At 76.0% G+C, this 56,297-nt stretch carries 52 protein-coding genes, 1 pseudogene and 1 riboswitch (2 of these 54 running past the window's edge); of the genes and pseudogenes, 20 read left to right on the top strand and 33 right to left on the bottom strand.

Annotated elements, in window-relative coordinates:
• Positions 1–479 carry the 5' portion of an ABC transporter permease gene (locus G1H19_RS24645; protein WP_162392334.1) on the bottom strand. 463 nt of this gene lie to the left of the window's left edge, so the window shows 479 of its 942 coding nt (coding positions 1–479); it begins with the start codon at positions 477–479; its stop codon lies off the left edge, out of view.
• 79 nt (positions 480–558) lie between these two features.
• Entirely contained in the window at positions 559–2,055 is a 1,497-nt protein-coding gene (locus G1H19_RS16040; RefSeq protein WP_152727407.1) for an ABC transporter substrate-binding protein, read from the bottom strand.
• Between the two features lie 149 nt (positions 2,056–2,204).
• Between G1H19_RS16040 and G1H19_RS16035 the strand changes: the two genes are divergently transcribed.
• Genes G1H19_RS16035 through G1H19_RS16025 form a run of 3 tightly spaced genes read left to right on the top strand, consistent with a single transcriptional unit; the run spans position 2,205 to position 5,530 of the window.
• Positions 2,205–2,813, top strand: a complete 609-nt coding sequence (locus tag G1H19_RS16035) for a TetR/AcrR family transcriptional regulator (RefSeq protein ID WP_152727406.1) — start codon at positions 2,205–2,207, stop codon at positions 2,811–2,813.
• 34 nt (positions 2,814–2,847) lie between these two features.
• Entirely contained in the window at positions 2,848–4,023 is a 1,176-nt protein-coding gene (locus G1H19_RS16030) for a glycoside hydrolase family 1 protein (RefSeq protein ID WP_152727405.1), read from the top strand.
• 31 nt (positions 4,024–4,054) lie between these two features.
• The gene (locus G1H19_RS16025) at positions 4,055–5,530 is read left to right on the top strand and encodes a carboxylesterase/lipase family protein (RefSeq protein WP_162392335.1); all 1,476 of its coding nucleotides are present in this window, start codon (positions 4,055–4,057) and stop codon (positions 5,528–5,530) included.
• Between the two features lie 282 nt (positions 5,531–5,812).
• Here G1H19_RS16025 and G1H19_RS22690 read toward each other — a convergent pair whose 3' ends face one another.
• On the bottom strand, positions 5,813–5,995 hold the full coding sequence (locus G1H19_RS22690; RefSeq protein WP_202925769.1) for a hypothetical protein: 183 nt from the start codon (positions 5,993–5,995) through the stop codon (positions 5,813–5,815).
• A gap of 142 nt (positions 5,996–6,137) precedes the next feature.
• On the opposite strand from G1H19_RS22690, the gene G1H19_RS16015 reads away from it, so the two are divergent.
• From G1H19_RS16015 to G1H19_RS23385, 4 genes and pseudogenes are all read left to right on the top strand, one after another.
• The gene (locus tag G1H19_RS16015; RefSeq protein ID WP_152727403.1) at positions 6,138–11,141 is read left to right on the top strand and encodes an AAA domain-containing protein; all 5,004 of its coding nucleotides are present in this window, start codon (positions 6,138–6,140) and stop codon (positions 11,139–11,141) included.
• A gap of 94 nt (positions 11,142–11,235) precedes the next feature.
• Entirely contained in the window at positions 11,236–11,583 is a 348-nt protein-coding gene (locus G1H19_RS16010; RefSeq protein WP_152727402.1) for a YciI family protein, read from the top strand.
• Positions 11,584–11,586: 3 nt separating this feature from the next.
• Positions 11,587–11,994, top strand: a pseudogene (locus tag G1H19_RS23390) (sigma factor); the annotation flags it as partial.
• A gap of 62 nt (positions 11,995–12,056) precedes the next feature.
• Positions 12,057–12,515 (top strand): RNA polymerase sigma factor, encoded by a 459-nt coding sequence (locus G1H19_RS23385; RefSeq protein ID WP_235909170.1) that lies wholly within the window; start codon positions 12,057–12,059, stop codon positions 12,513–12,515.
• Between the two features lie 2 nt (positions 12,516–12,517).
• Here G1H19_RS23385 and G1H19_RS16000 read toward each other — a convergent pair whose 3' ends face one another.
• The 3 genes from G1H19_RS16000 to G1H19_RS15990 are packed head-to-tail and all read right to left on the bottom strand — an operon-like array spanning position 12,518 to position 14,366.
• Positions 12,518–13,789, bottom strand: a complete 1,272-nt coding sequence (locus G1H19_RS16000) for an MFS transporter (RefSeq protein ID WP_152727401.1) — start codon at positions 13,787–13,789, stop codon at positions 12,518–12,520.
• Positions 13,790–13,808: 19 nt separating this feature from the next.
• Positions 13,809–14,078, bottom strand: coding sequence for a type II toxin-antitoxin system RelE family toxin (locus G1H19_RS15995; protein ID WP_162392336.1), 270 nt, complete (start codon positions 14,076–14,078; stop codon positions 13,809–13,811).
• A 27-nt stretch (positions 14,079–14,105) separates the two neighbouring features.
• Positions 14,106–14,366 carry a type II toxin-antitoxin system Phd/YefM family antitoxin gene (locus tag G1H19_RS15990; RefSeq protein ID WP_152727400.1) on the bottom strand — a complete coding sequence of 87 codons (261 nt, stop codon included), beginning with the start codon at positions 14,364–14,366 and terminating at the stop codon, positions 14,106–14,108.
• 224 nt (positions 14,367–14,590) lie between these two features.
• Between G1H19_RS15990 and G1H19_RS15985 the strand changes: the two genes are divergently transcribed.
• Positions 14,591–15,364: a hemerythrin domain-containing protein gene (locus tag G1H19_RS15985; protein WP_152727399.1), complete on the top strand. Its 774-nt coding sequence runs from the start codon at positions 14,591–14,593 to the stop codon at positions 15,362–15,364.
• 43 nt (positions 15,365–15,407) lie between these two features.
• On the top strand, positions 15,408–16,706 hold the full coding sequence (locus G1H19_RS15980; protein WP_152727398.1) for an ADP-ribosylglycohydrolase family protein: 1,299 nt from the start codon (positions 15,408–15,410) through the stop codon (positions 16,704–16,706).
• Between the two features lie 8 nt (positions 16,707–16,714).
• On the opposite strand, the gene G1H19_RS15975 is transcribed toward G1H19_RS15980, so the two are convergent.
• From G1H19_RS15975 to G1H19_RS15955, 5 genes are all read right to left on the bottom strand, one after another.
• Positions 16,715–17,011 (bottom strand): hypothetical protein, encoded by a 297-nt coding sequence (locus G1H19_RS15975; protein ID WP_152727397.1) that lies wholly within the window; start codon positions 17,009–17,011, stop codon positions 16,715–16,717.
• A gap of 124 nt (positions 17,012–17,135) precedes the next feature.
• On the bottom strand, positions 17,136–19,229 hold the full coding sequence (locus tag G1H19_RS15970; RefSeq protein WP_152727396.1) for an MMPL family transporter: 2,094 nt from the start codon (positions 19,227–19,229) through the stop codon (positions 17,136–17,138).
• A 141-nt stretch (positions 19,230–19,370) separates the two neighbouring features.
• A complete protein-coding gene (locus tag G1H19_RS15965) occupies positions 19,371–20,033 on the bottom strand; it encodes a response regulator (RefSeq protein ID WP_162392337.1) in 663 nt (220 codons plus the stop codon).
• Positions 20,030–21,214 carry a sensor histidine kinase gene (locus G1H19_RS24640; protein WP_152727395.1) on the bottom strand — a complete coding sequence of 395 codons (1,185 nt, stop codon included), beginning with the start codon at positions 21,212–21,214 and terminating at the stop codon, positions 20,030–20,032. Before G1H19_RS24640 ends, G1H19_RS15965 begins: the two co-directional genes overlap by 4 nt.
• Positions 21,215–21,268: 54 nt before the next feature.
• A complete protein-coding gene (locus G1H19_RS15955; RefSeq protein ID WP_152727394.1) occupies positions 21,269–22,795 on the bottom strand; it encodes a class I adenylate-forming enzyme family protein in 1,527 nt (508 codons plus the stop codon).
• Between the two features lie 212 nt (positions 22,796–23,007).
• Here G1H19_RS15955 and G1H19_RS15950 point away from each other — a divergent pair, with 212 nt between their 5' ends.
• Entirely contained in the window at positions 23,008–24,024 is a 1,017-nt protein-coding gene (locus G1H19_RS15950; RefSeq protein ID WP_152727393.1) for an ATP-dependent DNA ligase, read from the top strand.
• A 241-nt stretch (positions 24,025–24,265) separates the two neighbouring features.
• On the opposite strand, the gene G1H19_RS15945 is transcribed toward G1H19_RS15950, so the two are convergent.
• The 9 genes from G1H19_RS15945 to G1H19_RS15910 form a co-directional block, all read right to left on the bottom strand.
• Entirely contained in the window at positions 24,266–24,736 is a 471-nt protein-coding gene (locus tag G1H19_RS15945; RefSeq protein WP_235927928.1) for an NUDIX domain-containing protein, read from the bottom strand.
• A gap of 91 nt (positions 24,737–24,827) precedes the next feature.
• Positions 24,828–25,844 carry an LLM class flavin-dependent oxidoreductase gene (locus tag G1H19_RS15940; RefSeq protein WP_152727392.1) on the bottom strand — a complete coding sequence of 339 codons (1,017 nt, stop codon included), beginning with the start codon at positions 25,842–25,844 and terminating at the stop codon, positions 24,828–24,830.
• A gap of 94 nt (positions 25,845–25,938) precedes the next feature.
• Positions 25,939–26,082 carry a hypothetical protein gene (locus G1H19_RS22685; protein ID WP_174278067.1) on the bottom strand — a complete coding sequence of 48 codons (144 nt, stop codon included), beginning with the start codon at positions 26,080–26,082 and terminating at the stop codon, positions 25,939–25,941.
• A gap of 94 nt (positions 26,083–26,176) precedes the next feature.
• On the bottom strand, positions 26,177–26,659 hold the full coding sequence (locus tag G1H19_RS15935; RefSeq protein WP_152727391.1) for an SRPBCC family protein: 483 nt from the start codon (positions 26,657–26,659) through the stop codon (positions 26,177–26,179).
• Positions 26,656–27,066, bottom strand: a complete 411-nt coding sequence (locus G1H19_RS15930) for an ArsR/SmtB family transcription factor (RefSeq protein ID WP_152727390.1) — start codon at positions 27,064–27,066, stop codon at positions 26,656–26,658. The genes G1H19_RS15935 and G1H19_RS15930 overlap by 4 nt, the downstream gene beginning before the upstream one ends.
• 84 nt (positions 27,067–27,150) lie before the next feature.
• Entirely contained in the window at positions 27,151–27,825 is a 675-nt protein-coding gene (locus G1H19_RS15925; protein ID WP_152727389.1) for a hypothetical protein, read from the bottom strand.
• Positions 27,826–28,087: 262 nt separating this feature from the next.
• Positions 28,088–29,113, bottom strand: a complete 1,026-nt coding sequence (locus G1H19_RS22680) for an excalibur calcium-binding domain-containing protein (protein ID WP_193616465.1) — start codon at positions 29,111–29,113, stop codon at positions 28,088–28,090.
• A gap of 445 nt (positions 29,114–29,558) precedes the next feature.
• Positions 29,559–30,158, bottom strand: a complete 600-nt coding sequence (locus tag G1H19_RS15915) for a DUF4352 domain-containing protein (protein WP_152727387.1) — start codon at positions 30,156–30,158, stop codon at positions 29,559–29,561.
• Positions 30,159–30,437: 279 nt separating this feature from the next.
• The gene (locus G1H19_RS15910; protein ID WP_162392338.1) at positions 30,438–30,902 is read right to left on the bottom strand and encodes an NUDIX domain-containing protein; all 465 of its coding nucleotides are present in this window, start codon (positions 30,900–30,902) and stop codon (positions 30,438–30,440) included.
• A 71-nt stretch (positions 30,903–30,973) separates the two neighbouring features.
• Here G1H19_RS15910 and G1H19_RS15905 point away from each other — a divergent pair, with 71 nt between their 5' ends.
• A complete protein-coding gene (locus tag G1H19_RS15905; RefSeq protein ID WP_152727386.1) occupies positions 30,974–31,261 on the top strand; it encodes a DUF1905 domain-containing protein in 288 nt (95 codons plus the stop codon).
• Between the two features lie 14 nt (positions 31,262–31,275).
• On the opposite strand, the gene G1H19_RS15900 is transcribed toward G1H19_RS15905, so the two are convergent.
• Genes G1H19_RS15900 through G1H19_RS15880 form a run of 5 tightly spaced genes read right to left on the bottom strand, consistent with a single transcriptional unit; the run spans position 31,276 to position 37,664 of the window.
• Complete coding sequence (locus tag G1H19_RS15900) at positions 31,276–32,409, bottom strand: serine hydrolase domain-containing protein (RefSeq protein WP_152727908.1); 1,134 nt, start codon at positions 32,407–32,409, stop codon at positions 31,276–31,278.
• Complete coding sequence (locus G1H19_RS15895) at positions 32,406–33,740, bottom strand: NtaA/DmoA family FMN-dependent monooxygenase (protein ID WP_152727385.1); 1,335 nt, start codon at positions 33,738–33,740, stop codon at positions 32,406–32,408. Before G1H19_RS15895 ends, G1H19_RS15900 begins: the two co-directional genes overlap by 4 nt.
• 12 nt (positions 33,741–33,752) lie before the next feature.
• Positions 33,753–34,955 carry an LLM class flavin-dependent oxidoreductase gene (locus G1H19_RS15890; protein ID WP_162392339.1) on the bottom strand — a complete coding sequence of 401 codons (1,203 nt, stop codon included), beginning with the start codon at positions 34,953–34,955 and terminating at the stop codon, positions 33,753–33,755.
• Positions 34,948–35,751: a DUF1684 domain-containing protein gene (locus G1H19_RS24635; protein WP_162392340.1), complete on the bottom strand. Its 804-nt coding sequence runs from the start codon at positions 35,749–35,751 to the stop codon at positions 34,948–34,950. The genes G1H19_RS15890 and G1H19_RS24635 overlap by 8 nt, the downstream gene beginning before the upstream one ends.
• On the bottom strand, positions 35,748–37,664 hold the full coding sequence (locus G1H19_RS15880) for an FAD/NAD(P)-binding protein (protein WP_162392341.1): 1,917 nt from the start codon (positions 37,662–37,664) through the stop codon (positions 35,748–35,750). The genes G1H19_RS24635 and G1H19_RS15880 overlap by 4 nt, the downstream gene beginning before the upstream one ends.
• A 254-nt stretch (positions 37,665–37,918) precedes the next feature.
• Positions 37,919–38,031: riboswitch (SAM riboswitch) on the top strand.
• A 208-nt stretch (positions 38,032–38,239) separates the two neighbouring features.
• On the opposite strand from G1H19_RS15880, the gene G1H19_RS15875 reads away from it, so the two are divergent.
• The 5 genes from G1H19_RS15875 (at position 38,240) to G1H19_RS15855 (ending at position 42,630) form a co-directional block, all read left to right on the top strand.
• Positions 38,240–38,776 carry a GNAT family N-acetyltransferase gene (locus tag G1H19_RS15875; RefSeq protein WP_174278068.1) on the top strand — a complete coding sequence of 179 codons (537 nt, stop codon included), beginning with the start codon at positions 38,240–38,242 and terminating at the stop codon, positions 38,774–38,776.
• Positions 38,773–39,744, top strand: a complete 972-nt coding sequence (locus G1H19_RS15870; RefSeq protein WP_162392342.1) for an amino acid ABC transporter permease — start codon at positions 38,773–38,775, stop codon at positions 39,742–39,744. The genes G1H19_RS15875 and G1H19_RS15870 overlap by 4 nt, the downstream gene beginning before the upstream one ends.
• Entirely contained in the window at positions 39,741–40,520 is a 780-nt protein-coding gene (locus G1H19_RS15865) for an amino acid ABC transporter ATP-binding protein (RefSeq protein ID WP_162392343.1), read from the top strand. Before G1H19_RS15870 ends, G1H19_RS15865 begins: the two co-directional genes overlap by 4 nt.
• A gap of 141 nt (positions 40,521–40,661) precedes the next feature.
• Complete coding sequence (locus G1H19_RS15860; RefSeq protein WP_162392344.1) at positions 40,662–41,630, top strand: ABC transporter substrate-binding protein; 969 nt, start codon at positions 40,662–40,664, stop codon at positions 41,628–41,630.
• 28 nt (positions 41,631–41,658) lie between these two features.
• Complete coding sequence (locus tag G1H19_RS15855) at positions 41,659–42,630, top strand: ABC transporter substrate-binding protein (RefSeq protein ID WP_162392345.1); 972 nt, start codon at positions 41,659–41,661, stop codon at positions 42,628–42,630.
• A 38-nt stretch (positions 42,631–42,668) separates the two neighbouring features.
• Here the strand turns inward: G1H19_RS15855 and G1H19_RS15850 are convergent, their stop codons facing one another.
• On the bottom strand, positions 42,669–43,232 hold the full coding sequence (locus tag G1H19_RS15850; protein WP_235927930.1) for an ester cyclase: 564 nt from the start codon (positions 43,230–43,232) through the stop codon (positions 42,669–42,671).
• 158 nt (positions 43,233–43,390) lie between these two features.
• Between G1H19_RS15850 and G1H19_RS15845 the strand changes: the two genes are divergently transcribed.
• From G1H19_RS15845 to G1H19_RS15835, 3 genes are read left to right on the top strand one after another with little or no spacing between them, the layout of a single operon-like run.
• Positions 43,391–44,017: a hypothetical protein gene (locus G1H19_RS15845; RefSeq protein ID WP_152727383.1), complete on the top strand. Its 627-nt coding sequence runs from the start codon at positions 43,391–43,393 to the stop codon at positions 44,015–44,017.
• On the top strand, positions 44,017–46,590 hold the full coding sequence (locus G1H19_RS15840; RefSeq protein WP_152727382.1) for a putative PEP-binding protein: 2,574 nt from the start codon (positions 44,017–44,019) through the stop codon (positions 46,588–46,590). The genes G1H19_RS15845 and G1H19_RS15840 overlap by 1 nt, the downstream gene beginning before the upstream one ends.
• The gene (locus G1H19_RS15835) at positions 46,587–47,675 is read left to right on the top strand and encodes an acyl-CoA dehydrogenase family protein (RefSeq protein WP_162392346.1); all 1,089 of its coding nucleotides are present in this window, start codon (positions 46,587–46,589) and stop codon (positions 47,673–47,675) included. Before G1H19_RS15840 ends, G1H19_RS15835 begins: the two co-directional genes overlap by 4 nt.
• Positions 47,676–47,772: 97 nt before the next feature.
• Here the strand turns inward: G1H19_RS15835 and G1H19_RS15830 are convergent, their stop codons facing one another.
• The 7 genes from G1H19_RS15830 to G1H19_RS15800 form a co-directional block, all read right to left on the bottom strand.
• Positions 47,773–49,011: an acyl-CoA dehydrogenase family protein gene (locus tag G1H19_RS15830; protein ID WP_162392347.1), complete on the bottom strand. Its 1,239-nt coding sequence runs from the start codon at positions 49,009–49,011 to the stop codon at positions 47,773–47,775.
• Positions 49,008–50,168 carry a thiolase family protein gene (locus G1H19_RS15825; RefSeq protein WP_152727381.1) on the bottom strand — a complete coding sequence of 387 codons (1,161 nt, stop codon included), beginning with the start codon at positions 50,166–50,168 and terminating at the stop codon, positions 49,008–49,010. Before G1H19_RS15825 ends, G1H19_RS15830 begins: the two co-directional genes overlap by 4 nt.
• Positions 50,165–50,578: a Zn-ribbon domain-containing OB-fold protein gene (locus G1H19_RS15820; protein WP_174278069.1), complete on the bottom strand. Its 414-nt coding sequence runs from the start codon at positions 50,576–50,578 to the stop codon at positions 50,165–50,167. Before G1H19_RS15820 ends, G1H19_RS15825 begins: the two co-directional genes overlap by 4 nt.
• Before the next feature lie 2 nt (positions 50,579–50,580).
• Positions 50,581–51,993 (bottom strand): 2-oxo acid dehydrogenase subunit E2, encoded by a 1,413-nt coding sequence (locus tag G1H19_RS15815; RefSeq protein ID WP_162392348.1) that lies wholly within the window; start codon positions 51,991–51,993, stop codon positions 50,581–50,583.
• A 3-nt stretch (positions 51,994–51,996) separates the two neighbouring features.
• Positions 51,997–52,983, bottom strand: coding sequence for an alpha-ketoacid dehydrogenase subunit beta (locus tag G1H19_RS15810; RefSeq protein ID WP_152727380.1), 987 nt, complete (start codon positions 52,981–52,983; stop codon positions 51,997–51,999).
• Positions 52,984–52,998: 15 nt separating this feature from the next.
• Positions 52,999–53,970 carry a thiamine pyrophosphate-dependent dehydrogenase E1 component subunit alpha gene (locus tag G1H19_RS15805; RefSeq protein ID WP_204282688.1) on the bottom strand — a complete coding sequence of 324 codons (972 nt, stop codon included), beginning with the start codon at positions 53,968–53,970 and terminating at the stop codon, positions 52,999–53,001.
• A 171-nt stretch (positions 53,971–54,141) separates the two neighbouring features.
• Positions 54,142–55,113, bottom strand: coding sequence for a TIGR03621 family F420-dependent LLM class oxidoreductase (locus tag G1H19_RS15800; protein WP_152727379.1), 972 nt, complete (start codon positions 55,111–55,113; stop codon positions 54,142–54,144).
• A 75-nt stretch (positions 55,114–55,188) separates the two neighbouring features.
• Between G1H19_RS15800 and G1H19_RS15795 the strand changes: the two genes are divergently transcribed.
• Positions 55,189–56,297 carry the 5' portion of an AMP-binding protein gene (locus G1H19_RS15795; RefSeq protein WP_202925772.1) on the top strand. It continues 433 nt past the right edge of the window, so only the first 1,109 of its 1,542 coding nucleotides appear in the window; it begins with the start codon at positions 55,189–55,191; its stop codon lies beyond the right edge, outside the window.

The following is a 56,297-nucleotide window of genomic DNA, read 5'->3' as shown; positions in this document are numbered from 1 at the left end:
CAGCCGAGGTCGATGGCGAAGACCAGGACCAACCCGATCGCGACCAGGAACCCCGGGACGGCGGTGCCGAGCACCGACGCCAGCTGCACGACCCGGTCGACCCAGCCACCGCGCTGGGCCGCCAGCACACCCAGCAGCACGGCGATCACCGCGGTGACCAGCGTTGCGCCGATGACCAGCGACAGGGTCACCGCTGTCCGGCTGGTGATGGCGTCGACCACCGGCTGACCGCTGAACCAGGACGTCCCGAGGTCACCGCGCACCGCACCGGAGAGCCAGTGGCCGAACTGGCTGAGCAGCGGCTGGTCCAGCCCCAGCTGCTGGTTCTTGAACTGCACCGTCTCCGCCGAGGCGGTCTGGCCGAGGATCCGACGGCCGATGTCGCCGCCGGCGGCGTGGAGCAGGAAGAACGTCGCGACGGCGATGACCACGACGAGGACGACACCGGCGGCCAGCCGTCGGAGGACGAAGCGGAGCACGGGAACTCCTCGGACACGAGAGGTGGGATGGAGGGGGCGGGTGAGCCGCCGGAGGTGCCGGCGACCCACCCGGGCCGGGTCAGGACGCCGGCGTGATGTTCTGTAGGAGGGGGTACGCGTTGTCGGCCTGCTGCACGACCTCGATGTCCTTGCTGGCGGCGAAGTTGCCCTCGTTCCGGTAGAAGGGCACGAACCAGGCTTGCTGAACCACGTACTCGTTCAGCTTCTTCGCCGCCGCGTCCGCGTCGGCCTCCGAACCCGACTGGATGGTCGACACCAGGCCCTGAACGGTCGGGTCCGCCTGGTGGAACACGTTCCAGGTCGCGCCCTGGGTGATCGAGAAGTTGGCCGTCTGCCAGGCGGTCGGGTCCTGCTGCAGGATGAAGAACGCCGCCGGGTACTTGGCGGCCAGGATGTCCCCGATGGCGCTGTTCAGCGGCACAGGCGTGTAGTCGACCGTGATGCCGACGTCGCTCAGGTACTGCGCGACCAGGTCGTAGACGGTGGTCGACCCGATCTGGATCTGCGGCATCGACACGCTGAACCCACCGGCGAGCCCGGCGTCGGCGAGCAGCTTCCTCGCGGCCGGCGGGTCGTAGTCGTACGTGTCGTCCAGCGACTCGTCGAAGGCCGGGGTCCCCGGGCCGAACACCTGGCCGGTCACGGTGCCCGCACCGTCGTTGGCCGCCTCGAGGATCGCCTCGCGGTCGATGGCGTGTGCGATCGCCTGGCGGACCCGGACGTCGGCGAGCTGGGGGGCCAGCTGCCCGCTGCGGTCGAACAGGACGAGGCCGGCCCAGTCCAGCTCGTGCGGGACCAGCGTGAACCCGGCCGCCTCGACCTGGTCGTTGGCGGTGTTGTCCAGCAGGTTGGCGCCGTCGATCTGGCCACCCTGCAGGGCGTTGACCTCGGTCTGGATGGTGGCGTAGACGTTGACGGTCAGGGTGTCGAAGTGCTGCTCCTCCGGCGCCCAGTAGTCGGGGTTCTTGGTGTACACGTACGTGGAGCCGACCACGGTCTTGTCCTGGTCCAGCACGTAGGGGCCGGAACCGACGGGGTTGGTCTGCTCGTCGGGGGCACCGAAGGCCTTCGGGCTCCCCTGGGCGCCGGCGGCCTGCGCGAGGTAGAGCAGCATGGCGGGGTCTGGCTGGGACAGCGTGATGGTCAGCGTCGTCGGGTCGGTCGCGACGGCGTCGGACACGTTGGCGAGGTTCGCTGCGCTGGAGGAGGTGCCGGCCTTGAAGCGCAGGACGTTCTGCGCCGCGACGGAGGCGTCGAACTTCGTGCCGTCGGTGAACACGACGTCGTCGCGCAGCTTCATGGTCAGCACGGTCTTGCTGTCGTCGTAGGACCACGAGGTGGCCAGCCAGGGCTGCACCTGCGCGTCCGGGGTCTCCCGCAGCAGGCTGTCGTAGACGGCCTGGGTGTAGATGGACTCGTTGGCCCAGAAGGCGTTCGCCGCCGACAGCGACGTCGGGGGCACGATCGCGCCCAGCCGCAGGTTGCCGCCGGAGCTGCTGCTGTCGCTGCTCCCCCCGCCACAGGCGGTCAGGGCCAGGGAGAGCGCGACGGCCATGGCTGCGATGCCAGACCTCTTCCTTGTGAACACGAGGTTCCTCCACGCCGGATCGCACCCCCCGACGGGGTGACGTCCGGCACAACGTAGACCGAAAACCTACCGAGCGCTAGGTTTGTTTTCAGGACCGGTCGGGCTACCGTGCCGTCATGACAGCGACCGCGCCCAGGGCTCGGGGCGAGTACGCGAAGAGCGCCGCACGACGCCTGCAGATCCTCACCGCCGCCGTCGAGGTCTTCTCCGCCTCGGGCTTCCACCGGGGCTCGCTGCGCGACGTGGCGGAGCGGACCGGGCTCAGCCAGGCAGGCGTGCTGCACCACTTCTCGAGCAAGAGCGAGCTGGTCGCTGCGGTGCTGACCTGGCGGGACGAACAGGCGGAAGGCCGCTTCCACGACGCGCTCAGCGGCGTGCAGTGGATCCGCGCGCTGGTCGACCTGGTCGAGTCCAACCAGCGGGAGTCGCCTCAGCTGGCCGAGATGTACGCGCTGCTCTCGAGCGAGGCCACGTCCCCGGAGCACCCGGTGCACGAGTACTTCACCCAGCGTTACGTCTGGGTGGTGGCCAACGCCCGCGAGGCCCTGGAGCGGGCTGCCCAGGTCGGCCACCTGCGTCCCGGTGTCGACCCGGCGAGTGCTGCCCGCACGCTCATCGCGCTGATGGACGGCCTGCAGGTCCAGTGGCTCTACGACCGCGGCGGCGTCGACATGGCCGCCGACTTCCACCGTTACGCCCAGTCCCTGTTCACCGTCGACCTGTGACCGGCGAGCCGCGCCCACGCCCACGGAGGCACTGATGTCCCGTCTCACCTTCCCCGACGGCTTCGTCTGGGGAGCAGCGACCTCGTCGCACCAGATCGAGGGCGGCAACGTCAACAACGACTGGTGGGCCCGCGAGCACGCCCCCGACGCGTACACGATCGAGCCCAGCGGCGATGCCTGCGACAGCTACCACCGCTACCCCGAGGACGTCGCCATCGTGGCCGACCTCGGGCTGGGCTCCTACCGGTTCAGCCTGGAGTGGAGCCGGATCGAACCCGCGGACGGCGAGTTCTCCCGGGCCGCGCGCGACCACTACCGGCGGATGGTCGACACCTGCCTGCAGGCCGGCGTCGTGCCCAACGTCAGCCTCAACCACTTCACCGTGCCGCGCTGGTTCGACGAGGGCGGAGGGTGGACGGCGCAGGACGCGGCCGACCGCTTCGCCCGGTTCACCGAGTTCGTCGAGCCCGTGGTGGCGCGGGACGTGCCCTGGGTGTGCACGATCAACGAGCCGAACATCACCGCGTGCTTCGCCAACCTGGCCGCCGACACCACCTTCGGTGGCGTCGGGCTGCCGGCTCCCGACCTGCGGATCGCCGACGGCCTGACCGCGGCCCACCACCGGGCGGTGGAGATCGTCCGCTCCTGGGGCGGTCCGCGGGTGGGCTGGGCGGTGGCCACGCAGGCGTACGACGCGCTGCCCGGCTGCGAGGAGCAGACCGCCCGGTACGCCGAGCCGCGCGAGACCCGCTTCCTGCACGAGGCCACCGGCGACGACTGGCTGGGCATCCAGGCCTACACGCGCACCTTCGTCGGCCCGGACGGCCCCCTCCCGGTGGCCGAGGGCGTCGAGACGACGCTCACCGGGTGGGAGTACTTCCCCGACGCGGTCGGCGTCGGCCTGCGCACCGCAGCCCGTGAGGTGCCGGGGGTGCCCCTGCTGGTCACCGAGAACGGCATCGCCACGGCCGACGACGAGCGACGCCGCGCGTACACCGAGGGAGCGCTCCGGTCCGTGCACGCCGCGGTCACCGACGGGATCGACGTCCTGGGCTACTACCACTGGAGCCTGCTGGACAACTTCGAGTGGGTCGCCGGGTACCGGCCTACGTTCGGCCTGGTCGCCGTCGACCGCAGCACCTTCACCCGCACCGTCAAGCCCAGTGCCCGGTGGCTCGGCGGTGTCGCCCGGGCCAACGCGCTCGGCTGATCCGGGACCAGCACCCATGAGACGAGGACCGATGAGCACCACGACCGACCGGCACGTCGTCGGCGAGACCTCCCGCGGGGCCGTGCGTGGCGCCTGGCGGGAGGGGTCGGCGGCGTTCCTGGGCATCCCGTTCGCCGAGCCGCCGTTCGGTGACCTGCGTCTGCTCGCCCCGGTCCGCCGGGCGCCGTGGCCAGGTGTGCGGGACGCTCTCGTACACGCCCCCACCCCGCAGCGGCGCGCCCTGGCGGAGGTCACGACGATCCCGGAGCCGAGCATCCCGGGCGAGGACGTGCTGACGGTGGACGTGTTCACCCCGCAGCCGTCCGGGACGGACCTGCTGCCGGTACTGGTCTACGTGCACGGCGGGGGCTTCGTCGCCGGGTCACCCGCCAGCCCCTGGTACGACGGTGCCGCCTTCAACCGGGACGGCGTCGTCACCGTCACCGTGTCCTACCGGCTTGGCTTCGAGGGCTTCGGCTGGGTGCCCGACGCGCCGGCCAACCGCGGCGTGCTCGACTGGCTGCTCGCCCTGGAGTGGGTGCGCGAGGAGATCAGCGCCTTCGGCGGCGACCCCCGGCGGGTCACCATCGCCGGGCAGTCGGCCGGCGGCGGGGCGGTGCTGACCCTGCTCACCCTGCCCCGCGCCCGCGGGCTGTTCGCCCGGGCCCTGTGCATGTCCGGATCACCCGGCGACGTGCCGCTCGCTGCCGCGCAGGCCACCACCGGTGCCCTGGCCGCCCGGCTCGGGGTGCCGGCCGACCGGGCGGGGATCTGCGCGGTAGCCGAGGCCGACCTCATCGAGGCGACGGACTGGGTCCAGCCACCTCCCGACCCGTCCCTGGACGACCTGCTGGGCGGCATGCGGGCGATGGCCGGGGGCCGGTCGCTGGGCCCGGTCGTCGACGGCGACCTGGTGCCGTGGACGGTGTCCGAGGGCCTGCGGGTCGGCGCCGGCTCGGACGTACCGCTGCTGATGGGCTCCACGCGCGGGGAGTTCAGCCGGGTGCCGCTGCTGTTCCGGCGGCTCTTCGACGATGCCACCGTGCCCGGGGTGCTCGACCGGCTGGGGCTGCCGCCCGAGCTGGCCGCGCGGTACGCCGCGGCGCTGCCCGGCAGCCACCCGGCCGAGGTGGTCGGGCAGTACATCAGCGACGCGGTCTTCCGGCGGCGCGTCGTCGAGTGGGCGGCGCTGCGCCGGGGTGCGGCACCGACGTGGGTGTACGACTTCGCCTGGCCGTCGACGGTCAGCGGGATCGCCGAGCACTGCCTCGACGTGCCCTTCGCCTTCGACCTGCTCGACGACCCCGACGTGACCCGGGTGGCCGGCCCGGACGCGCCGCAGTCGCTCGCCGACGCCGTGCACGGGGCCGTCGTCGCCTTCGCCACCGACGGCGACCCGGGCTGGCCCTCGTGCTCGGGCGACACGGAGCCGGTCATGGTCTTCGACGCGGTCAGCGGGACGGCGCCCGGCCGGTACGACTCCGCGCGGGTGCTGGCGGCACGCTGACGCGCCGGCGCCCCCGAGGTCAGCGGGAGGCGGTGAGCCTGCCTACCGGTCGCCCACCGTGCGCAGCCGCGCCCAGGCCGGCCCGTCGAGCTGCACCGCCATCCCCGGGGCGCCCGATCGACAGGCGCATCACCACCCGTGGCCACGCGTCCAGCCCGAGCGCGACCTCGTGCGCCCGGATCCTTCGCAGACCCGGGTCAGCTCCTCTGGCGAGAGCAGCACGAACTCGAGCTGGGGCGTGATGGGGGGCGTTCCACGGCACGTCCCGGAAGGTGGTGAGCGTCAGCGCGTCCAGCCCGCGCGCCCGCGCCCGGTCATCGGCGGCGGCGAGCAGCGCCCGGCCGCGGCCCTGCCGGCCGTGCCGTCGGCGACGGTCGTCATGCCGAGCGGACGGAACAGCTCGCCGGCCGCCCGCTCGACGTCCCGCAGTGTCTCGAGGTCGCCCTCACGCGCCGGCCGGATCACCGGGCCACCCCACCACGACCGGCAGCACGACCGGGACGTCGCTGGCAACCCGGGAGCCACCACCCGCCCCGGCTCCCCCACCCGTCACGCGCGACACGCCCGCCTCCCGGACCGGCCCCGAGTGCGCAGGTAGACAGGACACATGCGGGATGTCGGCGGCCACCGGGCCCGTCCGGCGCAGGACACCCGGATCGAGGTCCGGGTCGACGTCGTCCCCGTGCTGAGCCGGGCGCTGGCCCGCCGGGCCGTCCCGCTGGTGCCCCGGCTGGTGCTGACCGCGACCACGGCGGTGTCCGCGGCCCGCGTGCGGCTGGCGGTCCGGGACGTCGACGGCCCGCTGGGCACCCCGGTGGAGCGCACCCTCGACCTGCCCGCCGGCACCCCGGTCGTGCTGCACGACCTCGACCTGCGCCTGGACGACGCCGCGCTCGCCCGGGACGACGCCGCCGTGCGCCCCGGCGTGCTCGACGTGCGGGTCACGGCCGACGGGCTCGACCCGGTGCGCAGCACCACCGCCCTGTCGGTGCTCGGCCCGGCCCAGTGGCAGGCCGCCCCGGTGCCGCTGGCGCACGAACTGCTGGCCGGGCACGTGCAGCCCGGCAGCCCCGCGATCGCCGCGCTGGTCGGCGCCGCGACCGACCTGCTGGCCGCGCGGACCGGCAGCGGCACCCTGCCCGTCGACCTCGTCGGCGGCGCCGCGGGCGGGCGGGCCAGCCCCGCCCGGGTCGACCAGACGGCGGCCGCGCTGGTCGAGGCGCTGCGCCGCCGGGCCGTGCGGCTGCTCCCCGCGCCGGCCGGCTGGGCGGACAGCCCGCAGACCGTGCGCACACCGACCCAGGTGCTGGACGAGCGGGCCGGCAGCGCCCTGGACCTGGCGCTGGTGCTCGCTGCCGCGCTGGAGCACGCCGGGCTGCGGCCGCTGGTCTGGCTGACCGGGGCGCACGCGTTCGTCGGCTACTGGCGCACCGCGCGCAGCCCGGAGAGCGCGGTGACCACCCGGGTGGAGGAGCTGGCCGCGCTGGTCGAGGACGGCAGCGTGCACCTGGTCGAGCCGACGCTGCTGGCCGCCGGCGCCGGGCCCGCGACCTTCGGCGACCTGCACCGCACCCCGCAGGCCGCGTGGCTCTCCGGCGACCTGACCGGCGTCGTCGCGGTCGTCGACGTGCACCGCGCCCGCCTCGACGGCGCCGTCCCCCTCCCCCTCCCTACCGCCGCAGCACCCACCCGAGCGGCCATTCCCGCGGAAGTGGCCGCTCCTGGCCTGGGGCGCCTGCGGACGGACGCGGTGGACGCCGGCGACCTCGACGAGCTGGCCGCGCGGCTGCCGCTGCCGGCCGACGCCGGCCAGCTGGCCGCGATCGCCGACGCGCTCGCCGGCCGCTCCCTGGTGCTGGACGGCGCCCCGGGCACCGGCCGGACGCAGACCGTCGTCGACCTGGTGGCCCGCGCGGTGGCCGACGGGCAGCGGGTGCTGGTGCTGGCCGGGCCGCCGTCGCTGCCGCTGCTGGCCACCCGGCTGGACGACGTGGGCCTGGCCCCGTTCACCGCCGACCTGCGCGCCGAGCCGTCCACCGTGCGGGCCCGGCTGCGCGCGGCGCTGCGCGACTGCACCGAGGACGACGAGCTGCCCGCACCGGTGACCGACGACCCCGCGCTGACCACCGCGCGGCAGGCGCTGGCCGACCACGCCCGGCGGGTGCACGGGCCGAACCGGGCGGGCCTGTCGCTGTACGCCGCGCACGCCGGACTGCTGCGCGCCGACCCCGGCCGGCCGGCCCTGCCGGTGCCCGGCAGCGTCGTGGCGCACACCACCGAGCGCACCGTGGAGGCGATGCGCCGGGCGCTGACCGAGCTGCCGCCGCTGGCCGCGGCGACCGGCCCCCGCCCGGGCCACCCGTGGGGCTTCGTGGACCGCCCGCGCGCCGACCTGCTCGCCGTGCACGGCGCGGTCCTCGCCGTGGACCGGGCGGTGGACGGGCTGCTCGCGGCGCTGCCGGCCGAGGACACCGAGCCCTCCACCGGTGCGCTCGTGGAGGCGCTCGGCGCGGCGCGCACGCCCGACGACGTCGAGGCCGTGGCGGTGCTGCTCGACGGCCCGGTGGTCTCTGCCGACGAGCTGGACCGGACCCGGACGCCGGCGTGGGAGACCGCCGCGGTCGCGCTGCTGCACCAGGTGGCCGGGTTCGTGACCAGCGCCCAGCCGGCCCTGGAGATCGCCCGGCCGGCCGTGCTGGACCTGCCGCTGGCCGAGCTCGCCGCCGAGGCGGACACGGCGGCGGCGTCCCGGTTCGGCCGGGGCCGGCGGCTCGCCGCGGTGCTCGACCGGTTGGCCCCGGCGCTGCACCCCGGGGTCGCGGTGGCCCCGGCGGAGCTGCCGGTGCTGCTGGCCGGGCTGCTGGACCGGCAGGAGGCCGCCCGCGCGCTGGCCCGCCGGGCCGGCGCGCTGCCCGGGCTGCAGGTGCCCGAGGAGTGGAACCCGCTCACCGACCGCCGGCTGGTCGAGCGCCAGCTGGTGCGGCTGCGCCGGCTGGCGGTGGCCACGACCGGGCCGGAGGAGCCCGCGCGCGCCGCGCTGCGCCGGCTGGTCGCGGCCCGGCCACAGCCGGACCCGGTGGTCGCCGCGGCCGTCACCGGCCTGCGGGACGCCGTCGCCGGGCTCGTGCCGGCCTGCCAGACCACGGTCGCGGACCTTGCCGCGTGGGCCGGGGACGACGGCCTGCTCGGCCGCTGGACCGCGACCCGGGACGAGCGGGCGGTCGACGCCGTCGGGCTGCCGTCGCTGCACGCCTGGATGGCGCTGCTGCGCCGGCTGGAGCTGCTGCACGCCGCCGGGTTGGACGACGCCCGGACCGCCCTGCTGCGCGGTGACGTGCCGGCCGGCGACGCGCTCGCCGCCTTCGACCACGGCCTGGCCGCGACCTCGGTGGCCGAGACCTCCGTGACCGCGACCTCCGTGACCGCGACCTCCGTGACCGCGACCTCCGTGACCGCGACCTCCGTGACCGAGCGCCGGCCGGCCGGGCGCACCGACGCGGACCCGCCGGCCGACGCGTTCATCCAGGCCGCCGCAGCGGCCCGGGCCGCGCTGGCCACCGCCCTGCCCGCGCAGGCGCGCGCCGTCCGGCGGGCGGCGTGGCTGGCGTCGGGCCGGGAGGCACCGCAGATGGCCGGCGGCGTGCTCACCGAGCGGGGCGACCTCACCCACCTGCTCACCCAGGACGCCGGCCTGCTGCTGGCCACCCTGCCCTGCGTGCTCGCCGACCCGGCCACCGCCGCCCGGCTGCTGCCGCCGACGCCCGGCCTGTTCGACCTGGTGATCGTGGACGACGCCGACCTGCTGCCCGCCGCCACCGCCGACCTGCTGACCCGGGCACGCACCGCCGTCCTGACCGCCACCGGGCCTGACTCGTCCGGGCCCACGTCACCTGGGACCGCCGACCTGGCGGCGGCCGGCCGGGCCGCCGGGCTGCCGAGCCGGGCGCTGACCTGGCAGCACCGGGCCCGGGACGAGGCACTGGCCGCGCTGGGCGGTGCCGGCCCGCGGCTCGCCGCCGCGCCCGCGCCGCTGCCCTCGGCGGTCACGCTGCTGCGCGTGCCGGGCACCTTCACCCGCACCGGCACCTGGCCCGGCGCCAACCCGGTGGAGGCCCGCGCGGTGGTGGCCGAGCTGCGCCGCCGGATCGACGGCGCCCGCGGCACCGCCGGCCACGCCACGGTGCCGTCGGTCGCGGTGATCACGCTGCACCGTCAGCAGCAGCTGCTGATCGACGGGCTGCTGCGCGGCGCCGGGAACGCCCGCGTCGCCGCGGCCGTGCAGCACCCGGACGGCGTCGTCGTCGTGCACGTGGACGACGCGGCGGGGCTGGAGCGCGACGTCGTCCTGCTGTCGCTGGGCTGCTCCGCCGACGACGAGGGCGGCGTGCCGCTGGACCTGGGCCCGGTGGGCCGGGCCGGGGGCGAGCGGGCCGTGGACCGGGCGGTCAGCCGGGCCCGAGAGCAGCTCCTGGTCGTGGCGTCCTTCGACCCGGCGCAGCTGCAGGCCGGGCACACCGCCCTGGCCGGGGTGCGCCGGCTGCGCCGGTTCCTCGACCTCGCCGGTGCCGCCGGGCCGGCCACCGGGCCACCGGCCCCGGTCGCCGCCGCCGACCCGCACCGGGACGACGTGGCCGGCGCGCTGCGCGACCGCGGCCTGGTCGTGTCCACCGGCGTGGGCGGGTCGCCGTTCCGGCTCGACCTGACCGTCGCCCGACCCGGTGGGCCGCCGGTGCTGGCCGTGCTGCTGGACGGCCCCGGCTGGGCCGCGCGCGGCACGGCCGGTGACCGGGACGAGCTGCCGGTGCGCGCGCTGCTCCGGGCGGGCTGGCCGGCGGTCGAGCGGGTCTGGCTGCCGTCCTGGCTGGCCGACCGGGCCGCCGTCGTGGAGCGGCTGGTGTCCGCCGCGGAGGCCGCGGTGGCACCCGCGCCGCCCGAGCCGGTGCCGGCACCGATGACCCTGCCGCCGGTCCCGGCCCGGGTGCCCGCGCCCGCCCGGCCGGCGGCGACCGCACCCGGTGAGCCGGCCGTGCGGGTGACCGCCCGCCCCACCGTCGCCCCGACGACGATGCCCGGGGAGGTGCTGTTCCGGCCCTGGACCCCGGAGCGGGCCGGTGAGCCGCGGCAGCTGCGCCGGCTGGGTGACGCCGACGTCGCCGAGCAGGTGCGGGCGGTGCTGCGGGCCGGGGTCGACGCCGAGGGCCCGGTGCACCGGGAGCGGCTGGCGCAGCTGGCCGCGGGGGCCTTCGGCGTGCCCCGGGTGCCCGAGCGGCTGCAGGAGGACCTGCTCGCGCTGCTGGACGACGGCTCGGTGTTCCACTGGCCGCCGGGGCTGGACCGCGGGTCGTGGACCGGGTTCCGCCGGCACGCCGGCCCCGGCGACCGGCTGCTGGAACACGTCAGCCCCGACGAGGTGGGCAACGCGATGGTGGCGCTGTGCGGGGTGGGCGCCGGGATGACCCGCGACGAGCTGTTCGCCCGCACCCTGGCCGTGTTCGGGCACCCACGCCGGCACCCGGTGCTGGTGCCGTTCCTGGAGTTGGGGCTGGCCGCGGCGGTGCGCGCCGAGCGGGTGGTCCGGCCGGCGGCCGGCCTGCTGATCCGCGCCGCCTGAGAACCTCTGCGGCACGACTGTCGATCCGGCCGCCCCCCGAACGTAGGCGGGGGTGAGCCGGCGCCGCGCCGGTGCCCGACCGAGAGGAACCGTCATGCCCCAGTACCTGCTCAGCGTGGTCACCCCCAGCGAGGGCGGCGAGCCCCCCACACCGGACGAGCTGACCGCGATCATGGCCCGCGTGGACACCCTGCAGACCCGGATGCGCGAGTCCGGCCAGTGGGTGTTCTCCGGCGGGCTCGCCGCGCCGTCCACCGCCACCGTGCTGCGCCCGTCCGGGGACGACGTGCTGATGACCGACGGCCCGTTCGCCGAGGGCCGCGAGTACCTGGGCGGGTTCACCGTCGTCGACTGCCCCGACCTGGACGCCGCGCTGGACTGGGCGCGGGAGACCACGCGGGCGATCGGGCTGCCGATCGAGGTCCGCCCCTTCGTGTGGTGACCGGTGGACACCCGGCGCTGCGTCGAGCAGGTCTTCCGTGAGCACCACGGCCGGGCGGTCGCCGTCCTGGTGCGCGGGCTCGGCGACATCGACCTCGCCGAGGACGCCGTCGCCGACGCGTTCACCGCCGCGCTGGCCACGTGGCCCACGACCGGGGTACCGCCGAGCCCGGCCGGCTGGATCATCACCACCGCGCGCAACCGGGCCGTCGACCGACTGCGCCGGGCCGCGGTCGGCGACGCCAAGCTGCAGCAGGCCGCCGTGCTGAGCGCGCCACCCGAGCCGGAGGACGTCGGGGCCGTGCGGGACGACCGGCTGCGGCTGGTGTTCACCTGCTGCCACCCGGCGCTGGCGCCCAGCGCGCAGGTGGCCCTGACGCTGCGGCTGCTCGGCGGGCTGACCACCGCCGAGATCGCCCGCCCGTTCCTGGTGCCGGAGGCGACCATGGCGCAGCGGCTGGTGCGGGCCAAGGGGTGTCGCTGGCCGACCAGGACCGGTCGCGCTGGACGGCGTCGCTGGTGGCGGAGGGCCAGGAGCTGGTGCGGCGCTGCCTGCGCCGGGACCGGCCCGGGCCCTACCAGCTGCAGGCGGCGATCGCGGCGGTGCACAGCTCGGCGCCGACCGCCGCCGACACCGACTGGCCGCAGGTGCTGCAGCTCTACGACCACCTGCTGGCGCTCACCCCGACACCGGTGGTGGCGCTGCACCGGGCGGTCGCGGTGGCCGAGGTGCACGGCGCCGCGGCCGGGCTGGCGCTGGTCGAGGAGCTGGCGCTGCACCGGTCGCCGGTGGCCCACGCGGTGCGCGCCGACCTGCTGCGCCGGCTGGGCCGCACCGCCGAGGCGGCCACCGCCTACGACGACGCCATCGCCCGCACCGCGAACGAGCCGGAGCGGGCCTGGCTCGCCGCCCGCCGCGACGCGGCGGGGTGAGCTCAGCCCGCGGGGTCCGGCTCGCGGGCAGCGGCCACCGCCGCCTCGGCGGCGTCCATGCGCTCGTCGGTGGTCCACCGGGTGAGCACCAGCACCGCCAGGGACAGCGCGGCCGCCCCGGCGAACGTCGCGCGCAGGCCCACTGCCGACGCCAGCAGGCCCCCGGCAGCGGCACCCAGCGGCAGCGCGCCCCAGCTGACCAGCCGGAACCCGCTGTTGACCCGGCCGAGCAGCCGCGCCGGGGTGATCCGCTGACGCAGCGACATGGTCATCACGTTCGAGACGACCAACCCGGCTCCGCCCACCAGGAACCCGGCACCGACGACGACGGGGTGCGCGGACGCGGCCGGTGCGGCCATGAACAGCGCGCCGGTGCCCAACCCCAGCCGGATGCACCACGCCCGCCCGATCCGGCGTTCCAGCGGGCCGGCGAGGAAGGAGCCGGCCACGCTGCCCGCCGCGGCGACCGCCAGCAGCAGGCCCAGCCCCGACCCGGTGAGCCCCATCGCCGAGCCGGGGCCGACGGCGTACAGCACGAGCACGGCGAACGTGGCGTTGAGCGCCAGGTTCGTCACCCCGACGAGGACGGCGATGGTGCGCAGCAGCGGCTGCCGCCACGAGAAGCCCAGCCCCTCGGCGATCTCCGCCCGCATCCCGGCCCGCCGGCCGTCGCCGGTGCGGAAGTCCCCGCGCAGCGTCACCAGTGCCAGGCCGGCGAGCACCCAGAGCCCGGCCGTCGTGCCGAACGCGGCGGCGGCGCCCGCGGCGGCGAGCACGCCGGCCAGCGGCGGTCCGAGGAACTGACCGGCGGTCATCTCGGCGGCGAACAGCCGGCCGTTGGCCCGGGACAGCTGGCCGGGCGGCACGAGCTGAGGCACCAGCGACTGCGCCGCGGTGTCGTACAGAGTCTCGGCGACACCCAGGGCGAAGGCCGCGACGTACAGCGCCGCGATCGACCCGCCGTCCACCAGCACCGCGGCGGTCAGGGCGCCGAGGACCAGGACGCGCAGCGCCTGGGCGCCGAGCACCGCCCGGCGCCGGTCCCAACGGTCCACCAGGGCACCGACCGGCAGCGACACCACCAGCCAGGGCAGCGAGAGCGCCACCGCGAGCCCGGCGACCAGCGCCGGTGACCGGGTGGTCTGCACCGCGACCAGCGGCAGCGCCAGCTTGAGCACGCCGTCGGCGGTGTTGGACAGCGTGGACGCGGCCCACAGCCGCCAGAACGCGACCGGTAGCCGGCCCGCGGCGGTGCCCTGCTGTGTCGCTCCCATGCCCTGACGGTGTCAGGTCTCAGCCGCGGCCGGGTGCCGCCGCCCCGCCCCCGTCGCCGACCTCCAGGAACAGGACGACGACCCCGCGCTCGTCCAGCTCGTAGACGACCCGGTAGCCGCCGGTGCGCACCCGCCACTCGCCCGCGCCGCCGCGCAGCTGCTGCGCCGACGGCGGCCGCGGGTCGACGGCGAGCAGCTCCACCGTGGCCCGGACGCGCTCCCGGCCGGCGGCGTCCAGCGCGCGCAGCTGCCGGGCCGCGGACGGGCTCAGCCGCACCTGTGGCCGCACGCCCCGACCTCCTGCTCCGCGATGCGCTCAGCGCAGACCGAGGTCTGCCCGCACCCGCTCCCACAGGAGCGGCTCGACGCCGGTCTCGCGCATCTCGTGCCGGGCGGCCTCCGCGTCGAGGATGTCGGTCATGTCCTCGGCGAGGCGCTGCAGCCGGTCCAGGTCACGGACGGCGATCACCGCGGCGACCGGCCGGCCCCGCCGGGTGAGGTGGACCGGCCCGCGGGACGCGTCGTCGATCACCGCGCCCAGATTGCGTGCAGCAACTGAGACACTACTCACAGCCATCGCCCCCATGGCGGGAAAGTACACCCGCCGCCGCCCCCGCACAGGGGCCGAACGGCCTGTCGCCCACGACACCCGGGGAGCCTCGCCCTCGCTGCGTGACGGACCGGGCACAGCGGGCGCCGTCACGACACCATTGGGTCACGGAACCCGCACCGACCCAGCGCGGGGCGCCGTCCACGCCTACCGTCAGGGCTTCACACCCCCGGCGCCGCGACGAGGCCCCCATGAACGCCGACACCGTCCCCGACCAGCCCCTGCTCGAGCAGTCGGCCGACGCCGTCCCCCCGTTCCGGCGCAGCACCGCCGCCGCCGCGGTCGCCCACCAGCGGGTGGTGCACCAGCTGGCCCGCCGCGAGTTCCGCATCCTCGTCGACCTCGCCGCCGCTGCCGAGGCCGGCGACGCCGTGCGCGCCGGGGAGCTCACCATGCACGCCGAGCTGATCGGTGGCGTGCTGCAGCGCCACCACGCCCTCGAGCGCGACCTGCTCTGGCCGGCCCTGCTGCGCAGCGTCCCGCCGCGCGAGCGGACCCGGGCAGCGGCGCACGTGGGCGACTGGACCGAGCGCACCGCCGTGGTCGGCCTCCTGCTGGACGAACTGGTCGTGGCTGCCGGCACCTGGCGCACCACCCCGAGCGAGCCCGCCCGCGCCGCCTTCACCGGCGCCTGCGCCCGGGTGGTCGAGGCCGTGGTCGTGCAGACCGGCACCGAGGAGGAGGCGCTGCTGCCGCTGCTGCACGCCCACCTGTCCCCGCAGGACTGGACCCGGTTGATCCGCTCGGCCGACGACCCGCTCACCGGCCCGGAGCGGATGCTGGTGCTCGGCCTGGCCCTGGAGGACGCCAGCGCGGGCGACCGTGCCCGGCTGATGGCCTCGCTCAGCCCCGGGCTGCGGACGGCCTGGCGGGTGCACGGTCAGCGCACGGCCCGGTCCGCGGTGGAGCGGGTGCGCGGCGCGGCGACGCCCGCCCCGGCAGCCGGCGGCCCACTGCCCGGCTGACCCGCGGCGGGCGGGTGCCGCGCACGCGCGGCACGATGGGGGGATGGACGCCTCGATGCCCCGCACCCACCGGGTGACCGGAGCGCTGGTGGGGGCAGCGGTGGGCAACGCGCTCGGTGCCCCGTTCACCGGTGCCCCGCCCCGGGGGTTCAGCGCCCGCTTCCCGGCGCCCGCCCGCGGGGTGCACACCGAGATGTGCGGCGGCGGCCCGCTGGGCCTGGACCCCGGCGGCACCACCGACGACGTCGAGCAGACCCTGCTGCTGGCCACCTCGCTGGTGGAGCACCGCGGCCTGGCCGACGTCGCGGCTGACGACACCAGCCCCGCCGGCACCGCAGCAGGCGGCACCGCACCCGAGAGCACCGCACCCGGCAGCAGCGCCCTGCTGCACACGGTGCCCACCGCCCTGTTCGCCGCCCGGCAGGGACCCGACGCGACGGCCGACCTCACCCGCCGGGTCGCCGAGCGCCTGGGCGGGGACGCCGCGGTGGCCGCGGAGTGCGTGCTGTTCGCCGGGCTGCTGCGCGCCGCCTTCGACGGCGCCGACCCGGCGTCCGCGGTCCCCGGGGCGCTGGAGCTCCTCCCGGCCGGGCAGCGGGACCACTGGCGCACCGCGCTGGACGCCGGCGACCCCCCGGCCGACGGCGCACCCGTGCTGGCCCGGGCGCTGTGGGCGCTGCACGGGGGCGCGCCGGTCGCCGACGCGCTGCGCCGGGCGGTGGACCTCGGTGGCGACACCGCCGGCGTGGCCGCGGTGACCGGCGCGCTGGCAGGCGCGGTGCACGGCGTGGTCGGCATCCCGATGCGCTGGACCTCGGTCGTGCACGGCCGGGTGCCCGGCGCCGCGGACAAGGACTGGTGGCTGGCCGACCTCTACAAGCTGGCCGCCGGTCTGGACGGCGACCGGATCCCGGCGTTCGAGCGGCCGCTGGAGATGGGCCCGGGTCCGGAGGAGGTGGTGGAGGGTCTGTGGGCGTCGGACCTGGACGGTGCCCGCGGCAGCTCCCCGGACTTCGCGGTCATCTCGCTGTGCCGCACCGGCACCCGGTTCGCGCACGCCGTCCAGCGTTTCGCGCACCTGGTGGACGACGACAGCAACACCGAGATCGACGTGGTGCTCGCCGACGTGCTCGACGACATCGCGGCACTGCGCGCCGAGGGCCGGCCGGTGCTGGTGCACTGCTACGCCGGCCAGTCACGCACCGGGCTGGTCCTGCGGGCCTGGCTGCGCCGCACGGCGGGCATGTCGGTCGAGCAGGCCACCGACGCCGTGCTGGAGACCTGGCCCTACCTGAGCACCGACAACGACAGCTTCACCGCGGCGCTGGAGCGGATGGGCTGACCGCCGGCTCAGCGGTCGGGGGCGGCCAGGACCAGGTGGGCGCGGCGGGCCGGCAACGGCCCGGGGGTGCCCGGGCGCAGCCGCGGCGCACCCGGCTCGCGCAGCCCGGCCAGGGCCGCGGAGGCGGCGAGCGAGCCCAGCGGCACCCCGGTCCGGGCCCGGGTCCGGCGGGCCACGGCGCGGGCGTGCAGGCGCGCGGCGTCCGGGCCGAGCTCGGCGGTGCCCCCGGCACGACGGGCGGCACTGCCGCCGACCACCTCGGCGATGCCCGGCGGTGGTGCGGGCCGGCGGCGGAACAGGCGCAACGCGGGACCTCCTGGGCCGGGAGTGGACGCCGTCACGCTAGGGACGGCGGCCACGCTGCGTCAGCCCCGGACCGTCACCGATCGCCCGGCCGGGTGACTGCGCGGCACCCGCTCCGGGCAGCCGTCACGCTGCGCTCACAGCCGGCTGCGGCACGGCCGGCTCCTCGGTGATCCCGTGCCGGGCGTGCCAGCGGCGCAGCGGCGCCGGCGCCCACCAGTTGGCCCGGCCCAGCAGCGTCATCACCGCGGGCAGCAGCAGCATCCGCACCAGGGTGATGTCGGCGAGCACGGCCAGCACCAGGCCCAGGCCCACCTGCTTGACCGGGGAGAACCCGCCGGCGACGAACCCGGCGAACACGACCACCAGCAGCAGGCCGGCCGAGGTGACGGTGCGCGCGGTCCGGGCCAGCCCCTCGCGCAGCGCCCGGTCGGTGTCCCCGGTGGCGCGCCAGATCTCCGAGATCCGGCCGAGCAGGAACACCTCGTAGTCCATGGACAGGCCGAAGGCGATGGCGAAGACCAGCACCGGGGTGGTGATGCTCAGGCTGCCCAGCGCCTCGGTGCCGACCAGGGCGCCCAGGTTGCCGTCCTGGAACACCCACACCAGCGCACCGAAGGTCGCCCCGAGGCTCAGCGTGCTGAGCACGATCGCGGTCAGCGGCACCACCAGCGACCCGGTGAACAGGAACAGCAGCACCGTCGTCGTGCCCAGCAGCACCAGCAGCGCCCACGGCATCCGGTCCACCAGGGCGTCCTGGTAGTCGGTGAGGAAGGCGGCGTCGCCGGTCACCCGCACCGTCGCCGGGGCGTCCAGCGCGCGCACCTCGTCGACCAGCCGCATCGCCGTGGGCCCCTGGCTGTCGCCCTCGGGCAGCACGTCCAGCACGGTGAACCCGGGCACCGTCCGCTCGGTCACCGTCCGGACGCCGGGGAGCTCCCGCACCGCGCGGGCGTACCCGGTGAGGTCCGTGCCGGCCGGGGCGACCACGGTGACCGGGTCGACGTCCGTGCCGGCCGGGAAGCGCTCGTCGGCGATCTCGGTGAGCTGCCGGGACGCCGAGCTCGCCGGCAGCGAGCGGGCGTCGGGGTCGGCGAAGACCGCACCGAGGAACGGTGCACCGGCCAGCGCCAGCACGGCCGCGGTCGCCAGCACGACGAGCGCCGGACGCCGGCCGGCCAGCCGGGCGGCCCGGGCGAACAGCCCGCCGCTGCTCGCGGTGGGCGCCGCCGGGGCGATGCGACCGCCCACCCGGGCCAGCAGCGCGGGCAGCAGGGTGAGCGCGGCCAGCAGGTCCAGCAGCACCACGCTGAGGCCGGCGGCGCCGATCGAGCGCAGGAACGGGTCGGGGAACACCAGCAGCGCGGCCAGCGCGGCGGCCACCGTCGCCCCGGAGAAGGCCACCGTGCGCCCGGCCGTGGCCATCGTGCGCGCCAGCGCCCCGGCGACGCCTGGGTCGACCGCGCGTTCCTCCCGGAAGCGGGCCACCACCAGCAGCGCGTAGTCCACCGCGAGGCCCAGCCCCAGCATCGTGACGATGTTGACCGCGTACACCGAGACGTCGGTGACCACGCTGACCAGCAGCAGCGCCAGCAGCGTCGCTGCGACCCCGACCAGGGCCACCACCACCGGCAGCCCGGCCGCCACCACCCCGCCGAACAGCACGACCAGCAGCACCAGCACCACCGGCAGCGAGAACAGCTCGGCCCGGGCCAGGTCGGCCGCCGCCTGGTCGTTCATCTCCTGGTCCAGCAGCATGCCGCCGCCCACCAGGACGCGCGGGGCGTCCAGCGAGCGCAGCAGCCGCACCGCCTCGTCCACGGTGCCCTCGGCCAGCTCGTCCCGCGGCTCGAACTGCACGCCCAGCGCCACGGCCCGGCCGTCCTCGGCGGTGAGCGCCGGGTCCCCCGTCGTCCAGGGCGTGGCCACGCCGGTGACCCCGGGCAGCGCCGCGATCGCCGCGGTGACCCGCTCGACCTCCGGGCGCAGCTGGTCGGCGGGCAGCCCGTCGGCCACGGCGTACACCTGGCCACCGCTCGGCGCGGCCTGCCACAGGTCCTCGGCGGCCTGCACCGACTCCGAGGACTCCACCGAGCCGACCGCGGCGGTCAGCCGGCCGAACAGCGCCGGCGCGGCGAGCACACCCCCGACCAGCACGGCGAGCCAGACGACGACGAGCGCGCGGTGCCGGGCGCAGGTGCGGGTGAGCGAGGCGAGCATCGCGGGTGGCTCCTCTTGCGGGGTGGGCGGTCGCCGCCGACGCTAGGGCCGCCGCCGCGCCCGGCACCTCCCCCGCGACGGCGGGTCGCCCCTCCCTCTCGCGGGGGGAGGACGGGCGCGGCACTCCCCCCGGGTCGACGCTCAGGAGCCGGGCTGGACCAGGCCGTGCTCGTAGGCGTGGATCACCGCGTGCACCCGGTCGCGCAGGCCCAGCTTCATCAGCACGTTGCCCACGTGGGTCTTCACGGTGTGCTCGCTGACCACCAGCTCGCGGGCGATCTCGGCGTTGCTCATCCCGCGAGCCAGCAGCGCCAGGGTGTCCCGCTCGCGGGCGGTCAGCCCGTCCGCCGCGGCCGGCGCCGGGCGGGCCGGCGCGGGGCGGCTGCGCACGAAGTCGGCCAGCAGCCGGCGGGTGACCGCGGGCGACAGCAGCGCGTCGCCCCGGGCGACGACGCGGACGGCGTGCACGAGCTCGTCCCGGCCGACGTCCTTGAGCAGGAAGCCGCTGGCCCCGGCGTCGATCGCGTCGTACACGTGCTCGTCCAGGTCGAAGGTGGTGAGCACCAGCACCCGGGTGCCGGGAAGCTGCTCGACCAGCAGGCGGGTGGCGGCCAGCCCGTCGAGCACCGGCATGCGGATGTCCATCAGCACCACGTCCGGGCGCAGCGCGTGCGCCAGGTCCAGCGCCTGCCGGCCGTCGCCGGCCTCGCCGACCACGGCCAGGTCGTCGTGCGCGCCGAGGATCATCGCGAACCCGGCCCGCACCAGGGCCTGGTCGTCGGCGATCAGCACCCGGGTGCTCACGACGCCCGCGCCGGGTCCAGCGGGAGCCGGGCGGTCACGGTCCAGCCGCGGCCAGAATCGGGGCCGGCGGCCAGCACGCCGCCGTGCGCGGCGGCTCGCTCCCGCATGCCGACCAGCCCGTTGCCGCCGGGCAGCGGCGCGCCGGCGCGGCCGGTCGCGCCCAGGCCGTCGTCGTGCACGGTGACCAGCACCGCGTCGCCGTCCCGGCGGACCTGCACCTCGGCGCCGGCCGGGCCGGCGTGCTTGAGCACGTTGGTCAGCGACTCCTGCACGATCCGGTACACCGACAGCCCGACGCCCACCGGCAGCCCGGCCGGCAGCTCGCCGACCTCCAGCCGCACCGGCAGGCCCGCGGCCCGGCAGCGCTCGACCAGCCCGGGCAGGCCGTCGAGGCCGGGCTGCGGCTCCCGGGACGCCGGGTCGGTGCGCAGCACGCCCAGCATCCGGCGCATCTCGGTGAGCGCCGCCCGGCCGGTGGCGCTGATCGCGTCGAAGGCCTGCCCGGCCCGCACCGGGTCGCGGTGCACGACCACCGGCCCGGCCTCGGCCTGCACCACCATCATCGAGACGTGGTGGGCGACCACGTCGTGCATCTCGCGGGCGATCCGGGCGCGCTCCTGCACCACGGCCCGCTCGGCCTCCGCCGTCCGGGTGCGCTCGAGCAGGAGCATGCGCGCCTCCAGCTCCGCGGCCCGGTCGCGCCGGGCGCGGGCGCCGTCGCCCAGCAGCCAGGCGGTGGCGAAGACCAGGTAGTTCACCGTGAGGTCCTGCGCGTCGGCCCCGGTCCGCTCCAGCAGCAGCACCACGGCCAGCACGACGGCGGTCGCCGCGGCGGCGGTCCAGGCGGCGCGGCGGCTGCCGTGCGCGGCCACCGAGTACAGCGCCACGGCCGCACCGAAGGGCAGCAGCGGCTCGGGCAGCTGCGACACCCCGTGCACCGCGGCGAGCAGCCCGACCACCAGGACCACACCGAACGGCCGGCGCCGCCGCCCGACCAGCGGCAGGCTCTGCCCGGCGACCAGCGCGTAGCCGGTCCAGCCCACCGGCTCGCAGCCGCAGGCCTCGTGCGCCCACAGCGGCTGGGCCGACAGGACCAGCACCAGCAGGGCCAGGGCGACGTCGGCCAGGCGCTCGTGGGCGGCCAGCCAGCCGCGGACGTCGGGGAGGGCCGCGGCGCGCACGGGGGCAGTGTGCCGCAGCCGGGCGCTCCCCGACTCCCCCGCGCGGCGGATCCGTCAGCGCGGCGCCCGGGGCACCTCGGTCCAGCCGGTGGTGGCGCGCAGCGGGCGCTTGAGCACCTTGCCGCTGGCGTTGCGGGGCAGCGGGACGTCGAGCACCCGGACGAACTGGGGCACCTTGTAGTCGGCCAGCAGCCCGCGGGCGTGCGCGATCAGCGAGGGCACCAGTTCCTCGGCGCCCACCCCCGGACGGGGCTGGACGACGGCGCCCACCTTCTCCCCCATCACCGGGTCCGCGACGCCCACGACCGCCACCTCCACGACGTCGGGGTGGGCGGCGAGCGCGTTCTCCACCTCCACGCAGTACACGTTCTCCCCGCCGCGGTTGATCATGTCCTTGACCCGGTCCACGATCCGCACCATGCCGTCGTCGATGCGGGCGAGGTCACCGGTGTGCAGCCAGCCGTCGACGAACGTCTCCGCGGTGCGCGCGGGGTCACCCCAGTAGCCGGCGGCCACGTTCTGACCGCGGACCAGCAGCTCGCCCACGCCGCTGACCGGGTCGGGGTGCTCGACCCGGACGTCGACCACGGGGATGGGGAACCCCACCGAGTCGGGGTGGTCGTGCGAGTACTCGTCGGGCAGGAACGTGATCAGCGCGGCGGCCTCGCTCATCCCGAATCCGTTGCCGAGCCGCGCGGTCGGGAACACCGCGCGCAGCCGGTGCACCAGCTCCGGGGCGATGGGCGCACCGCCGTAGTTCACCGTGCGCAGGCTGGACAGGTCGGCCCCGGCCAGGTCGGGGTGCCGCAGGGTCAGCTCCCAGATCGTCGGCACCGTCGTCATCATCGTGACCCGGTACCGCGACACGGCGTCGATGAGGGCCGGCAGGTCGAGCCGGGGCAGCACGACCACGGTGCCGCCGATGGCCAGCTGGGTGAGCATCTGGGAGTTGCAGCCGGTGACGTGGAACAGCGGCACCGAGACGAGCGCGACCGAGTGGGCGCTGCCGTCGCGCACCAGCCGGGAGCAGCGGATCGAGGACTCGACGTTGGACAGCAGGTTCTCGTGGGTGTTCATCGCGCCCTTGGGCCGGCCGGTCGTGCCGCTGGTGTAGAACAGCGACGCGACGTCCCGGTGCGCGGCGCGGTGGGCCTGCACCGGCTCCCCGTCGGGCAGCGGCTCCCCGGGCCGGACGACGTACCGGGCGCCGCAGTCCTCCAGGACGAACGCCACCTCGGCCTCGGCCAGCCGGGTGTTCACCGGCACCACGATCCCGCCGGCCAGCAGCGTGCCCCAGTAGGCCAGCAGCCAGTCCAGCCCGTTGCCCAGGTGCACGGCCACCCGGTCGCCGGGGGCGACACCGGCCGCGCACAGTCCCCCGGCCACCCGGGCGGCGCGGGACCACAGCTCGGCGTAGGTGGCGGACGGGCCGCCCACCTCGACGACGGCGGTGCGGTCACCGAAGCGGTCGACGGTGTGCCGGAGCATCTGGACGACGTCCTCCGGCAGGTCGGTGTAGCGCCGGATGCCGTCGTCCCCGACCTCGGTGCCGGTGCGGTCGAAGGGGTACTGCGTGCTCATCGGTGCTCCCGTCCGGTGGCCGCGTCGCCACCCGGCCGCCATCTTGGCCCACCGCCCTGTGCCCCACGCCACCACCAGCGCGTGCACGGCCCGACCCGTCCGGGTGAGGACGTCGCCCCGGTCGTCGGCGCAGCGGCGGCGGGCGCACACGCTGCGCGCCCGCCGCGCCCCGGTGACCAGCGCGGACGCCGCCGCTGCCGCAGCCTGTCGGGATGCCGAGGACCAGCGTCGCCCGGGACGTCCCCGGCCTGCCGCCGGAGCTGGCCGGCCCGGTCGCGGTCGCGCTGGCCAAACCGGTCACCGCGCTGCCGGCCCCCGGGTCGCTGCCCGGGGGAGCTCGCTACGAGCCGAAGTGGGACGGCTTCCGGGTCGCCGTCGTCCGGGACGCCGCCGGCACCCGGGTGTGGTCCCGGCAGGGACGCGACCTCACCGACCGGTTCCCCGACGTCGCCGCCGCCGCGCACGCCCAGCTGCGGCCGGGCACCGTCGTCGACGGCGAGGTGGTGGTGTGGCACGACGACCGGCTCGACTTCTCCCTGCTCCAGCGCCGCCTGGTCACCGGGATCGGCCGGCTCGGCCCGCTGGTGGCCCGGCACCCGGCGTCCCTGGTGGTGTTCGACGTGCTCGCCGCGCGGTACGGCGACCTGCGCGGGTTGCCGGCCGCACGGCGCCGCGCGGAGCTGGAGTCGCTGGCCGCCGGCTGGGCCCCGCCGCTGCAGCTGTGCCCCGCGACCGGCGACCCGGCGCAGGCGCTGCAGTGGTCCCGGGAGTACCGGCCGGCCGGGGTCGAGGGCCTGGTCGTCAAGGCCGGGGCCGGCCGCTACCGGCCCGGTGCCCGCGACTGGCTCAAGGTCAAGTCGTGGGAGACCGCCGAGGTGGTCGTCGGCGGCATGATCGGCCGGCTGCAGCGGCCGAGCCAGCTGGTGCTCGGCCGGCACCGGGCCGGGGAGCTGGTGGTCGTCGGGCGCACCACGCCGCTGTCCGGCGCGCAGGCGGTCACCCTGGACGGGCTGCTCGCCCCCTCCGCCGGTGGGCACCCGTGGCCGGCGCGGATCGGCACCGGGCGCTTCGGCGGCGGCCGGCTGCAGGTGGAGCTGACCCGGGTGGAGCCGACCGTGGTGGTGGAGGTCAGCGCGGACGCCGCCTTCACCGCCGGGGTGTTCCGGCACCCGGTGCGCTACCTGCGCCCCCGCCCGGACCTGCGGCCGGAGGACCTGCCGCCGCTGTGACCGGCACGCCTCGACCCACGACCGCACACACCGGGACGGTCCTGCCGGCCGGTCCGCAGCTCAGCCCGTCGACCCCGACGTCGTCCCGGGGGCCCGGGTGCCGGCAGTGACCCGTGATCGGCCACGAGGGGACCGGTCCTGGCCGGTCCCGGGCAGATGCCCGGCCTCCGCTGCTGCACCCGTGGGGGCCGGCACCCTGGGCCCGGTCGGCGTGACGATCCGCGTGCCGCCGTCCGGCCGGTCAGGGGTGGGCGGCGAGGTGGTCCCGCAGCCGGTCGAGGAAGGGCAGCTGGCCCTTCACCAGCAGCCGGCGCGCCTGCTCCAGCGGCGCCCACAGCGCCCGGTCGATCTCCGGGAACTCCTGCACCCGGCCCGACCGGGGCGGCCACTCCATGCTGAAGGTGGTGCTGCGGGCGGCGTCGGCGTCCAGGTCGCCGCGCGCCGCCCAGACGGTGAGCAGCTTGCCGGCGCGCACCTGCCCGAGCGGCACGAAGTCCTCGGCCGGCACCGGGGAGCCGATCTCCTCCTCGAACTCCCGCAGCGCCGCGGCGAACGCGTCGTCCCCCGGCTCCAGCTCGCCCTTGGGGATCGACCAGGCGTGCTCGTCCTTGCGGGCCCAGAACGGCCCGCCCATGTGCCCGATCAGCACCTCGACGGTGCCGTCGGCGGCGCGGCGGTGGAGCAGGATCCCGGCACTGTGGCGAGCTGGCACCGGGCCATCCTGCCCCGCGCCGCGGGTCCGGCGTCGGCCTGCTGCTCGTGCTGCCCCGCTCCGGCCGGTGGTCGTCCCGGCCGGGCGCGGTTCAGCCGGGCTGCCAGCCCAGGGCCGGTCCGAGCCGGGTGGCCATGTCGGTGAGGATCTGCACGTAGTCGTCGTGCTCGAAGCTGAACGGCAGCGCGAAGGCGACCTCGGTGACCAGCTGGAAGGCCGGGTGCGCGTACAGCTGCTCGGCGATCTGCTCGGAGGTGCCGACGACGTCCGGGGCGAACAGCAGCCGCGCGGGCCCCTGCGGGCTCGCCGTCCGGGGCAGCCGGGAGGCCGCGTACGCCGCGTACTTCTCCCGCTGGGCCGGCGTCGCGGTGTCGGTGGGGATGACGACCAGTCCCTGGGAGACGCGGGCGGCGTCCCCGAGCGGGTGGTGGGCGCGGAACGTCTCGACGTGCGCGCGCTGCAGCTCCGCGAACGAGCCGGGCCCGTCGGCCTTGACCACGCTGCTGGTCAGCAGGTTCAGCCCCTGCTCACCGGCCCAGCGGGCCGATGCCAGGCTGCTGGCGCCGTACCAGACCCGCTCGTGCAGACCGGGCGAGTGCGGCTGCACCCGGTCGGAGAAGACCTCGATGCCGCGCACGCCGCTGAACGAGCTGGCCGGGTCACCGCGCAGGTGTCGCACCAGCCGCAGCACCCGCTCGTAGCCGAAGTCCTCGGCGTCGGCGGTGTCCGGGTAGAGCGCCGCCCGGACGTCGTCCCAGTGCATGGGCTGCCCGACGCTCACCCCGGGGTTGACCCGCCCGCCGCTGAGGACGTCGACGGTGGCCAGGTCCTCGGCCAGCCGCAGCGGGTTCTCCCAGGCCAGCGGGGTGACCGCGGTGCCCAGCTCGATCCGCGAGGTGCGCTGCGAGGCGGCGGCCATGACGGCGACCGGGGAGGAGACGCCGTGCTGCAGGTGCCGGTGCCGCAGCCAGGCGCTGTCGAGGCCGAGCTGCTCACCGAGCTCGATCTCGGCCAGCAGCGCCTCCATGCCGGGGCCCGGGTCGTCACCGTCGAACGTGCCGATGGTGAGGAAGCCGAGCTTCTGCAGCGGTGTCGAGGACGTGGGCATGTGAGCCCGAACCCGGCGGCGGACCCCCGCCATTCCCCGCAGACGACGAGGACCCCTCCACCGGGCTGGGTGGAGGGGTCCTCGTCGTACGGGCTCAGCGGCGGGGGCCGCGACCCTTGTTCTTGTTCATCAGCTGCTGCACCAGCTCCTTGGCCTTGCGCTGGTTCTCCGGCTTGCGGGCCTGGGTGATCACCTGCTGGACGACGACCGTCTTCAACAGTCCCTTGAGCATGCCCATGACGTACCTCCTGGATCGGTGCGTGCGTGGCCCCGTGGTCGGCGCTCCTCCTGCCCACCCGGGCGCTGTCCCACGCATCCTCCTCCCCCGGTGGTCACCGGGTGAGCAGCTCCTCCAGCCGCTCGTAGGACTCCCGCACCCCCACCTCCATGCCGCCGGCCACGAAGGCGTCCCGGTCGGCGAAGGAGTCGACCAGCGAGGTGGCGGTCAGCCGGGTGCGGCCGTCGCCGAGGTCGGTGAACACCAGCTTCTCCAGCGCGACACCGTCCGGCATGCCCTCCCAGGTGAAGGTCTGCACGATCAGCTCGCCGTCGCGGACCTCGTGGAAGGCGCCGTGGAACCCGTGCTCGGCACCCCCGCCGACGTGCAGGTACCGGTAGGAGCCGCCGGTGCGGCAGTCGTAGTGGTCGATCCGCATCTCCATCGCGCGGGGGCCCAGCCAGCGCGCGACCAGCTCCGGGTCGACGTGCGCCCGGAACACCCGCGCCGGGGGCGCGTCGAACTCCCGGGTGATGCGCACCAGGGGGACGTCTGCGGGGACGTCGATGCGGGTCTCGTTCGTGCGGGTGCTGGTCATGCCGGTTCTCCTGTCGGTCGTGCGCCGGGTGGATCGGTGTCGGGCGGGTCGGTGTCCGGTGCCCCGTCGGGTGCCCCGTCGGGTGGGTCGTCGGGCAGGGAGGCGAGGACGTCGTCGAGCCGGCGGTAGCGCTCCTCGGCCTGGCGGCGGAAGCGCTCGACCCAGCCGGTCATGAGGTCCAGCACGTCGGCCTCCAGGTGCACCGGGCGTCGCTGCGCCTCCCGGCGGCGGCTGACCAGGCCGGCGTCCTCCAGCACGCGCACGTGCTTGGACACCGCCTGCAGGCTCATGCCGTAGGGCTCGGCGAGCTCGCTGACGCCGGCGTCGGCCAGGGCGAGCCGGGCCACCATGTCGCGCCGGGTCGGGTCGGCCAGGGCGGCGAACACCCGGGACAGTGCGTCGGCCATGCGATCTCCGTCCTCAACTGATCGGTTGAGGAGACGGTAGACCCGCGATCGGACTCAGTCAACCGTTCGGTTGAGGAAGACGGCTCAGGCGCGTGGGCAGGCCCCGTCGAGCAGGGCGAGCACCCGGGCCCGCTCGGTGTCAGACAGCGGTCCGACCCGGTTCAGCCGGCGGGACAGCTGACAGGTGGCGACCAGCGGCACGCCGCGCACGGCGGGCGTGGACAGCAGCGGCAGGTCGGTGTCCACCACGCACAGCACCGCGCGCACGGGCACCGTGGCCCCCCACGGCGCGGTGTCCAGCAGTGCGCGGACGGCGGCCCGCTGCCGCTCCAGCTCCGCCACCACGCGGGTGCGGTCCTGGCCCTGCACGACCAGCCGCTCGCCGGGCGCGGGCAGGAAGCCGGCGGCGCGGGCCACCTCGACGCGCATCCGGGGCCAGCGGCGCACGTCCACGACTGTCACACCGGTGCGCGCGACGGCGATCATGTCGACCCGGCCGGCGGCGACCAGCCGGTCGTCGAGCAGGCTCACGTGCGGCCCGCAACGGTGCCGCAGCCGGGTGGCGGCGAGCACGCTGCCGGCCACCTCGTCGGCGGCGGGACGCTCGGGGGCCCGGGTGTCGAGCAGGGTCGACGGGACGTGCGCCAGCCGGGGTCGGACCCGCGTCTCCCGGACCACGCGCAGCCGGCGCAGGGCCTCGTACCGGAGTCCGCCGGCTCCCGCCCCACCGTCGACCACCGCGCCCTGCTGACCGCTCATCCCGGTAGTGCAGCGGACCGGGGCCCGCGGGACAAGGGTTCCACCCGCGTGTCCCGGCACCGGATCGACCTGCCCCACCACTCTCGGCATCCCCACCCCAGCCGTCACACCCGACGGTGGTCCGACCCGGCACCGGTGCCCGCCGTCCGGCCGTGCAGCATGACCGGCGATCCTCACGGGAGAGAGCCGTTCCGGGAGACGCCGAAGAGCCGGACGGCGGTGGGCCGGGGCCGCTGCGGCCCCGGCCCGACGCCTCGTCGGCTCAGGTGTCGCAGCCGATCCCGTCCTTGTCGCGGTCGAACTTGGCCTGGAACCCGGGGTCGCCCGCGTAGATCGGCGCGGCGCCGGCGGCGCGGACGGCGTCGCAGTTGGCGTAGTACGGCGCTGGATCGGGAGCGGGGGCCGGAGCAGGTGCGGGGACCGGAGCAGGTGCGGGTGCCGGGGCGGGTGCGGGGGCGGGCGCACGGTTGGGGGTCGGCGCAGGAACCGGAGCGGGTGCAGGAGCCGGCGGACGGTTCGGAGCCGGGGTCGCGGCCGGGGCACGGTCGGGAGCGGGAGCGGGAGCGGGAGCGGGAGCGGGAGCCGGGGCCGGGGCGCTCCAGGTGTGGGTGCAGGCGGTGGTCGCGGTCTGGCCCGCGGCATCGGTGACCAGGGCGGTGACCGTGTAGCTGCCCGGGGCGGCGTAGGTGTGCGCGAAGACGGCCGCGATGTAGGCCGGGTCCCCGGTGTACCGCGGGTCGCTGGTGAACTGCACGCCGTCGCCGTAGTCGATGCCGACGGTGTAGCCCCCGGCCGCCACCACCTGGTGCCCGAAGGCAGCTGCCGCGGATGTCACGGCCGGGCACGCCAGGGCCAGCACCGGCGCGGGCGGGAGCGTCGACGGAATGGGCGTGGCGCTCGCCGTCGGCCGGGCCGCGGCGACCGCGCGCTGCTGGGCGGACGGTGCGGCGTCCGACGAGCTGGGCGCCGACGTGGGCGTGCTGTCCGAGGACAGCGGCTGGACCGCGGTGGTGCTCGGCAGCAACGCGGCACCGGCGGCGAGCAGAGCGACCCCACCGACGGCGACTCCCCCGGCCGCACGCCGTGTCTGGATCATCGCCCACCGGGCCCGTCCGACGAGAGCTGCGGTGAGGCCGACCCCGACGACGACCAGACCGAGGAACGCCAGCGCCCCGCCGAGGTCGCCGGACGCGAGGGCGGACAGGACGATGAGCCCGACGACGACCGCGACGGCGATCAGCACCCGGTGGGAGCGTCCGTTCGAGGGCTGCTGCAGTGGAGTGGACATGCTGGGTCCCTGACTGTCGGAGGAGCGGGACGCCGGCGCCCCCGTACGGCGTCGCCCTCCCACGCCGGGTGTACCGGCGCGCAGACGGTAAGGAGACCGACCCGTCCACCCCGGGAGGCCGGCCCCGGACACGCCCGCCCCCGCCCCTCGGTGCCCATCGCCCCCGGCCATCCCACCGCCACTGCCCGACGCCGCAGTCGCCCGGGCATGACGTTCCCGCGGACACGTCCGGGCGGAACGTCCGCTCATGCCGGTGGTGGAACGGACCGGCGCCTGCAGGACGAGCGCCGCGCGCGCGTGTCCCGCCACCACCTCGAGCGTGGTCGCCACCGGCGTCGCGCCTGTGGGTCCCAGCGCTCCGACCGCGATGGCGGCGTCCGGCTCCGGGTCGAGACGACGATGGCGCCCCGCCCGGTCGGGTGGGGCGCCATCGAGGCTGTTCAGGTCACTGCAGGTTGACGGTCACGCCCCCGGAGAAGGCCGAGTCGTGGAGCTCGATCGCCGTCGGCGTCGTGCCGGCCGGCACGTCAAAGATGATCTTGCTGTTCAGGGTGTTCCCGGGGTTGATCTCGGAGTAGAGGGAGGAGCTGTCGGCGAGGTAGATGGCGGCGGACGGGTCGGAGCTGAACTCCTGCCCCTCGGCGTTCAGCAGCGTCTGGTTGTCCCCGAAGAAGCTCTGCGCCTCGTCGCCGGTGTTCTGCACAGCGACGTCCACGATGCAGAAGACGCCCTGCGCGGTCGTCGTGATCCCGGCGGTGCCCAGCTCGGTGGCCGAGCAGTCGACACCAGAGACGGTGAAGGTGAACTTGCCGTCGGCGGCTGGGGTGTTGAGCCCCGCGACTGCGTCCTCAGCAGCGTCCGAGCTGCCGCCAGCAGCGGTCGGACCCGAGGAGCTGGACGAACCGCCACCCGCCTGCATCGCGACGATCATCACCACGATGGCGGCGAGCACGATGAACCACCACTTGCGGTAGAAGGGCTTCTTCTTCTTGAGCTCGTAGCCCTTGGGCAGCGCAGGGGCTTCGGGCGAGACATGCGTGGACAAGTCGGTCCTCCGATTGTGGGGAACGGGCTCGTTCGCGATCCCGTGCTGCTGCCGAGCGTGAGGCCATCGTCGTGAACGGCCAAGGCCCGCGTCACCCGCCTCATCACATGGAGCCAGCCGTAAGACCCCCAGCAGTTCCAGCGGATGGGTTCAGCCGGCACGACGCGTGGAAGTCCCGTCCGAAACTGCCGCTACGAGAGAGGTACTGGTCACGAGAGCCACCGAGATCGCCAGAAGGAGACCCACTCCCTGTCTGACACTCGCAACGTCCAAGCCGCGTCAGCCGGCGAGGTGCTGCTGCAGCCGGTCGAGGAAGGCGACCTGGGTCTCCAGCAGCTTGCGGCGCGCCTCCGTGAGCGGGACCCAGGCGATGCGGTCGAACTCCAGGTACTCGCGCACCCGCTTCGAGCCGGGCGGCCACTCGAGCTGGAAGGTGCCGCTGTGGGCGGTGGCGGCGTCCAGGTCGCCCTCGGCGGCCCAGACGCGGAGCAGCGTGCGGGTGTCGACCTCGCCGAGCGGCACGAAGTCGGTGGCGGGCACGGAGCAGCCGACCTCCTCCTCGAACTCGCGGCGGGCGGCGTCGAACGGGTCGTCGTCCGGGGCGTGACCACCCTTGGGGATCGACCAGGACCGCTCGTCGCGGCCCACGTACGACGGGCCGCCGCGGTGGCCGATGAGCACCTCGACGGCGCCGTCGGCAGCCCGTCGGTACAGCAGGATCCCCGCTTTGTGTCGAGTGGCCACGGGGGCATCCTGCCGCCTCCGCGCCCGGATCCGTCACGTCCCGGTCCCCATCGGCGCCCTACCCTGCCCGCATGGACGTCGAGTTCCGCGGTGAGATCTGGTACTGGAGGGGCCCGGCGCCGTTCCACTTCGTGACCGTGCCCGACGAGCAGTGCGGGCCGATCGAGTCGGCGTCCTCGATGGTCACCTACGGCTGGGGCATGATCCCGGCCGCCGTGCGCATCGGAGCCACCACCTGGCGCACCGCGCTCTGGCCCAAGGACGGCGGGTACGTCGTCCCGCTCAAGGTCGCCGTCCGGCGGGCCGAGCGCCTCGAGCTCGGGGACGACGTGCAGGTCCGGCTCACCATCGACGTGTAGCTCGCGGCGCCGGGTCAGCTCACGGCGTCACGCGCAGCCGTCCAGAAGGCCTCCGGGCCGTCGGTCGGGCCGGTCATCATCCGCTGGGTGAGCAGCACCGCGACCAGGTCGATGTCCGGGTCGGCGTAGCCGGAGGTTCCGGTGCCGCCGGTCCACCCGAACCGCCCCGGGGTGGTCCACGGGTCGGTGACCTGCAGGGTGACCTCCAGGTTGCCGCCCCAACTGCGGCCGGGCCCGAGGAAGTCCTGCGCGGCGGCCCGCTGCCCGTCGGTCAGCCGGTCCCGGGTCACCTCCGCGGCCACGGTCGGGTCCAGGCCGGGGGCACCGCCGTCGGCGAGCGCGGCGAGCAGGGTCAGCACGTCACCGGCGGTGGACAGCAACCCGCCGCCGAGGGACTCGAACACCGGTGGCCGGGACCAGACGCCGTCCGGCGGGTCGAGCACCTGCAGGCCGTCGTCACCCGGGGCGTACTGGGTGGGCAGCCGGTCGGTCTCCGGGCTCCAGAAGCCGGTGCCGGTCAGGCCGAGCGGGCCGGTGACCCGCTCGGCGAGCAGCTCGCCCACGCTGCGGCCGGTCGCCCGGGCCAGCAGCACGCCCAGCACGTCGCTGCCGGTGTGGTACTGCCAGCCCTGCCCGGGCTGCGCGGCCAGCGGCAGCCGGCCGAGCCGGGTCAGCCACTCCCCCGGCTCCAGCTGGGGCGGCAGCGGGCCCGGGCTGACGCCCTGCGCCCACATCTCGTGGGCCAGCGGCGAGGCGTCCATCCGGAGGCCGAAGCCGGCGGTCATGTGCAGCAGGTCGGCGACGGTCACCGGCGCCGTCACCGGCATCGTGTCCGCCAGGGGCCCGGCCGGGTCGGCGATCACCCGTAGGCCGGCCAGCTCGGGCAGCCAGCGCGTGACGTCCTCGGCCAGGTCCAGCACGCCGTCGGCGACCAGGCCGAGGGTGAGCACGCCGCCGAACGGTTTGGTCAGCGAGGCGACCCGGAACGGGGTGTCGGTCCGCACCGGCTCACCACTGCCGACGGCCAGGGTGCCGGCGGCGTGCACCTCGGTGCGCCCGGCGTGCCGCACCGCGGCGACCGCGCCGGGGTACCGGCCCTCGGCGACGTGCGCGTCGACGAGGGCCCGGACCTGCTCGAACCCGCTCAGAGCGGGGCCAGCCCGAGGTGGTCGCGCAGCGTCGTGCCCGCGTAGTCGGTGCGGAAGACGCCGCGCTCCTGCAGCAGCGGCACCACGCGGTCGACGAACGGGTCGAGCCCACCCGGGGTGAGGTGCGGCACCAGTACGTAGCCGTCGGCGGCGTCTGCCTGCACCAGGTCGTCGATGGTGGCGGCCACCGTCTCCGGGCTGCCGACGAACGACTGCCGCGCGGTGACCTCCACCATCAGCTCGCGGATGGAGAAGCCCTTGGCCTCGGCGAGCCGGCGCCACTCGGCCGCCGTGGCCAGCGGGTCGCGGTGCATCCGCACGCTGGCCCGGCCCTGCGCCACGTGCTGCCCGCCCACCACCGGGTCGACCGTGGGCAGCGGGCCGTCCGGGTCGTGGTCGGACAGGTCGCGGTTCCACAGCTGCTCCAGGAACCGGATCGCGGTCTGCCCGGACACCTGCTGCATGCGCACCTCGTGGGCGAGCTCCGCGGCCTCGGCGTCGGTGTCACCGATGACGAAGGTGGCCGCCGGCAGGATCAGCAGCTCCTCCGGACGGCGGCCGAAGCGCGCCAGCCGGCCCTTGACGTCGGCGTAGAACGCCTGCCCGGCCTCCCGGGTGCTGTGCCGGCTGAAGATCGCGTCGGCCTGGGCGGCGGCGAAGTCCCGGCCCTCGTCGGAGTCGCCGGCCTGGAACACCACCGGCCGGCCCTGCGGGCTGCGGGGGACGTCGAACTGCCCGGCGATGTCGAAGTGGGCGTCGGTGTGGGCGAACCGGCCCGGCCGGGGCTCGCGCAGGAACGTGCCGGTGGCCTTGTCGGCCACGATCTCGTCCCCCCGCCAGGAGTCGAAGAGCTCGTGCGCGGTCTGCAGGAAGGTGCGGGCCCGCTCGTAGCGCTCCTCCTGGGGCAGGAAGCCGCCGCGGCGGAAGTTCTCCCCGGTGAAGGCGTCCCAGGAGGTGACCACGTTCCACGCCGCCCGGCCGGCGGACAGGTGGTCCAGCGTGGCGAACTGGCGGGCCACCTCGTAGGGCTCGTTGAACGTGGAGTTGATCGTGCCGGCCAACCCGATCCGGTCGGTCACCGCGGCCAGCGCGGCGAGCACGGTGAACGTGTCCGGCCGGCCGACCACGTCGAGGTCGTAGATCTCCCCGTTCTGCTCCCGCAGCCGCAGCCCCTCGGCCAGGAACAGGAAGTCGAGCCTGCCCCGCTCGGCGGCCTGGGCGAAGCGGGCGAACGAGCTGAACTCGATGTGGCTGCCGGCCTCGGGGTCGCTCCACACGGTGGTGTTGTTGACGCCGGGGAAGTGCGCACCGAGGTGCACCTGCTTGGTCATGGTCGGCACTCCTCAGACGGTCGCGTAGCGGTTGGCGGGGCGCGGCAGCCCGAGCAGGCCGCGCAGCGTGCTGGCCTCGTAGGCGCGGCGGAACAGCCCGCGGCGCTGCAGCTCCGGCACCAGGCCGCCGGTCACCTGGCGCAGGTCGTGCGGCAGGGTCGCCGGGCGCAGCCGGAACCCGGTGAGGCCGGCCGCCGCCCACTCGGTGAGCAGGTCGGCCAGCTGCACGTGCGTCCCGGTGAACACCCGGGCGTCGCTGGTGTACTCGGCGCCGGCGGTGTCGTCCAACCGGTCGCGTCGGGCCCGGGCGGTGGCGGCGTCGTCGTCGAGGAACACGACGAGGTCGCCGAACACGTGCACCGTCTCGTCCTGCCGGCCGGCCGCGGCCTGCGCGGCCCGGATCTCGGTGACGACGGCCGCGGCGTGCTCGGCGTCGCGCGGGGTGACGAACCCCAGGTCGGCGTTGCGGCCCACGAACTCGTACGGGACGGCGTGGTGGGCCAGCGCGGCCACGATCGGCTGGCCCTGCGGCGGCCGCGGGGTGATCGACGGCCCGGCGACGGAGAAGTGCCGGCCGGTGAAGTCCACCCGGTGCAGCTTGTGCCGGTCCACGAAGCGGCCGGTGGCGACGTCGCGGATCTCGGCGTCGTCCTCCCAGCTGTCCCAGAGCCGGCGCAGCACCTCGACCCAGTCGGTGGCCTCGTCGAAGAGCTCGCGCGACAGCGCGGCCACGGCCGGGTCCCGGGGGTCGACGGAGCGCACGTCGGGCAGGTCGCGGCGGCCGACGTGCGCGGCCTCGGCCCGGCTGCCGGCCACCCTCACCCGCAGCCCGGCCCGGCCCGTGCTCACGTAGTCCAGGGTGGCGATGGCCTTGGACAGGTGGAAGGGCTCGGTGTGCGTGACGACGGCGGTGGGCACCAGCCCGATCCCGGCGGTGACCGGGGCGACCCGGGCGGCCACCTGGACGGCGTCGAGCCGGCCGCGCACCTGGTCGGTGCGGTCGTCGGGCCCCCAGCGGTCGGTGGACTGCAGGGCCAGCGCGTCCTCGATGGTCACCAGGTCGAGCAGGCCGCGCTGGGCCTCGGTCACCAGGTCGACCCAGTAGCCCGCGGTGAGCAGGTCGGCGGGCCGGGCGTCCGGCTCGCGCCAGGCGGCCGGGTGCCAGCCGGCGCCGTCCAGCGCCACGGCCAGGTGCAGGAGCGGGGTGTCAGACACGGGCGGGCTGCCTCTCGTACGGGATCCGCTCGCCGGCCTCGACGGCGACCGGGAGCCGGTTCTCCGCGGGCGGCAGCGGGCAGGTGGCGAGGTCGGTGTAGGCGCACGGCAGGTTCGTGGCCCGATTGAGGTCCAGGACGACGGCGCCGTCGGCGTCCGGCGGGGCGACCGCCAGCGAGCGGACCGCACCGTAGGTGGTGACCCCGGCGGTGGCGTCGGTGAACAGCACCTGCAGGCTGCCCGGGGCCCGGCCCTCGAACGCGGTCAGCGTGTGCTCCCGGCCGTCGAGGGTGAAGGAGATCTCGCCCGGGGCGTCGTAGACGTGCTCCAGGCCCTCCACCGCGGCGCCGACCGTGGTGGGCCGGGGCGCGTTGAAGGCGCGGTACCGACCGGCCAGCACCCAGCGGGGGTCGGGTGCGTACGCGGGGGTGCCGTGGAACTGCACCCGCAGCGGGTGGTCGGGGTGCCGGGGCCGGACGATGTCGTGCCCGCCGCGGCGGGCGACCTCCACATGGGTGTCGCCGGAGACGGCGGTGACCCCGCCGCGCTCGGGGATCGGCCCGAACGCGTGCCGGCCGGTCAGTCGGACGCCGTCCAGGACCAGGTCGTCGTCCGGGTCGAGCACCACCACCGGCCCGTCCGGGCCGGTGGACCAGGTGCCGGGTGCACCGGGCAGGCGCTGCGGCCGGTCGGTCAGCCAGTGCAGAGCGGTGACGGCGAGGAAGCCGTGCGGGTCGGCGAGCGCGGCGTCCTTCTCCTCGTGCCAGCGATGCCAGGCCTCGGTGAAGGCGCTCACGAGGCCACCTCCACGGCGACCGGCTTCACGGCGACCGGGCGTTCCGGGGTGAGCTCGTGCCACAGGGTGCGGGCCAGCGCGTCGTTCTGGTGGAAGAACGGTGCGTCGGTGCGCGGCCGGGCGAAGGCGGCGACCTGGCCCCCGGAGGTCCAGAACCCGGCGGCGAACAGTCGCTGCTGCGGCCGGCCGGTGGCGTCGACCACGCGGTGCGCGGCATCGACGTGCAGCCGGCCGGTGCCGTGGGTGAGCCCGGCCTCGTGCAGCACCTTCTCCGCCGCCGACCCGCGCAGCAGCATGCTGCTCAGCAGCGGGTCGGGCGTGCTCGCCACGTCCGGGGCCGGGACGCGGGCCTCCACCAGCGCCCGGGCCTCGGTCACCGTGCCCACCGAGGCGGAGCGGGCCCGGAACACCCCGGCCTCGTCGTCCAGCGAGATCTCGGTGTCGGCACCCAGGAACCGGACGACGCCGGCCTCGGACAGCGCCACCAGCTCGGCGAGCCGGGGAGCGGGCGGGCCGCTGGCCAGGTAGCTGAACAGGTTCATCCACCAGCCGGGCAGGTCCTCGGCCTCCGAGCGGGCGGTGAGCCGGCCGGCGCGCATGAGCCCGGCCAGCGTGCCGTGGCAGATCAGCAGCGCGGTGAACACCGCGGCGTCCGCGCTGTACGCGGGGTCGGCGGCGCGGGCGAGGTCGGCCCGGACGTGCGCGCGCACCGCCTCCTGCAGCTCCGCGTCGCTGCCGAAGCGGCGTCCGGCCAGCGGGCGGTCCCGGGTGGGCAGGTCGAAGCGGTCGGCCGGGTCGGGCACGGCGGCCGCGATGACGTCGGGAAGGTCCTCGACGCCGTCGACGTAGGCCGCGGCGACGTCCTCCCACGTGCCGGTGGTGCGCTCGGGGTGGGCGCGGAACAGCTCGGTGTAGTGCGCCCAGCCCAGCTCGCGCTCGATCAGCGGCGCCAGGTCGGTGCGCAGGTCCAGGCGCCGGGTGCGGCCGAACGCGGCGTCCACCCCGGCCGGGGTGAGGAACCGCGGCGCCACCGGCGGGCCCGGCCACATGTAGCCGAGCTTGGACCGGTAGGGCACCCCGCGGCGGGAGCCGACGTATAGCACCGGCTCCCGGCCCGACGGCAGGTAGCGCAGCCCGTCGCCGTCCGGCACGAACCGGCCTCCGCGGGCGCCGGTGAGCAGCACCATCAGGTCGACGAACGCCAGCCCGATCCCGCGCACCAGCACGTCCTCCCCCGGCTGCAGGGCGCTCAGGTCGAGGTCGGCGGTGTAGCCGGGCGGCACGTAGGTCAGCCCGCGTGCGGTGGCGCGGGTGGTCAGCGCCCGCTCGCCGGCGGTGGGGTGCGCGTCCAGGTGGCCCTGGGCCAGCAGCACCGCGTCCGCCTCCAGCACCACGCCGTCGGCCAGGGTCACGGTGCCGCCGCCGTCCGGGCCGAGCCGGACGTCCTCGACCCGGGTGGCGTGCAGGTGCACGTCGGCCCACGGCCGGGCAACGTCGGTGACCGTGGCCAGCACCCAGCCCAGGTAGGCGCTCACCAGCGGGCGGGAGGGGAAGCCGGTGGGCGTGAGCCGGCGCGCCTCGGTGCCGACCGGGTCGTCCGCGGGCAGCGCACGGGCGACCCGCTCCACCCACTGCCACAGCGTGGTGCCCTCCCCGACCGGGCCGGCCACGGTGACCGACCGGTCGGGCAGCACGGTCACGTCGGCGGCCAGGGAGTTGGCCCACAGCAGCGCGGACTGGGCGCTGCGCCACACGCGGCCGCCGCCGGGCGGGTGCGGGTCGACCAGGTGCACCTGCAGGCGTTCGGTGCCGGAGAACTCGGGCGCGTTGGCGACCAGTCGTTCCAGCACCCCGACGGCGGTGGGGCCGGCGCCGACGACGACGAGGGTGGGCGGGGAGCAGCGGTGGGGCACGGGGTCTCCGGGGGGGGCGAGCGGGGTCAGCGGGTCGGGGCGCTCCGCCCGGGACACTGCGCGCTGGACGTGCGGAGCAGGTCGACGTGCCGCCGGGACCTCAGGAACTGCTCGAGCACGGGACACCTCCCCCTCGTGTGGACGCTCACACCGGCAACCCCCGTCGGGTCCCCGGGGATTCCCACCTGCAGGGTATGTCTACCAAGTCGATCGGGTTTGACGGGAAACGGGATCGCGTCCTAGGGTCCCCGCCAGGTCTCGAGTGCCAGCATCCAGCCCCGGCTCGCTGGCCGGCAACCCTCCGCTGTGACGGGGTGCCCCGGGTGACGACCTGGCGGAGCGCGCCCGCGTACCGCAAGCCAGCCGAGCAGGGAGGGACCCGTGGGAGAGCCGAGCGTGCGCCGCGCCACCGCACCCCTCGTCGGGCGGCCCACCGTCGACCTGCTGCGGACCGACAGCGCGCTCTGTCGCTGACCTGACCTGACCCGGCCGTCACGGCCACCGCTCAGACGCCCCCCTCAGCACACCCCTGCCTGGAGTCGATCCCGCATGCCCACCTCCCCCGGAGGCGTCCCGTGACGTCCCCGTACCCCGCCCTGCACGTCGTCCGGGTGCACCCCGACGATCCCCTGGCCGCGCCCCTGTTCGCGGCACTGACCGCCGAGTACGACGCCCGCTACGGCGACCTGTTCGGCGGCGCCGCCGAGGAGCTCACCCGGTACCCGGCCACGGAGTTCCTGCCCCCCGACGGCGAGCTGGTGCTGCTGACCGAGGGCGGCGTCCCGGTCGCCGGTGGCGCCTTCCGGCGGCACGCCGACCCCGGCACCGCCGAGGTCAAGCGGATGTGGACCGCCGCGGCCCACCGCCGCCGCGGCCTGGCCCGCCGCGTGCTGACCGAGCTGGAGACCCGGGCCGCCGCGGCCGGCCACGCCCGGATGGTGCTCACCACCGGCCCGCGGCAGCCCGAGGCCGTCGCGCTCTACCTGTCGGCCGGGTGGACACCGCTGTTCGACCCCGCCGTACCGCGGCCGACCGACACCCCCACGCTGCGCGCCCTGCCCGTCGCCGCCCGGCTGTACGCGTTCGAGAAGACCCTGGGAGACCCCTCGTGACGACCCTCGCGCAGCCGGACGCCGCCACCGCGGCGCCCCCGCCCGGCACGCCCTACGACCAGCTGCGCGTGGTGCCCGCGCGGCACCCGGGCCGGTGGGCGGCCACCGCGGTGGTCGCCGTCCTGCTGGCGATGGTGGTCAACTCGCTGGTCACCAACCCGCGGTGGGAGTGGGACGTCGTCGGCGCCTACCTCACCGAGGAGTCGATCGTCCGCGGCGTGCTCACCACCATCCAGCTGACGCTGATCACCGCGGTGCTCGGCTTCGCCCTCGGCACGGTGCTCGCCCTGATGCGACTGTCCCGCTCGCCGCTGCTGCAGGCGGTCAGCTGGGGCTACACCTGGGTGTTCCGCTCGGTGCCGCTCATCCTGCAGCTGCTGCTCTGGTACAACCTCGCCTACCTGTACCGCACGCTGGAGATCGGCATCCCGTTCGGGCCGGGCTTCGCCTCCGTCGACACGCTGTCCCTGATCGACAAGTTCGGCGCCGCCGTCCTCGGCCTGGGTCTGCACCAGGCGGCGTACTCCGCCGAGATCGTCCGGGCCGGCATCCTCTCGGTCGACCAGGGCCAGCTGGAGGCCGCGGCGTCCCTGGGCATCCCGCGCCGCCGGCAGACCACCCGGATCGTGTTGCCGCAGGCGATGCGCACCATCGTGCCCACCGCGGTCAACGAGGTGATCGGCCTGTTCAAGGGCACGTCGATCGTCTACGTGCTGGCCCTCGGCGAGCTCTTCTACACCGTCAGCGTGATCTACGGCCGCACCCAACGCGTGCTGCCGATGCTCGTGGTCGCCGCGGTCTGGTACGTCGTGCTCACCACCGTGGTGACGATCCTGCAGTACTACGTGGAGCGGTACTACGCCCGCGGCGCGGTGCGCACCCTGCCGCCCACCCCGCTGCAACGGCTGCGCGGCAACCTCACCGCCGGCATCTCCCGGGTGGCCGCCGTCCGCGGGGGCGTCCGGTGACCGCCGTCGCCACCCCGCCCGGGCGGGTCGAGGTGCACGGCGTGCACAAGTCCTATGCCGGGGTCGAGGTGCTGTCCGGCATCGACCTGGTCGTCGAGCCGGGCACGGTGACCGTCGTCCTCGGGCCGTCGGGGTCGGGCAAGTCGACGCTGCTGCGCAGCATCAACCACCTGGAGAAGGTGGACCGCGGTTTCGTCGCCCTGGACGGCGAGCTCGTCGGCTACCGGCGCAAGGGCGAGAAGCTGCACGAGCTGCAGGAGAAGGACCTGCTGCGCCAGCGCACCCGGTTCGGGTTCGTCTTCCAGTCCTTCAACCTCTTCCCGCACCTCACCGCGCTGGACAACGTGGTCGAGGCCCCGGTCTCGGCGCAGGGCCGGCCACGGCGCGAGGTGGAGGAGGAGGCCCGCGCCCTGCTGGCCCGGGTCGGCCTGGCCGGCCGGGAGGGCGCCTACCCGCGGCAGCTGTCCGGCGGGCAGCAGCAGCGGGTGGCGATCGCCCGCGCCCTGGCGATGCGGCCGGCGGTGCTGCTGTTCGACGAGCCGACGTCGGCGCTGGACCCCGAGCTGGTCGGTGAGGTGCTCGGCGTCATCGAGGACCTCGCCAGCAGCGGCACCACCATGATCGTCGTCACCCACGAGATCGGCTTCGCCCGCCGGGCCGCCGACCGGGTGGTGTTCATGGACTCCGGCCGCATCGTCGAGACCGGTCCGCCCGAGCAGGTGCTCGACGCCCCCCGGCACGAACGGACGAAGGCCTTCCTCGCCCGCGTCCTCTGAGCAAGGACCCCGCTGCCCCCCGCGACACGCGCTCCGCACGCCGCGGGGCCCTGCAGCGGGGCCGTACCGGACGGCGCATCCGCGACGTCCGTCGATCCCGCACGCCTGTCCGTCGATCCCACACGCCCCGAGAGGACCCCCGTGAACCGCCCCCGCACCGTCCTGTCCGCCGTCCCGCTGGTCGCCGCCGTGCTGCTGGCCGGCTGCACCAGCTCCGCCGACATCGAGGAGAGCGCAGCCTCCGGCGACGCCGCGCCCGGCGCCCTCGTCGTCGACACCAGCCCCGACCAGGAGCGGGTGCGCACCACGACCAGCGACGAGGCGCTCGCCCTGCTGCCGCCCGCCGTCGCCGAGGACGGCGTGCTCACCGTGGCCGTCGGTGCCTTCACCGCACCGCTGAGCTTCCTGGCCGACGACAACCGCACCGTCATCGGCAACGAGGCGGACATCGCCCAGCTGATCGCCGACGGCCTCGGGCTGGACCTGGAGCTGGTCACCACCGACTGGTCGAACTGGCCGCTGGCCACCTCCTCCGGCGCGGTGGAGGCGACGATCGCCAACGTCACGGTCACCGAGGAGCGCAAGCAGCTGTTCGACTTCTCCTCCTACCGCGTCGACGAGCTGGGCTTCCTGTCCACCGCCGGCTCCGGGATCACCGTCGACGGGCCGGCCGACGTCGCCGGGCTGCGCATCGCGGTCGGCTCGGGCACCAACCAGGAGAAGATCCTGCTGGCCTGGGACGAGCAGAACCGGGCGGCGGGGCTGGACCCGGTCGACGTCCAGTACTTCGAGAACGACGGCGACACCACCCTGGCGCTGCAGTCGGGGCGGCTGGACCTGACCTTCGGCCCGAACGCGACCGCCGCCTACAAGGCCGCGACCGCGCCCGCGGAGTTCGAGGTGGTCGGCACCGTCAACGGCGGCTGGCCGCTCACCGCGCAGATCGCCGCCGCCACCGCGCGGGGCAACGGCCTGGCCCCGGCGATGACCGCCGCGATCAACCACGCCGTCGACGACGGCAGCTACGCGCAGGTGGTCGAGCGCTGGGGGCTGTCGAGCGAGTCGATCGCCCGCTCGGAGACCAACCCGCCCGGCCTCCCGGCCAGCTGACGCCACCCACCCGACCACAGGAGCGCCCGTGAACCGCACGTCGCCCGCCGCCCGCACCCCTGCCGTCCTCAGCCTGGCCGCCGCGCTGCTGCTCTCGGCCTGCACCAGCTCGGCCGACATCGAGGCCGAGGCCGCTGCGTCGTCGTCCGGTGCGGCCGTGGTGCAGGTCGACACCAGCCCCGAGCAGGCCGACCGCGCCTCCACCACCGAGTCCGACGACGCGGTGGCGCTGCTGCCGGCCGACGTCGCCGAGGACGGGGAGCTCACCGTCGGCGTCGTCGGCACGGGTGAGCCGCCGCTGGCCTTCCTCGCCGACGACAACGCCACCGTGGTGGGCAGCGAGGTCGACGTGGCCTCGCTGGTCGCCGAGTCGCTCGGCCTGGAGCTCGACCTGCGCAACATCTCCTGGGAGCAGTGGCCGCTGTCGCTGCAGAGCGGCGACGTCGAGGCGGTGTTCAGCAACGTCGGCGTCAACGCCGCACGGCTGGAGCTGTTCGACTTCGCCACCTACCGGCAGGGGATCATGGCGTTCACCGCCGCGACCGGCAGCGACCTGACCATCGCCGGCCCGGACGACGTCACCGGGCTGCGGATCGCGGTCGGCTCGGGCACCAACCAGGAGCGCATCCTGCTCGACTGGAACGCCCAGGCGGAGTCCGACGGCCGGTCTCCGGCGACCCTGGAGTACTACGCCAGTGCCGCCGACGCGCTGCTGGCCGTCCAGTCCGGCCGGGTCGACGCCTACCTGGGGCCGAACCCCAACGCGGTGTACCAGGCCAGCAAGGGCCAGGTCGAGGTGGTGGGCACGGTGAACGCCGGCTGGCCGAACACGACCTACGTGGCGGCGACCGTGCTCAAGGGCACCGGGCTGGTGGACGCCGTCGAGGCGGGGCTGCAGCACGCCTTCACCGACGGCTCGTACACCGAGACGCTGGAGCGCTGGGGCCTGGGCGACGAGGCCGTGGAGGCCCCCGAGGTCAACCCGCAGGTGGCCGGCTGAGGCCGCGACCGGCATCGACCCACCCGGCCGGGCAGCTCTCAGGAGTGCAGGCCCTCGCTCTCGGCGTGCTCCCAGGGGCGGTGGTCCGCGGGCACGACGAGCGGGGGCTGGGACGGCACCCGGACACCGTCGACGGCGTACAGCGCACCCAGCTCGTCCGCGGCCGACCACACCTCGCGGACCCGGCCGCGGGCCACCGTCCAGATCTGCACGGTGCGCAGCTCGACCACCCCGCCGGTCGGGGCGACCGGCCCGACGGACGTCTCCAGCGTGCCCACCTGCCGCCCGCGCAGCCGGTAGGCGACGGCCGTCCGGGGACCGTCGCCGATCACCGACAGGACCCGGATGGTGGGCCACTGCAGCGCCTGCTGGAGCGCCCGCGCCCGGGCCACCACGTCCCCGGTGCCCAGCGGTTCACCGTTGATCGACACGGGGTCCCACCAGCACGCCGCGAACGCGGCCTCGGCGAGGGCGTCGTCGGCGGGGACCGGCGCGGTCCACAGCCCGAGGACCCGCTCGACCTGGGCGCGGCCGGCGTCCGGGGGCACCGCGGCCCGCCCCGGCGCGCACGTGGTCGGCCGCGACGCCCCAGCCACCCTCACGGCGCACCTCCCACTCCCGGGGTGTTTCTTGGTGCGCTGACCATAAAGCCATCGATCCAGCCCGTCGAGCGCACCGCGTTGCTTTCTTGACGTCGTCTCCGCTAACTGTGAGCATGGCGTGGGTCACACGGTCCCCGACAGCGACAGGAACAGCCGGCATGACGCACACCTCCGTCTCCCCCTCCCTCGACGAGCCGACCCGGCAGGCCCTGGTCGGGCTGGTGGTGCAGGGGATGCACCGGGGCCAGCTGTCCGCCGCCCAGCAGGCGCTCGTCGACGCCGGGCTCGCGATGGTCAAGGGCCCGCTGGTGATGCCCACCGCCGTGGGCGCCGCCACCGCCGCCGAGCTCACCCGGCTGCCGGCCGGGGGCCCGGAGGAGGCGGCCCTGCGGCCGCTGTTCGAGCGGTTCCTGCCGGTCAACCACGAGTTGCGGGAGGTGTGCTCGGCCTGGCAGATCCGGCCCGACGGCTCCCCCAACGACCACCGCGACGCCGCCTACGACGCCGGGGTCCGCGACCGGCTGGACGACGTGGACGCGGCCGTGGGCCGCATCCTGCGCCGGATGGCCGACGTGCACCCGGGGCTCGAGCACTACCGGGCGGACCTCGGCGCGGCGCTGGCGCAGCTCGACGAGGGCAACCCGTCGGCACTGACCTCGCCGCTGACCCGCTCGTACCACACGGTGTGGATGCACCTGCACCAGGAGCTGCTGCTGCTGCTGGGCATCAGCCGGGCGGAGGACGAGCAGCTCGAGGCCGCGCTCGTGGCCGGCCAGAAGGTCTGATGCCGACCCTGGCCGGGGCACCGTCGGTGATCAGCAGCCTGGTCCCGTACGGGCAGGGCCGCGGCCGTGGCCTCGGCGCGGAGGAGCTGGGCGTCCACGGCGAGCAGATGGACCGGCTGGTCTCCCTGGGGCTGCCCACCGTCGTCGGCATCACGGTCCCGGTCAGCCGGGCACGACAGCTCACCGACCCGGCGCTCGCCCGCGAGGCGGTGGACCTCGTGGAGGAGCTCACCGGCCGCAGGGTGGGCTCGACCGACCGCCCGCTGCTGCTCCGCCTGGTCCCCAGCACACCGGTCGCGGCCACCGGCGTGCCCCCCGACCTGCCCGCGCTGGGCGTCTGCCCGGCCAACGCCCGCGCCCTGGCGGAGCTTATCGGGCGCGAGCACCAGCTGCACGACGTCTGGACGACGGTGCTCGCCGTCGTCGCGGTCGACGCCCTGGACGTGGACGCCGACGACGTCGACGACGTGCTGACCGACACCGCCGACGGCGACCGGGCCCCCGCGCTGCTGGACCTCGTCGCCCGCACCGGCAGCGCGCCCTTCCCCGACGACCCGGCCGAGCAGCTGGCACTGGCTGCCCGGGCCCTGCTGCACCGCTGGGACTCCCCGCGCGGGCGGCGCGCCCGCCGCGCGCAGGGCCTGCCGGACGACCTCGGCCTGGCCCTGCACGTGCAGGCCCTGCACGTCGGCCCGTGGGAGCGGTCCGGGCACGGCACCGCGAGCAGCCGCGACCCCGGCACCGGTGCACCGCGGCCGCACGGCACCTTCCACCGCGGGGTCAGCCGCCGGTCCACGTCCGGCGAGGGGGAGCCGCTGTCGGCCCTGCCCGAGGGCACCGACCTGCTCCGGCACGCGCTGGCCACCCTGGAGAACCACCTGCGGGCCGTCGCCACGGTCACCTTCGAGCTGCGGGACGGCAAGCTGGCACTGCTGTCGGCCGCCGCGCTCCCGCACCCCGGCGCCCGCGCCGGGCTGCGCCTGGCGGTCGACCTGGCGACGGCGGGCACGATCGACCGCGCCACCGCGGTGCGCGCCGTCCGGCCCGCGGCGGTGCAGGAGCTGCTGCACGCCCAGCTGCGGCTCACCGGTGCGGAGAGGGAGCTGGCGCGGGGCCTGGCCGCCTCCCCCGGTGCCGCGTCCGGCGTGGTCGCGCTGAGTGCCGAGCGGGCGCTGGAGCTGAGCGGCGACGGGGTGCCGGTCGTCCTGGTCTCCACCGAGACGACCCCGGCGGACGTGCCCGCGCTGGTGGCCAGCGCCGCCGTGGTGACCTCCGCCGGCGGGCTGGCCTCGCACGCGGCCGTCGTCGCCCGGGGCACCGGAACACCGGCCGTGTGCGGGGTGGCCGAGCTGTGCATCGACCGGGACGCCGGCACCGTCACCGCGCACGGGCACACCGTCCGGGAGGGCGAGCGGGTCACCGTCGACGGGCGCGCCGGCACCGTCTACCTGGGCGAGCTGGACGTCCGCCCGGCCGAACCGTCCGCCGAGCTCGACACCCTGCTGTCCTGGGCCGACGCGGAACGGACGCTGGGGGTGCGGGCCAACGCCGACAACGCGGCCGAGGCCGAGGCCGCACTGCGCCTGGGCGCGGAGGGCATCGGGCTGTGCCGCACCGAGCACCAGTTCCTGGGCGACCGGCTGCCCGTGGTCCGGCGGTTCCTGCTGGCGCCCGACGAGGACGCCCACCGGCTGGCCCTGGACGCGCTCACCGCGGCCCAGCAGGCCGACTTCACCGCGCTGCTGCAGGTGACCGGCGACCGGCCGGTGACCGTGCGGCTGCTCGACGCACCGCTGCACGAGTTCCTGCCGCACGACGAGGTCTACGCCGACCCTGCCCACGCCCGCCGCGCCGCCCAGCTCCGCGAGGTCAACCCCATGCTCGGGCTGCGCGGGGTGCGGCTGGCGCTGCTCGAGGACGACCTCTACGCCGCGCAGGCGGAGGCGCTGTTCTCCGCGTGGGTGACCGTGGCCGCCGCGGGCACCCGCCCGCGGCTGGAGGTGATGGTGCCGATGGTGTCCATCCCGCAGGAGCTGGAGCTCGCCATCGGCCAGGTGCGCCGGGCCGCCGACCGGGTGGAGCGGACGACCGGCGTCCGGGTGCCGTACCAGGTGGGCAGCATGGTCGAGACGCCCCGGGCCGCGCTGCTCGCCGACCGGCTCGCCGAGCACGCCGACTTCCTCTCCTTCGGCACCAACGACCTCACCCAGATGACCTTCGGCTTCTCCCGGGACGACGTCGAGAGCCGGCTGCTGGCGCACTACGTCGGCGAGGGCCTGCTGACGGCCAGCCCGTTCGCCGAGTTCGACGCCGACGGCGTCGGCGCGCTGGTGGCGATCGCGGTGCAGAAGGCCCGCGCGGTCCGACCGGACATCAAGCTCGGCCTCTGCGGCGAGCACGGGGGCGACGCGGTCTCCGTCGGCCGGCTGGCCGCGCTCGGGCTGGACTACGTGTCCTGCTCCCCGCAGCGGGTGCCGGTCGCCCGGCTCGCGGCGGCGCACGCGGCGCTGCAGGACACGGCGGAGGAGAGGGCGCAGGACAGGGCTCAGGACCGGGCGCAGGCCGCGCCGTGACCGTGCTGGACACCGACCGGGCCGCCGAGCTGGCCGACCTGCGCGACGCCGTCCGGGAGGTCTGCCGGGACGCCGGGGGCCCGGCCGCCGTGCGCGCCCTGCCGGCCGGCGGCCCCGGCTGGGACCCCGCGCTGTGGGACGTCCTCGGCCGGCAGGTCGGGCTGGCCGGGCTGTGCCTGCCCGAGCGGGCCGGCGGGGGCGGGGGCCTGGCCGAGCTGACCACGGTCTGCGAGGAGCTGGGCCGCGCGCTGCTCCCGGTGCCGTTCCTGACCTCCACGGTGCTCGCCGGTCAGGTGCTCGCCGCGGCCGGCGCCGACGCGCTGGTGACCCGGGTGGCCGACGGCACGGTCGCCGCGCTCGGGGTGACCGGCCCCCGGGGTGTCTGGGACCCGGCCGCCGTCGAGCTCACCGCTGTCGGCGGCACCGTGCGCGGCGTGCTGCCCGTGGTGCCCGGCGCGGGGGGCGCCCAGCTGCTGGTGGTGGCCGCCCGCTCGGCCGAGGGCGTCGACCTGTACGCCGTGGAGGCCGGGCCGGGCGTCGACACGGTGCCGCTGGACAGCCTCGACCTGTCCCGCCCGTCGGCCGCCGTCACCCTCACCGGCGCCCCGGCGACCCGGCTGACCAGCGGCGGGACGGCCGGTGCCGCCGTCGTCCCGGCGCTGGACGTGGCCGGGGTGGCGCTGGCCGCCGAGCAGCTGGGCGGCGCGGCGGCCTGCCTGGAGGCGAGCGTCGCGTACCTCGGGGAGCGCCGCCAGTTCGGCCGGCCGATCGGCAGCTTCCAGGCGCTCAAGCACACCTGCGCCGACCTGCTCGTGCTGGTCGAGAGCTGCCGCTCCGCGGTCACCCGCGCCCTGGACGCCGAGGGGTCGCCCGACGCGATGGCCGAGGCGGCCGCCGTCGCCCAGGCCTGGTGCTCGGAGGCCTACCGGACCGTCAGCGCCGAGAACGTCCAGCTGCACGGCGGGATCGGTTTCACCTGGGAGCACGACGCCCACCTGTACTTCCGGCGCGCCCGCGCCGACGCCGTCCTGCTGGGCGGCGCGGCCCACCACCGGGAACGGCTGGCCCAGCTGCTGGGCTGGTGACCACCCGGCCGGCGCCGGCGGGTCACCCGCGGTCGGAGGCCGGCGGTTCACCCGCGGTCGGAGGCCGGCGGTTCACCCGCGGTCGGGGGCCGACCGGTCAGCCTCGGTCGGAGGCCGACCAGGGCCGGTCGCGGTCCACCCGCGGCTCGGCGGGCAGGCCCAGGACCCGCTCGGCGATGATCGTCCGCTGGACCTGGTCGGTGCCGCCGGCCAGCCGGTAGCCGGGTGCGCCGAGCAGGTGCTCGGTCCAGCCGAAGGTGCCGGGCACGCCGGTGTCCGCGGTGACCTGCGGGCCGAGCAGGTCCGCGGCGAGCTCCCCGGTGCGCACGAGCAGGTCCGAGGCCAGCAGCTTGCCGATCGAGGCGCCCGGCCCGGGCGAGACGCCGGCGGCCGCGGCCCGGGCCACCCGCTGCGCCGTCGCCACCCGCAGCGCGGTGCGCACGTAGAGGTCGGCCAGCGCCTGCCGGGTGACCGGGTCGGCGGCGGCGCCGGTGGCCCGGGCCACGGTGAGGACGTCGTCCACGGTGCCGCCCTTGCGCCGGGTGCCCGAGCCGGACGCGGTCCGCTCGAAGGCCAGCGTCGCCGTCGCCACCCGCCAGCCCTCGCCCACCCCGCCGATCCGCAGCGCGTCCGGGATGCGCACGCCGGACAGGAACACCTCGTTGAACGAGGACCCGCCGCTCATCTGCCGGATCGGGCGGACGTCGACGCCGGGGCTGTCCATCGGCAGCAGGAACGCGGTGATGCCCCGGTGCTTGGGCACGTCGGGGTCGGTGCGGGCCAGCAGCAGCCCGTGGTCGGCGTGCCGGGCCCCGGAGGTCCACACCTTCTGCCCGTCGACCACCCACTCCTCGCCGTCGGCGACGGCACGGCAGGCCAGCGCGGCCAGGTCGGAGCCGGCGCCCGGCTCGCTGAACAGCTGGCAGGCCAGCAGGTCGGTGCGCAGGAACCGCTCGGCGTGGGTGCGGCGCTGCTCCGCGGTGCCGAACATCGCCACCGCGGGCCCCACCAGACCGGTGGTGACGCTGATCAGCTCGGTGGACGGCGGCACGGCGACGGCCGCCTCCTCCTGCGCCATGGCCATCGCGAAGGACGCCGGCAGACCCGCCCCGCCCTGCTCGACGGGCAGCGTGAGGGCGCCGTAGCCGGCGTCGTAGCGGGCCCGCCGGTAGGCGCGGACGGCGTCCAGCAGCTGCCGCTCCTGCTCGTCGGACACGTTGCGGAACACCGCGAGGTCCGGCGGGCCCTGCGCGGCCGCCGGGTCGCGCGGGGGCACCGTCGCGGCCAGCCAGGCGCGCACCTCCGCCCGCCAGGCAGCCAGGTCCGGCGCGCTCACGGAGCGTCCGCCGTCAGCACGGCGCAGGCCGAGATGCCGGGGGCGCCGTACACGTGGGTGAAGCCGACGCGCGGGCCGCCGGGCACCTGCGCCCCCGCGGCCCGGCCCTGCAGCTGCCGGACCACCTCGTGCACCTGCCGCAGCCCCGAGGCCCCGACCGGCTCCCCGTTGGCCAGGCACCCGCCGTCGGTGTTCACCGGCAGCACCCCGTCGACGTCGGTGGCGCCGTCGGCGAGCAGCTGCTCCTGCGCCCCGTGCGCGCACAGCCCGGTCTCGGCCAGGTGCACGAGCTCCGAGCCGCTGTCGGTGTCCTGCACCTGCGCGACCTGCACGTCGGCGGGTGCGACGCCGGCCTCGGCGAAGGCCGCCGCAGCGGCGTCGACGCTCGGGCTGTGCCACGGGTCGGGTGCCAGCCCCGGGGAGAAGACCTCGAAGGAGCCGAAGCGGCGGGTCCGCTGGGTCACCGAGGCCAGCCGGACGGGCCGCGGGCACAGGTCGGCGGCCCGGTCACCGCGGGCCAGGACCAGCGCCACGGCACCCTGGCTGGGCTGGCAGAACATGTACGTGGTCAGCGGGTCGTTCACCGGCGCGGAGGCCAGCACCTCCTCCTCCGTCCACGGGGTGCGCCGCCACGCCGTGGGGTGGGCGGCGCCGTTGCGGAACGCCCGGGAGGCGATCCGGGCCAGCGCCAGGTCGGAGACCCCGTGCTCGTGCTGGTAGCGCCGCGTGCGCATCGCGAAGTACTGGGTGGTGACCATCAGCCCGCTGCTCGCGTACCACTCGCCGAGGCCGTAGGCGGCCGGGTCGGCGGCGAAGGCGCCGCGCTCGTGGGCGTCGAAGCCGAGCACGACCACCAGCTCGGCGCGCCGCGACTGCAGCGCGCTCACCGCCGTGGCCAGCGCCACCCCGCCGGTGGCGCACCCGTTGCGCACCGTGGTGAACGGCAGGCCGGTGAGCCCGAGCCGGGCGACCAGCGAGTCGGGCTTGCCCGAGACGTTGCTGCCGCCGACGGCGAGGTCGACGTCGGCCCAGCGCACCCCGGCGTCGTCGAGGGCGGCGCGCACCGCGACCTCGGCCATGTCCAGCCCGGTGCGGCCCTCGTGCCGGCCGAAGGCGTGCAGCCCCCCGCCGACGACGGCGACGTCGTCGGCCCTCATGCCCCCTCCGCCACGGGTGCGAAGGCGTGCCCCACGGCGGGGGCGCCGTCGACGCCGACGGCGGGTTCCAGCACCAGCCGCACGGGCGCGCCGATGCTCAGCTGCTCCGGCTCGGCGACCAGGCGCGCCTCCACGAGCACCTCGCCCAGGTCGACGTAGCCGACCGCGAACGGGCGGAAGCCGCCGTCCGGCGGCAGGTAGGGCGGCTTGGGGCAGAAGCGCTGCACCGTCCAGCTCCACACCGTGCCCCGGTCGGGCAGCACGTGGGCCAGCACCTGCTGCCCGGTGCACCGCGGGCAGGAGGTGGCGGCCGGGAAGGTGACCGTGCCGCAGTCGGCGCACCGGCTGCCGGCCAGCCGCGGCGGGTCGAGCGAGGCGAACAGGGCCGGCTCCAGCGGTGTGGTGGTCACGGTCAGCCGGCCAGCAGCAGGTGCGGGCGGGCGAGCAGGCCGCTGACCGTGCGCAGGAACTCCGCGGCCGGCGCGCCGTCCACGGCCCGGTGGTCGAAGGACAGGCTCAGGGTCAGCACCGACGTGCGGCGCGGCACCTCCCCCTCCCACCGGACGCCGTCCCGGACCCGGCCGACGCCGAGGATGCCGGTGGTGCCCGGGTTGACCACCGGGGTGAAGAAGTCCACGCCGTAGGAGCCCAGCGACGTGACGACGAAGGTGGCGCCCTCCAGCTGCGCCGCCGTCAGCCGGCCCGCCCGGGCGGCCACGGCCAGCTCCCGGGTCTGCCCGGCGAGGTCGACCATCCCGCGCCGGTCGGCGTCGCGCAGCACCGGGACGAGCAGCCCGCCGGGCACGGCCACGGCGATCCCCACGTGCACCTGCTCGTGCAGGTGGATCCCGTCCGCGCGCACGCTCGCGTTGAGCACCGGGTGCTCGGGCAGCGCCTGCGCGGCCGCCCGGACGACGAAGTCGGTGACCGTCGGCACCCGCAGCCCGGTGCCGTCCCACTCGCGGGTGAGCTGCTCGCGCAGCGCCAGCAGGCCACCGACGTCGGCCTCGTGGCCCAGGGTCAGCTGGGCCATCTCCTGCAGGCTGGCGTGCATGCTGCGGGCGATCGCGCCACGCATCCCGGTCAGCGGCAGCACCGTGCCGGGCACGGGCCCTGCGGCCGGCTGCGCGGGGGGCGCCTCGGGGGCCGGTACCGGCGCTGCCGGCGGGGGGCCCGCGGCGGCCAGCACGTCGGCCCGGCGGATCCGCCCGCCCAGCCCGGAGCCGCGCACCGAGCCCAGGTCCACCCCGGAGCTCGCGGCGTGCCGGCGCACCAGCGGGGAGCCCACCCCGCCGCCGTCGACCGGCCGCGGGGAGGGGCGGTCCGCGGTCGGTGCGGGCACGCGGGCCGCGACGACGGCGTCTGCGACGTCCTCGGACACGATCCGCCCGCCCGGCCCGGTGCCGCGCAGCGTGGTCAGGTCGACGCCCAGCTCGGCGGCGACCCGGCGCGCGTTCGGCGAGGCGAGCAGCCGCCCACCGGGCTCCGGCCGGCCGGGTGCGACCGCGCCGGACGCGAGGATCGGCTCAGGGACCGGCTCGGGGGCCCGCCCGGCGGCCGGGGCGGGCGCGGCGCCGGGCGGCTGCTCGTCGCCGTCGAGCAGCCAGGCGATCAGCGCCCCGGGCGCCAGGGTCGCGCCCTCGTCGACCACCGGCTGGAAGCGGCCCTCCCCCTCGGCCTCCACGTCGGCGTCGACCTTGTCGGTGCCCAGGCGCAGCAGCACGTCGCCGGTGCGCACCTGGTCGCCGGGGCGGGCCACCCACTCGACGATGGTGCCCTCCTCCATCGTCAGCCCCAGCTTGGGCAGCAGGACCTGCTGGGCCACGGCTCAGCTCCGCTTCGTGATCTGCCGGCACGCCTCGGCGATCCGCGTGCGGTCGGGCAGGTAGGCGTTCTCCAGCGCCGGGCTGAACGGCACCGGCGCGAACGGCGCCCCGACCCGCAGGACGGGTGCGTCCAGGTGGTCGAAGGCGGCGTCGGTGACCTGCGCGGCGATCTCCGCGCCCAGCCCGCCGAAGGTCACCGCCTCGTGCACGACGACCACCCGGTGCGTGCGGCGGGCGGACTCGGCGATGGTCGCGGTGTCCAGCGGCTGCACGGTGCGCGGGTCGACCACCTCCACCGAGATGCCCTCGGCGGCCAGCGTCCCGGCCGCGGCGGTGGCCTCCACGACCATCCGGCCCAGCGCCACCACGGTGACGTCGGTGCCCTCGCGCAGCACCGCCGCCTGCCCGAACGGCACCTCGTACAGCTCTTCGGGCACCGCGCCCTTCGCGCCGAGCAGCTTCTTGTTGAGCATCATCACGACCGGGTTGTCGTCCCGGACCGCGGTGACCATCAGGCCCTTGACGTCGTGCGCCGAGGACGGCATGGCCACCTTCAGACCCGGGGTGTGCGCCAGCCACGCCTCCAGGCTCTGGCTGTGCTGGGCCCCGGCGGACAGGCCCGCGCCGGCGGCCACGGTGAGCACCATGGGCACCCGCACCTCACCGCCGAACATGAACTTCATCTTGGCCGCCTGGTTGACCAGCTGGTCCAGGCAGACGGCGAGGAAGTCCATGAACATGATGTCCACGACCGGGCGCAGCCCGCGGGCCGCGGCACCGACCCCGAGCCCCACGATCGCGGTCTCGGAGATCGGGGTGTCGATCATCCGCCGCTCGCCGTAGGCGGCCAGCAGCCCGTCGTACATGTGGAAGACCCCGCCGTAGCCGGCCACGTCCTCCCCGACGACGAAGACGTCGTCGTCGGCCCCCATGAGCTGGTGCAGGGCCTCGGTGTAGGCCTTCACGTAGGTCAGCTCGCGCACGGCCATGCCGGTCCTCTCGACTCAGTCGGTGTAGACGTCGCGGGTGAGCGTCGCCGGGTCGGGCAGCGGGCTGGCCCGGGCGAAGGCGATGGCGTCCACGGCGTCGGCCCGGGTCTCCTCCCACACGCGCGCGAACTCCGCCGCGTCGACGACGCCGTCCGCGGCGGCCCGGGCCTCGAGCAGCTCGATGGCGTCGCGCGCCTTCCAGGCGTCGATCTCCTCCTGGGTGCGGTAGGGCTTGCGGAGACCCTTCACGCCCTGGTGGTCGTAGTACCGGTAGGTCTTCGCCTCCACCAGCGACGGCCCCTCCCCCGCCCGGGCCCGGTCGACCGCGCGCCGGCACGCCTGCCGCACGGCCACGGCGTCCATCCCGTCGCACACCTCGCTGGGCATGCCGTAGGCGGCCGCGCGGTCGGCGACGTCGTCCAGGCGCATGTGCCGCGCCTGGGCGGTGAACTCGGCGTAGCCGTTGTTCTCGCAGACGAAGACGACCGGCAGCTGCAGGACGGCGGCCATGTTGGCGGCCTCGTGGAAGGCGCCGATGTTGCTGGCTCCGTCGCCGAAGAAGGTCATCGCGATCGAGCCGTCGCCGCGGTAGCGGGCGGCGAAGGCGGCGCCCACCGCGATGGGCAGCCCGGCGCCGACGATGCCGTTGGCGCCGAGCATGCCGATCGACAGGTCGTTGATGTGCATGCTGCCGCCCCGGCCGTGGCAGTAGCCGTCGACCCGGCCGAACAGCTCGGCGAACATCTTCCGGAAGCCGGCGCCCTTGGCGACCGCGTGCCCGTGCCCGCGGTGGGTGGAGGTGATCTGGTCGGCGTCGGTGAGGGTGGCCAGCGCGCCGGCCGCGACCGCCTCCTGCCCCACGTACAGGTGCAGGAAGCCGGGCAGGTCGCCGCTCTCCATCAGCCGGCCGGCCTCGGTCTCGAAGACCCGGATGCGCACCATCCGCCGGTGCAGGTCGAGCAGCGACGCCGCGTCGAGACCCTCCACGGACGGCGCACGGTCGGTCCTGGTCGCGACGGCCCCGACTGGTTCCACGAGCACCTCCCGGTTGGCGCCCCTGTGGGCTGCATCACCTGTGTTTCTGGTGGCAGACTACAGTAAGAGCGACACAGCGGAACCCCCTGCGCGCGGTCCCGTTGCCCGCGGTCGGCGGCAGGCTCACCGGCCGGTGAGCCGCTCCACCACCGGCGCGAAGGCCTCCACCGAGCGGTCACCGACGGTGACGTAGGAGAAGCCGTAGACCTCACGGCGGCGTTCCAGCTCGGCACAGACGGCGTCGACCGAGCCGACCAGGGCGTGCGGGAACGAGCGCAACTGCTCGCCGGCCAGCCCGGTCTGCGCGGACAGCTCGGCCTCGGTGGTGCCCCCGCCGTCGACGGCCAGGAAGTAGACCCCGACCTCCAGCTCCGGCAGGGCCGGGCGGCCGGCAGCGCCCTCGAGCACCCACCCCGTCTTGCGCAGCGTCTCCTCGTGCCCGGAGCCGGCGATGCTGGCGGCGCCGATCACCCCGGACCGGTTGTCGAAGTTGACGCTCACGATGTCGGCCACCGAGCCGGCCAGCCGGAGCACCCGCGGCGCGCCCCCGCCGATCATGATCGGCGGGGGCGACGGCAGCAGCGGCAGCGGGCTCATGTCCGTGGCGTGCACGTGCGCGCCCCGGGTGTCGGCCGGCCGGCCGGCGAGGAAGTCCCGCAGCAGGTCCACGAACTCCGCCAGGTGCGCGATCCGCTCACCGGCGGGCGGGAAGGGGATGCCCATGGCGGCGTACTCGGCAGCCAGCCAGCCGGCCCCCAGCCCGACCTCGGTGCGCCCGCCGGAGAGCTCGGCGAGCGTGGCGACCTCCTTGGCCAGCACGTAGGCGTGGTGGTAGCCGACGCAGAACATCCGGCAGCCGATCCGCAGCGTGCTGGTGACCTCCGCGGCCACCGCCATCGCCGGCACCGGCGCGAGGGTGACCGGGCGGTGCCCGGTCTGCTCGGACACCGCACCGGGGCCCAGGTAGTGGTCGGAGGTGTGCAGCGCCGAGTAGCCCAGGCCCTCGACCTGGCGGGCGAGCTCGCGCCAGGCCGCGCCGGACGGCGGGCGGTAGGCCTGGACCGCGAACCGGAAGGGGCGTACGTCGGGAGCCATCGACACCGTCCGTAGTTTCTTGACGTGGACTACAGTTGCGGCGGGACCTTAGCCCATCGCGAGAGGGAGTGGACCGTGCATCGGCTGGCAGGTGTGGGCGCCCGCGCGGACGACTCCCCCGACGGGCCGGGGCTGGCCGACGACACCGTCCGGCTCACCTGGCGCGAGGTCGCGCGGCACCTCGACGCGGTCGGCGGCGAGCTGCTCGCGGTCGCGCCCGGGCCTGACGCCCGGGTGGCGGTGACCGGTGAGAACACCGCGGCCACGCTGCTCACCCACGCCGCCGGCATCCTGACCGGGGTGGGCACGGTGGCGGTGTCCCGGCAGCTCACCGCCGCCGAGATGGCCGACCAGTTCCGCGACGCGGGCGTCGTCGCCGCCGTCACCGGGCCGGCCGGGCTGGCCGCCACCGTGGCGGCCGCCCGGGCCACCGGGGTGCGCACCGTCGTGGTGCACGGCACCGACGCACCGGCCGGCACGACCCCGTGGGCGGCCTGGACCGGCAGCGCCCGCACCGTCCCGGCGACGACGGACCGGCCGGCCCGCCCGCCGCTGGTCTACACCTCGGGCACCACCGGCCGGGCCCGCGGCACGACGGTGCGCTGGGCCCCCTCGACGGTGACCGACGCCGCCGGGTACGCCGCGCTGCTGGCCGGCCGGTCGGGCTTCCCGCCCGGACCGCACCTGGTCGTCGGGCCGCTGCAGCACAACGGCCCGCTCACCTCGGTGCGGCACCTGCTGAGCGGGCAGCCGGTGGTGGTGCTGGGCCGGTTCGACCCCGAGCGGGTGCTGCAGCTGGTGCAGCAGCACCGGGTCGCCTCGACGGTCATGGTGCCCACGCACTTCACCCGCCTGCTGGCCCTGCCCGAGGACGTCCGCCGCCGCTTCGACGTGTCCAGCCTCCGCTCGGTGGCGCACACCGGCTCGGCCTGCCCACCGGACGTGAAGCGGGCGATGATCGCGTGGTTCGGCCCGGTCCTGGTGGAGAGCTACGGCGGCAGCGAGATCGGCACGGTCTGCCGGATCAGCAGCGACGAGTGGCTGGCCCACCCCGGGTCGGTGGGCCGGGTGGTGCCGCCGTTCGAGGTGGTCGTGCTGGACGAGCAGGGCCGGGAGCTGCCGCCGGGGCAGACCGGGCTGCTGGGCTTCCGGACCCCGCCGGGCCGGGAGGTCCGCTTCCACGC

The sequence above is a fragment of the Goekera deserti genome (assembly GCF_010685995.1).
In the GTDB taxonomy this organism is placed as follows: Bacteria; Actinomycetota; Actinomycetes; order Mycobacteriales; family Geodermatophilaceae; genus Goekera; species Goekera deserti.
This window is presented reverse-complemented; position numbering and strand designations above follow the sequence as displayed.

What these genes read in the sequence shown, in the direction of transcription:
- G1H19_RS15905 (WP_152727386.1), top strand. Translation starts at nt 30,974, where the DNA reads ATGGACGTCGAGTTCCGCGGTGAGATCTGGTACTGGAGGGGCCCGGCG.
- G1H19_RS15925 (WP_152727389.1), bottom strand. Translation starts at nt 27,825, where the DNA reads ATGAGCGGTCAGCAGGGCGCGGTGGTCGACGGTGGGGCGGGAGCCGGC.
- G1H19_RS15990 (WP_152727400.1), bottom strand. Translation starts at nt 14,366, where the DNA reads ATGGCTGTGAGTAGTGTCTCAGTTGCTGCACGCAATCTGGGCGCGGTG.
- G1H19_RS15845 (WP_152727383.1), top strand. Translation starts at nt 43,391, where the DNA reads ATGACGCACACCTCCGTCTCCCCCTCCCTCGACGAGCCGACCCGGCAG.
- G1H19_RS15955 (WP_152727394.1), bottom strand. Translation starts at nt 22,795, where the DNA reads ATGAGCACGCAGTACCCCTTCGACCGCACCGGCACCGAGGTCGGGGAC.
- G1H19_RS15895 (WP_152727385.1), bottom strand. Translation starts at nt 33,740, where the DNA reads ATGACCAAGCAGGTGCACCTCGGTGCGCACTTCCCCGGCGTCAACAAC.
- G1H19_RS16000 (WP_152727401.1), bottom strand. Translation starts at nt 13,789, where the DNA reads ATGGGAGCGACACAGCAGGGCACCGCCGCGGGCCGGCTACCGGTCGCG.
- G1H19_RS16010 (WP_152727402.1), top strand. Translation starts at nt 11,236, where the DNA reads ATGCCCCAGTACCTGCTCAGCGTGGTCACCCCCAGCGAGGGCGGCGAG.
- G1H19_RS15985 (WP_152727399.1), top strand. Translation starts at nt 14,591, where the DNA reads ATGAACGCCGACACCGTCCCCGACCAGCCCCTGCTCGAGCAGTCGGCC.
- G1H19_RS16035 (WP_152727406.1), top strand. Translation starts at nt 2,205, where the DNA reads ATGACAGCGACCGCGCCCAGGGCTCGGGGCGAGTACGCGAAGAGCGCC.
- G1H19_RS16025 (WP_162392335.1), top strand. Translation starts at nt 4,055, where the DNA reads ATGAGCACCACGACCGACCGGCACGTCGTCGGCGAGACCTCCCGCGGG.
- G1H19_RS15825 (WP_152727381.1), bottom strand. Translation starts at nt 50,168, where the DNA reads ATGAGGGCCGACGACGTCGCCGTCGTCGGCGGGGGGCTGCACGCCTTC.
- G1H19_RS15840 (WP_152727382.1), top strand. Translation starts at nt 44,017, where the DNA reads ATGCCGACCCTGGCCGGGGCACCGTCGGTGATCAGCAGCCTGGTCCCG.
- G1H19_RS16030 (WP_152727405.1), top strand. Translation starts at nt 2,848, where the DNA reads ATGTCCCGTCTCACCTTCCCCGACGGCTTCGTCTGGGGAGCAGCGACC.
- G1H19_RS15970 (WP_152727396.1), bottom strand. Translation starts at nt 19,229, where the DNA reads ATGCTCGCCTCGCTCACCCGCACCTGCGCCCGGCACCGCGCGCTCGTC.
- G1H19_RS15810 (WP_152727380.1), bottom strand. Translation starts at nt 52,983, where the DNA reads ATGGCCGTGCGCGAGCTGACCTACGTGAAGGCCTACACCGAGGCCCTG.
- G1H19_RS15940 (WP_152727392.1), bottom strand. Translation starts at nt 25,844, where the DNA reads ATGCCCACGTCCTCGACACCGCTGCAGAAGCTCGGCTTCCTCACCATC.
- G1H19_RS15935 (WP_152727391.1), bottom strand. Translation starts at nt 26,659, where the DNA reads ATGACCAGCACCCGCACGAACGAGACCCGCATCGACGTCCCCGCAGAC.
- G1H19_RS15980 (WP_152727398.1), top strand. Translation starts at nt 15,408, where the DNA reads ATGGACGCCTCGATGCCCCGCACCCACCGGGTGACCGGAGCGCTGGTG.
- G1H19_RS16015 (WP_152727403.1), top strand. Translation starts at nt 6,138, where the DNA reads ATGCGGGATGTCGGCGGCCACCGGGCCCGTCCGGCGCAGGACACCCGG.
- G1H19_RS22680 (WP_193616465.1), bottom strand. Translation starts at nt 29,113, where the DNA reads ATGTCCACTCCACTGCAGCAGCCCTCGAACGGACGCTCCCACCGGGTG.
- G1H19_RS15950 (WP_152727393.1), top strand. Translation starts at nt 23,008, where the DNA reads ATGCCGAGGACCAGCGTCGCCCGGGACGTCCCCGGCCTGCCGCCGGAG.
- G1H19_RS16040 (WP_152727407.1), bottom strand. Translation starts at nt 2,055, where the DNA reads ATGGCCGTCGCGCTCTCCCTGGCCCTGACCGCCTGTGGCGGGGGGAGC.
- G1H19_RS15800 (WP_152727379.1), bottom strand. Translation starts at nt 55,113, where the DNA reads ATGGCTCCCGACGTACGCCCCTTCCGGTTCGCGGTCCAGGCCTACCGC.
- G1H19_RS22685 (WP_174278067.1), bottom strand. Translation starts at nt 26,082, where the DNA reads ATGGGCATGCTCAAGGGACTGTTGAAGACGGTCGTCGTCCAGCAGGTG.
- G1H19_RS15930 (WP_152727390.1), bottom strand. Translation starts at nt 27,066, where the DNA reads ATGGCCGACGCACTGTCCCGGGTGTTCGCCGCCCTGGCCGACCCGACC.